Annotated in this window: 65 protein-coding genes, 1 other RNA gene, 1 pseudogene and 1 riboswitch (2 of these 68 only partly in view); of the genes and pseudogenes, 10 read left to right on the forward strand and 57 right to left on the reverse strand. The window is 40.7% G+C overall.

All coding sequences use genetic code 11. The features are described 5' to 3' along the window. The 28 genes and pseudogenes from fabG to FZC88_RS05570 form a co-directional block, all read right to left on the reverse strand. Positions 1-275: the beginning of a 3-oxoacyl-ACP reductase FabG gene (gene fabG, locus FZC88_RS05435; RefSeq protein WP_148993935.1), read on the reverse strand. The gene continues 484 nt to the left of window position 1, outside the view; only the first 275 of its 759 coding nucleotides appear in the window; the start codon lies at positions 273-275; its stop codon lies off the left edge, out of view. Positions 276-296: 21 nt separating this feature from the next. Further along, the gene (locus FZC88_RS05440; protein WP_148993936.1) at positions 297-1472 is read right to left on the reverse strand and encodes an acyl-CoA dehydrogenase family protein; all 1176 of its coding nucleotides are present in this window, start codon (positions 1470-1472) and stop codon (positions 297-299) included. 45 nt (positions 1473-1517) lie between these two features. Next, positions 1518-2492, reverse strand: a complete 975-nt coding sequence (locus tag FZC88_RS05445; protein WP_148993937.1) for a quinone oxidoreductase family protein — start codon at positions 2490-2492, stop codon at positions 1518-1520. Positions 2493-2503: 11 nt separating this feature from the next. Next, complete coding sequence (locus FZC88_RS05450) at positions 2504-3280, reverse strand: enoyl-CoA hydratase/isomerase family protein (RefSeq protein ID WP_148993938.1); 777 nt, start codon at positions 3278-3280, stop codon at positions 2504-2506. 23 nt (positions 3281-3303) lie between these two features. Then, the gene (locus FZC88_RS05455) at positions 3304-4380 is read right to left on the reverse strand and encodes a phosphotransferase family protein (RefSeq protein WP_148993939.1); all 1077 of its coding nucleotides are present in this window, start codon (positions 4378-4380) and stop codon (positions 3304-3306) included. Between the two features lie 33 nt (positions 4381-4413). Then, complete coding sequence (locus tag FZC88_RS05460; protein WP_148993940.1) at positions 4414-4812, reverse strand: acyl-CoA thioesterase; 399 nt, start codon at positions 4810-4812, stop codon at positions 4414-4416. A 78-nt stretch (positions 4813-4890) separates the two neighbouring features. Further along, entirely contained in the window at positions 4891-5457 is a 567-nt protein-coding gene (locus FZC88_RS05465; RefSeq protein WP_148968927.1) for a TetR/AcrR family transcriptional regulator, read from the reverse strand. A gap of 44 nt (positions 5458-5501) precedes the next feature. Beyond that, a complete protein-coding gene (locus FZC88_RS05470) occupies positions 5502-7100 on the reverse strand; it encodes a long-chain-fatty-acid--CoA ligase (protein ID WP_148993941.1) in 1599 nt (532 codons plus the stop codon). 51 nt (positions 7101-7151) lie between these two features. Beyond that, positions 7152-7906 (reverse strand): annotated as a pseudogene (locus FZC88_RS24720) (SDR family NAD(P)-dependent oxidoreductase). 12 nt (positions 7907-7918) lie between these two features. Continuing rightward, positions 7919-9148: an acyl-CoA dehydrogenase family protein gene (locus FZC88_RS05480; protein WP_148993942.1), complete on the reverse strand. Its 1230-nt coding sequence runs from the start codon at positions 9146-9148 to the stop codon at positions 7919-7921. A 46-nt stretch (positions 9149-9194) separates the two neighbouring features. Continuing rightward, the gene (locus FZC88_RS05485) at positions 9195-9968 is read right to left on the reverse strand and encodes an SDR family oxidoreductase (protein WP_148993943.1); all 774 of its coding nucleotides are present in this window, start codon (positions 9966-9968) and stop codon (positions 9195-9197) included. Between the two features lie 183 nt (positions 9969-10151). Next, a complete protein-coding gene (locus FZC88_RS05490; RefSeq protein WP_148993944.1) occupies positions 10152-11537 on the reverse strand; it encodes an L-cystine transporter in 1386 nt (461 codons plus the stop codon). Positions 11538-11656: 119 nt separating this feature from the next. Further along, the gene (gene thiE / locus FZC88_RS05495) at positions 11657-12298 is read right to left on the reverse strand and encodes a thiamine phosphate synthase (protein ID WP_148993945.1); all 642 of its coding nucleotides are present in this window, start codon (positions 12296-12298) and stop codon (positions 11657-11659) included. Further along, on the reverse strand, positions 12295-13104 hold the full coding sequence (thiD, locus tag FZC88_RS05500; protein WP_148993946.1) for a bifunctional hydroxymethylpyrimidine kinase/phosphomethylpyrimidine kinase: 810 nt from the start codon (positions 13102-13104) through the stop codon (positions 12295-12297). Before thiD ends, thiE begins: the two co-directional genes overlap by 4 nt. A 15-nt stretch (positions 13105-13119) precedes the next feature. Beyond that, on the reverse strand, positions 13120-14139 hold the full coding sequence (locus FZC88_RS05505) for a thiazole biosynthesis adenylyltransferase ThiF (protein ID WP_148993947.1): 1020 nt from the start codon (positions 14137-14139) through the stop codon (positions 13120-13122). Next, the gene (locus FZC88_RS05510; RefSeq protein ID WP_148993948.1) at positions 14139-14903 is read right to left on the reverse strand and encodes a thiazole synthase; all 765 of its coding nucleotides are present in this window, start codon (positions 14901-14903) and stop codon (positions 14139-14141) included. Before FZC88_RS05510 ends, FZC88_RS05505 begins: the two co-directional genes overlap by 1 nt. A gap of 1 nt (position 14904) precedes the next feature. Continuing rightward, positions 14905-15108, reverse strand: a complete 204-nt coding sequence (gene thiS, locus FZC88_RS05515; protein WP_148993949.1) for a sulfur carrier protein ThiS — start codon at positions 15106-15108, stop codon at positions 14905-14907. Between the two features lie 4 nt (positions 15109-15112). Then, positions 15113-16210 carry a glycine oxidase ThiO gene (gene thiO / locus FZC88_RS05520; protein ID WP_148993950.1) on the reverse strand — a complete coding sequence of 366 codons (1098 nt, stop codon included), beginning with the start codon at positions 16208-16210 and terminating at the stop codon, positions 15113-15115. Positions 16211-16216: 6 nt separating this feature from the next. Then, positions 16217-16834 (reverse strand): thiamine phosphate synthase, encoded by a 618-nt coding sequence (locus tag FZC88_RS05525; RefSeq protein WP_148993951.1) that lies wholly within the window; start codon positions 16832-16834, stop codon positions 16217-16219. Further along, positions 16824-17627 (reverse strand): energy-coupling factor transporter transmembrane component T family protein, encoded by an 804-nt coding sequence (locus tag FZC88_RS05530; protein ID WP_148993952.1) that lies wholly within the window; start codon positions 17625-17627, stop codon positions 16824-16826. The genes FZC88_RS05525 and FZC88_RS05530 overlap by 11 nt, the downstream gene beginning before the upstream one ends. After that, on the reverse strand, positions 17624-19051 hold the full coding sequence (locus FZC88_RS05535) for an ABC transporter ATP-binding protein (protein WP_148993953.1): 1428 nt from the start codon (positions 19049-19051) through the stop codon (positions 17624-17626). Before FZC88_RS05535 ends, FZC88_RS05530 begins: the two co-directional genes overlap by 4 nt. A 14-nt stretch (positions 19052-19065) precedes the next feature. After that, a complete protein-coding gene (locus FZC88_RS05540; RefSeq protein ID WP_148993954.1) occupies positions 19066-19644 on the reverse strand; it encodes an ECF transporter S component in 579 nt (192 codons plus the stop codon). Continuing rightward, positions 19637-20335, reverse strand: coding sequence for a thiaminase II (gene tenA, locus FZC88_RS05545; protein ID WP_148993955.1), 699 nt, complete (start codon positions 20333-20335; stop codon positions 19637-19639). Before tenA ends, FZC88_RS05540 begins: the two co-directional genes overlap by 8 nt. A gap of 117 nt (positions 20336-20452) precedes the next feature. Further along, positions 20453-20560, reverse strand: a riboswitch (TPP riboswitch). Positions 20561-20849: 289 nt separating this feature from the next. Next, positions 20850-21449, reverse strand: a complete 600-nt coding sequence (locus FZC88_RS05550; protein ID WP_148993956.1) for a response regulator transcription factor — start codon at positions 21447-21449, stop codon at positions 20850-20852. Further along, positions 21446-22582 (reverse strand): sensor histidine kinase, encoded by a 1137-nt coding sequence (locus FZC88_RS05555; protein ID WP_148994294.1) that lies wholly within the window; start codon positions 22580-22582, stop codon positions 21446-21448. Before FZC88_RS05555 ends, FZC88_RS05550 begins: the two co-directional genes overlap by 4 nt. Positions 22583-22732: 150 nt before the next feature. Continuing rightward, a complete protein-coding gene (locus FZC88_RS05560; protein WP_148968911.1) occupies positions 22733-22930 on the reverse strand; it encodes a hypothetical protein in 198 nt (65 codons plus the stop codon). Between the two features lie 161 nt (positions 22931-23091). After that, entirely contained in the window at positions 23092-25623 is a 2532-nt protein-coding gene (locus tag FZC88_RS05565) for a cyanophycinase (protein WP_148993957.1), read from the reverse strand. Positions 25624-25824: 201 nt separating this feature from the next. Continuing rightward, the gene (locus FZC88_RS05570) at positions 25825-26106 is read right to left on the reverse strand and encodes a DUF6509 family protein (RefSeq protein WP_148993958.1); all 282 of its coding nucleotides are present in this window, start codon (positions 26104-26106) and stop codon (positions 25825-25827) included. A gap of 173 nt (positions 26107-26279) precedes the next feature. Between FZC88_RS05570 and FZC88_RS05575 the strand changes: the two genes are divergently transcribed. Continuing rightward, positions 26280-26588, forward strand: coding sequence for a hypothetical protein (locus FZC88_RS05575; RefSeq protein WP_148968908.1), 309 nt, complete (start codon positions 26280-26282; stop codon positions 26586-26588). Positions 26589-26632: 44 nt separating this feature from the next. Here FZC88_RS05575 and FZC88_RS05580 read toward each other — a convergent pair whose 3' ends face one another. Beyond that, positions 26633-27547 (reverse strand): phosphatidate cytidylyltransferase, encoded by a 915-nt coding sequence (locus tag FZC88_RS05580; protein ID WP_148993959.1) that lies wholly within the window; start codon positions 27545-27547, stop codon positions 26633-26635. Between the two features lie 96 nt (positions 27548-27643). On the opposite strand from FZC88_RS05580, the gene FZC88_RS05585 reads away from it, so the two are divergent. Continuing rightward, on the forward strand, positions 27644-28198 hold the full coding sequence (locus FZC88_RS05585) for a hypothetical protein (RefSeq protein ID WP_148993960.1): 555 nt from the start codon (positions 27644-27646) through the stop codon (positions 28196-28198). A gap of 29 nt (positions 28199-28227) precedes the next feature. Here the strand turns inward: FZC88_RS05585 and FZC88_RS05590 are convergent, their stop codons facing one another. The 6 genes from FZC88_RS05590 to speD all read right to left on the reverse strand — a co-directional run bounded on the left by FZC88_RS05590 (position 28228) and on the right by speD (position 34327). Then, positions 28228-28806, reverse strand: a complete 579-nt coding sequence (locus FZC88_RS05590; RefSeq protein ID WP_148993961.1) for a branched-chain amino acid aminotransferase — start codon at positions 28804-28806, stop codon at positions 28228-28230. A 43-nt stretch (positions 28807-28849) separates the two neighbouring features. Continuing rightward, a complete protein-coding gene (locus FZC88_RS05595) occupies positions 28850-29599 on the reverse strand; it encodes an exodeoxyribonuclease III (protein ID WP_148993962.1) in 750 nt (249 codons plus the stop codon). Positions 29600-29774: 175 nt separating this feature from the next. Then, positions 29775-31148, reverse strand: a complete 1374-nt coding sequence (locus tag FZC88_RS05600) for a DEAD/DEAH box helicase (RefSeq protein WP_148993963.1) — start codon at positions 31146-31148, stop codon at positions 29775-29777. A 197-nt stretch (positions 31149-31345) separates the two neighbouring features. Beyond that, positions 31346-32440: a PRK06851 family protein gene (locus tag FZC88_RS05605; protein ID WP_148993964.1), complete on the reverse strand. Its 1095-nt coding sequence runs from the start codon at positions 32438-32440 to the stop codon at positions 31346-31348. A gap of 122 nt (positions 32441-32562) precedes the next feature. Further along, entirely contained in the window at positions 32563-33363 is an 801-nt protein-coding gene (locus FZC88_RS05610) for a TIGR00266 family protein (RefSeq protein ID WP_148968901.1), read from the reverse strand. Between the two features lie 151 nt (positions 33364-33514). Further along, positions 33515-34327 (reverse strand): adenosylmethionine decarboxylase, encoded by an 813-nt coding sequence (gene speD, locus FZC88_RS05615; RefSeq protein WP_148993965.1) that lies wholly within the window; start codon positions 34325-34327, stop codon positions 33515-33517. A gap of 193 nt (positions 34328-34520) precedes the next feature. On the opposite strand from speD, the gene FZC88_RS05620 reads away from it, so the two are divergent. Continuing rightward, positions 34521-35651, forward strand: coding sequence for a CAP domain-containing protein (locus FZC88_RS05620; RefSeq protein ID WP_148993966.1), 1131 nt, complete (start codon positions 34521-34523; stop codon positions 35649-35651). A 70-nt stretch (positions 35652-35721) separates the two neighbouring features. Here FZC88_RS05620 and FZC88_RS05625 read toward each other — a convergent pair whose 3' ends face one another. The 4 genes from FZC88_RS05625 to FZC88_RS05640 all read right to left on the reverse strand — a co-directional run bounded on the left by FZC88_RS05625 (position 35722) and on the right by FZC88_RS05640 (position 40627). Next, positions 35722-36441, reverse strand: coding sequence for a DsbA family oxidoreductase (locus FZC88_RS05625; protein WP_148993967.1), 720 nt, complete (start codon positions 36439-36441; stop codon positions 35722-35724). Between the two features lie 82 nt (positions 36442-36523). Further along, complete coding sequence (locus FZC88_RS05630; RefSeq protein ID WP_148993968.1) at positions 36524-39106, reverse strand: DEAD/DEAH box helicase; 2583 nt, start codon at positions 39104-39106, stop codon at positions 36524-36526. Between the two features lie 178 nt (positions 39107-39284). Then, complete coding sequence (locus tag FZC88_RS05635; RefSeq protein WP_148993969.1) at positions 39285-39731, reverse strand: CoxG family protein; 447 nt, start codon at positions 39729-39731, stop codon at positions 39285-39287. 107 nt (positions 39732-39838) lie between these two features. Continuing rightward, positions 39839-40627: an HAD family hydrolase gene (locus FZC88_RS05640; RefSeq protein WP_148993970.1), complete on the reverse strand. Its 789-nt coding sequence runs from the start codon at positions 40625-40627 to the stop codon at positions 39839-39841. 158 nt (positions 40628-40785) lie between these two features. Between FZC88_RS05640 and FZC88_RS05645 the strand changes: the two genes are divergently transcribed. Together FZC88_RS05645 and FZC88_RS05650 are read left to right on the forward strand one after the other, a co-directional pair. Next, positions 40786-41082, forward strand: coding sequence for a DUF948 domain-containing protein (locus FZC88_RS05645; RefSeq protein WP_148993971.1), 297 nt, complete (start codon positions 40786-40788; stop codon positions 41080-41082). A 142-nt stretch (positions 41083-41224) separates the two neighbouring features. After that, on the forward strand, positions 41225-41875 hold the full coding sequence (locus FZC88_RS05650) for an MtnX-like HAD-IB family phosphatase (RefSeq protein ID WP_148993972.1): 651 nt from the start codon (positions 41225-41227) through the stop codon (positions 41873-41875). 219 nt (positions 41876-42094) lie between these two features. Here FZC88_RS05650 and ssrS read toward each other — a convergent pair. Together ssrS and FZC88_RS05660 are read right to left on the reverse strand one after the other, a co-directional pair. Next, a non-coding RNA gene (ssrS, locus tag FZC88_RS05655) (6S RNA) lies at positions 42095-42283 on the reverse strand. A 105-nt stretch (positions 42284-42388) separates the two neighbouring features. Further along, entirely contained in the window at positions 42389-42826 is a 438-nt protein-coding gene (locus FZC88_RS05660) for a peptidylprolyl isomerase (protein ID WP_148993973.1), read from the reverse strand. Between the two features lie 244 nt (positions 42827-43070). On the opposite strand from FZC88_RS05660, the gene FZC88_RS05665 reads away from it, so the two are divergent. Next, complete coding sequence (locus FZC88_RS05665) at positions 43071-43367, forward strand: phage holin family protein (RefSeq protein ID WP_148968893.1); 297 nt, start codon at positions 43071-43073, stop codon at positions 43365-43367. A 73-nt stretch (positions 43368-43440) separates the two neighbouring features. On the opposite strand, the gene FZC88_RS05670 is transcribed toward FZC88_RS05665, so the two are convergent. Continuing rightward, positions 43441-43962, reverse strand: coding sequence for a type 1 glutamine amidotransferase domain-containing protein (locus FZC88_RS05670; protein ID WP_148968892.1), 522 nt, complete (start codon positions 43960-43962; stop codon positions 43441-43443). A gap of 69 nt (positions 43963-44031) precedes the next feature. After that, positions 44032-44172 (reverse strand): hypothetical protein, encoded by a 141-nt coding sequence (locus tag FZC88_RS23855; RefSeq protein WP_187443506.1) that lies wholly within the window; start codon positions 44170-44172, stop codon positions 44032-44034. A gap of 184 nt (positions 44173-44356) precedes the next feature. Between FZC88_RS23855 and FZC88_RS05680 the strand changes: the two genes are divergently transcribed. Beyond that, positions 44357-44953: a peroxiredoxin gene (locus FZC88_RS05680; RefSeq protein WP_262371791.1), complete on the forward strand. Its 597-nt coding sequence runs from the start codon at positions 44357-44359 to the stop codon at positions 44951-44953. Between the two features lie 40 nt (positions 44954-44993). Here the strand turns inward: FZC88_RS05680 and FZC88_RS05685 are convergent, their stop codons facing one another. Then, positions 44994-45875 (reverse strand): NAD(P)-dependent oxidoreductase, encoded by an 882-nt coding sequence (locus FZC88_RS05685; RefSeq protein WP_148993974.1) that lies wholly within the window; start codon positions 45873-45875, stop codon positions 44994-44996. Between the two features lie 169 nt (positions 45876-46044). Here FZC88_RS05685 and FZC88_RS05690 point away from each other — a divergent pair, with 169 nt between their 5' ends. Continuing rightward, positions 46045-46305 (forward strand): hypothetical protein, encoded by a 261-nt coding sequence (locus tag FZC88_RS05690; protein WP_148968889.1) that lies wholly within the window; start codon positions 46045-46047, stop codon positions 46303-46305. Between the two features lie 41 nt (positions 46306-46346). On the opposite strand, the gene FZC88_RS05695 is transcribed toward FZC88_RS05690, so the two are convergent. The 5 genes from FZC88_RS05695 to FZC88_RS05715 form a co-directional block, all read right to left on the reverse strand. After that, a complete protein-coding gene (locus FZC88_RS05695) occupies positions 46347-46703 on the reverse strand; it encodes a YidH family protein (protein WP_148993975.1) in 357 nt (118 codons plus the stop codon). Positions 46704-46805: 102 nt separating this feature from the next. Next, complete coding sequence (locus tag FZC88_RS05700; protein ID WP_187443507.1) at positions 46806-47930, reverse strand: MBL fold metallo-hydrolase; 1125 nt, start codon at positions 47928-47930, stop codon at positions 46806-46808. A 130-nt stretch (positions 47931-48060) separates the two neighbouring features. Beyond that, positions 48061-48357: a rhodanese-like domain-containing protein gene (locus tag FZC88_RS05705; protein ID WP_148993977.1), complete on the reverse strand. Its 297-nt coding sequence runs from the start codon at positions 48355-48357 to the stop codon at positions 48061-48063. Between the two features lie 37 nt (positions 48358-48394). After that, positions 48395-48757, reverse strand: coding sequence for a rhodanese-like domain-containing protein (locus FZC88_RS05710; protein WP_262371724.1), 363 nt, complete (start codon positions 48755-48757; stop codon positions 48395-48397). A gap of 141 nt (positions 48758-48898) precedes the next feature. Next, positions 48899-49303 (reverse strand): hypothetical protein, encoded by a 405-nt coding sequence (locus tag FZC88_RS05715; protein WP_148993978.1) that lies wholly within the window; start codon positions 49301-49303, stop codon positions 48899-48901. Between the two features lie 240 nt (positions 49304-49543). Here FZC88_RS05715 and FZC88_RS05720 point away from each other — a divergent pair, with 240 nt between their 5' ends. Continuing rightward, positions 49544-50230: a response regulator transcription factor gene (locus FZC88_RS05720; protein WP_148993979.1), complete on the forward strand. Its 687-nt coding sequence runs from the start codon at positions 49544-49546 to the stop codon at positions 50228-50230. Then, positions 50227-51636 carry a sensor histidine kinase gene (locus FZC88_RS05725; RefSeq protein ID WP_148993980.1) on the forward strand — a complete coding sequence of 470 codons (1410 nt, stop codon included), beginning with the start codon at positions 50227-50229 and terminating at the stop codon, positions 51634-51636. Before FZC88_RS05720 ends, FZC88_RS05725 begins: the two co-directional genes overlap by 4 nt. A gap of 47 nt (positions 51637-51683) precedes the next feature. Here FZC88_RS05725 and FZC88_RS05730 read toward each other — a convergent pair whose 3' ends face one another. The 8 genes from FZC88_RS05730 to FZC88_RS05765 all read right to left on the reverse strand — a co-directional run. Continuing rightward, on the reverse strand, positions 51684-52604 hold the full coding sequence (locus FZC88_RS05730) for a DUF1002 domain-containing protein (RefSeq protein ID WP_148993981.1): 921 nt from the start codon (positions 52602-52604) through the stop codon (positions 51684-51686). A gap of 265 nt (positions 52605-52869) precedes the next feature. Beyond that, positions 52870-53646: a sulfite exporter TauE/SafE family protein gene (locus FZC88_RS05735; protein ID WP_148993982.1), complete on the reverse strand. Its 777-nt coding sequence runs from the start codon at positions 53644-53646 to the stop codon at positions 52870-52872. 84 nt (positions 53647-53730) lie between these two features. After that, positions 53731-54858 (reverse strand): MBL fold metallo-hydrolase, encoded by a 1128-nt coding sequence (locus FZC88_RS05740; protein ID WP_148993983.1) that lies wholly within the window; start codon positions 54856-54858, stop codon positions 53731-53733. Positions 54859-54890: 32 nt separating this feature from the next. After that, positions 54891-55463, reverse strand: a complete 573-nt coding sequence (locus tag FZC88_RS05745; RefSeq protein WP_148993984.1) for a sulfurtransferase TusA family protein — start codon at positions 55461-55463, stop codon at positions 54891-54893. Between the two features lie 49 nt (positions 55464-55512). Continuing rightward, a complete protein-coding gene (locus FZC88_RS05750) occupies positions 55513-55992 on the reverse strand; it encodes a DsrE/DsrF/DrsH-like family protein (RefSeq protein ID WP_148993985.1) in 480 nt (159 codons plus the stop codon). Positions 55993-56041: 49 nt separating this feature from the next. Then, complete coding sequence (locus FZC88_RS05755; protein ID WP_148993986.1) at positions 56042-56269, reverse strand: sulfurtransferase TusA family protein; 228 nt, start codon at positions 56267-56269, stop codon at positions 56042-56044. 83 nt (positions 56270-56352) lie between these two features. After that, on the reverse strand, positions 56353-56613 hold the full coding sequence (locus tag FZC88_RS05760) for a metal-sensitive transcriptional regulator (protein ID WP_148993987.1): 261 nt from the start codon (positions 56611-56613) through the stop codon (positions 56353-56355). Between the two features lie 149 nt (positions 56614-56762). Then, positions 56763-57519: the 3' portion of a M24 family metallopeptidase gene (locus tag FZC88_RS05765; RefSeq protein ID WP_148993988.1), read on the reverse strand. It continues 497 nt past the right edge of the window; the window shows 757 of its 1254 coding nt (coding positions 498-1254); its start codon lies off the right edge, out of view; the stop codon is at positions 56763-56765.

Here is a 57519-nt window from a genome sequence, read left to right on the forward strand (position 1 = left end):
ACTCCTGCATTGTTGACGACAATATCAACGGAGCCGAAAGTTTCAAATACTTCGTTTATGGCCTCTTCTACCTCCTGGGATTCTACTACATTCGCAACCTTTGTATATAGTTCATATTCGCTCAATTCCTCACTGACTTCCAAAAATGCTTTTTCATTCACGTCAAGGATGGCAACTCTTGCCCCTTCTAGAGCAAAAAGCTTGGCAATCTCTTTACCGATCCCCCTGCTCCCGCCTGTTACTAAAGCTACTTTCCCTCTGAATCTTTCACCCATTCACATTACCTCCCTATCCCTTTAAACAAATTGGCCCACTTTCACATGCCCTTTTAATAGATTCCGTGAGATGATCAGTTTTTGAATTTCATCAGTACCATCATAAATCCGCCACAATCTTGCTTCACGGTACCAGCGTTCGATGGGAAGCTCTCTTGTGTAGCCCATCCCTCCGTGAATTTGAAGGACCCGATCCACTACCCGATTGCCCATGTTGGATCCGTACAGCTTGGCAATCGATGCAACATGGCGATTATCTTCTCCTTGATCCAGTGTGAATGCAGCATTTAGCACAAGCCATCTGGCAGCTTCGATTTCCACGGCAGAATCAGCGATCTGCCATTGAATCGCCTGTCGATCCGCTATTGGCTTTCCAAATGACTCTCTTTCCTTGGAATAATCAATCGCCATTTGCAGTAGACGTTCTGCTGCACCTACCGCTTGTGCACCCACAATCCAGCGTGCGAACCCGATCCATTCCAGGCCAAGATTGTAGCCACCATCGATTTCACCCAGAATATTTTCTTCAGGCACACGCACATCATCAAAAAACAGACTGGCAGGTCCCCATTCCCCCATGGTATGAATGTATTCAGATGTCCAACCCATGCTTCGATCAGCAATAAAACAGGTTACTCCGTTCCGACCCGTTCTACGATGCTTTTCCTTATCAGTCACCGCCATGACCATGACAAAGTCTGCTTCATTTCCGCCCGTAATAAAAGTTTTTTCACCATTTAACACCCACTCATTTCCATCCTTCACTGCGGTCATCCGGATGTTTTGGGTATCGGACCCGGCTCCCGGTTCCGTCATGGCGAAGCAGGACTTTTTCTCTCCGTTTATCGTGGGAAGCAAATAGGTTTTTTTCTGTTCTTCGTTAGCATAGTATAGGATGTTATCTGCATAACCACCGAAACTGAAAGGCACAAAGGTTTTGGAGATTTCCATATAAACAATGGCCATCATCATTTGCCCGAGATCCGCTCCGCCGTACTCTTCTGGTGTATTGATCCCCCAGAACCCCGCTTCCTTTGCTTTTAACTGCAGCTCATTTCTTTTCTCCGGGGAAAGACTTGGTTTTCCTTCCCGTTCATTTCTTAGCACTTCATTTTCTAATGGTATTAGTTCTCTCTCAACAAATTTACGAATCGTTTTTTGGATCATCCTTTGTTCATCTGTTAACCTTAAGTTCATCCAGATTCCCCCCTATAAGATGGATCGTATACTAACCAGCTAGTATTATGGCTGCAGGATTACCTTTCCTACCGTTTTTCTTGCTTGCATGAGTGTATGGACCTTAGCTGCATCCTTTAAAGGAAATACATGACCAACTGTTACTTTCAATTCCCCGGACGCGACATAATGAAAGATTTCATGAAGGGTTTTCTGCGTTAGTTCAGCATCTCTCATAAGAGGAGGCAGGAAGAACCCAATAACAGACTGATTCTTTGCCATCAAAGAAGAAGGATAAAATCTGCTCTGCTCCCCGCTTGCTACTCCGTATATGACCATTCTTCCGAAATAATCGAGACATTTTAACGTTTTATAGAAAATATCACCGCCAGCCATCTCCAATGCCAGATTTACACCCTTTCCATTTGTTGCTTCTAAGACATCTGCTTCCCAGCCATCTAAAGTGTAATTGACTAATACGTCTGCCCCCATGTCCCCAGCAAGACGTAATTTTTCTTCTGTACTTGCCGTAGCGATGATCTTACCTGCTCCAAAACGTTTTGCCAGTTGGACGGCAAGCAACCCAACGCCACCAGCCGCTGCATGAATGAGGACGGTTTCTCCCTGCTGCAACCTACCCAAGGTTTTTAATATATGATAGGCACTTAATCCTTGAACAGGTATGGCGGCCGCTTCTTTGAAATCCAATCCATATGGGAGCGGGATCACCGAACGCTCATCTGTAAGGGCAAATTCTGCATAACCTCCGGAATCCATCATGGCTACAACACGGTCTCCCTTTCTTACTCTCGTCACATCTTCTCCCACTTCCGTGACGATTCCCGCCACTTCAGAACCCGGGATATATGGTAGTTGAGTTTTTACCACATATTGCCCTTCCCGTCTTGCTGTATCAGCATAATTGACTGCTGATGCTTGAACTTCAATGAGGACTTCTCTCCCTCGTGGTGCAGGAACATCTATATCCACATTTTCTAATACATTAGGGCTTCCAAACTCTCTGAACTGAATGGCTTTCATCCTGATTCCTCCTATTTTCCCGTAAAAGTTGGCCTTCTTTTATCTTTAAATGCTGAAACTCCCTCAGCATGATCTTCAGTTGAAATCAACAATGTTTGTGTGATACGTTCTTGTTCGAGTATCTCATCCAATGATAAGGTGAATGAACGATCAATCATTTTCTTCATCATTCCATATGCTTTACTTGGCCCCGAGGCTAACTCTACAGCCCAATCAGTTGTTTCCTCATCAAGGTTTTCAGATGGGACAATACGGTTTAGCACACCTAAGTCAAATAGTCTTCCTGCAGTCACAGGTTCTCCTGAAAAGAAGAATTCTTTCGCTAAATGAGGACCGATGATGCGTGGAAGAAAATACGACCCTCCTCCATCGGAAATAAGACCTACTTTAGAGAAGCTTAAAGCAAATTGACTATCTTCTGAAGCGATAATCAAATCGCAGGCCAGGGCAAGATTAAATCCGGCACCAGCTGCAAAACCGTGTACCGAGGCGATGACCGGTTTTTCTATTTCTTTTATCGCTTTAATGCATGTATTTAATATCCCGATATGTTCATAGACTTCTGTTGATGTCGCGCTCCCCATCGTTTTCACGTCGCCGCCTGCAGAAAATGCCCTCCCGGCACCGCGAATCACAATGGCTCTGATTTCCTGATTATGATCAGCCTGCTTTAGTGCTTCAACGATTCCCGTAAGCATGTTCTCATCAAAGGAATTCAAGCTATCCGGTCTGTTTAATGTCAATGTCAGTACCCGGTCAGTGGTTTCTAGTAATAAAGAGGATTTCATCGTTTTTGTTCATCTCCTTGTCTTTATTCCTGGCGACCTAATGCAGCTTGATTCCCCAGGGTGATCAACGATTTCGCAAACCGATCAAATTGATAAAATCGTGAATCTCTCGTTTGCCCCATCTTAAAGCGGTAATAGATTTGTTGCACAATGACGGCGAGCTTAAAATATGCAAAAGATAAATAAAAATGGATATTGTTCACGTCTCTGCTGCTTTTCCTGGCATATTCTTCGATAAATTGCCTTCTGCTATAAAAACCGTCCATGATCGTTACTGGAGGCTTCCCAAGACCGAATTTTAATAACTCTGGATCATCATTCTGTATCCAATACCCCATAGCGACACCTAAATCTGCAAGAGGATCGCCAACGGTCGCCATCTCCCAGTCAAATAACCCCACCATTGATTTCAGGTCAGAAGAAAACATGGCATTGTTTAATTTAAAATCATAATGAATGATGGTCGATTCAGCATTACCTGGAACATTCTTTATCAACCAGTTTGTCAGCTGATCGACTTCGCGGATCTCACTTGTTTTGGCACGCTCGTAACGTTTGATCCACCCGTATACTTGTCTTTCCATAAAATGTTCGGGCTTGCTGATTTCATGAAGAGTTGTTTTTCGGTGATCAATGGAATGAAGTTCAACCAGTTTAGAAACCATTTCCTCCGATATTTTCCTGCACACATCTGGTGTCACATGGAGATGCGGGGGAAATGAAGTATCAAATACTTCACCCTTTTTTCTCTCCATGATAAAAAATGGACTGCCTACGATCCTTTCATCATCAGAGAATACATACGGCTCCGGTGTAACCCCGAAAAATGGCTGAATTTCTGAAAGGATCCTATACTCTCTTTTCATATCGTGGGCCTTCGGTGCGACCGGTCCTAATGGAGGGCGTCTCAGTACACCTTCCCATTCACCCATTTTAAGTAGATACGTAAGATTTGAGTGTCCCGCAGAAAATTGTTTAATTGAGAGCTCTTCATGAAGGAGGTGAGGGAAATGCTCATTCAAAAAGCTTTTTAGATTGGTGGCATTCAGCTCTTCTCCTTCTCGCACCGATACCGTTTCATACCCTGTTTTTTCAGACATCTTACCCCTCCAACATTAAGAATATTCAGTTTTTTACGAGTGCAGATGAGTGTTTAACTGCGCCTTTAACAACTCAGGGATCATTATACTTTGATGCTCAAGGAAATCAAAATAAACGATAACCGCATTTCCCTTTGCGATCAATTGATGGGTGTTCGCACATAAGATATCATGCTCTAACTGAAAGCTCTTTGATCCAATTTTTGATAGATAGGTGGTGATTTTCAGCTCTTGATTAAAATACCCTTGTGATACAAAGTCGCATTTGGTAGAAGCCAGAATAAAACGCCAGTCTTTCACATCCATATCAAATCCGAGTGATTGAAAGAATTTAATTCTTGCTTCTTCTAAATAAACAAAATAAGTTGTATTGTTGATATGACCTAATGCATCGGTTTCGCAAAATCTACTCGTTACCGTAATGGTTTCCATTAGTCCGCCATCTCCTTAAATAAATACTAACCAGTGGGTATGTTGATTCAAAAGGAAATCCTGTAGATGATTTCCCCTTTACTCTGTCTCAATCCCTTTTAATACCATATCGACAAAAGTCCGGGCAATTTCCTGATCGGATTTCGCACCATCAGGCTTATACCATTGATAGCTCCAATTCATCATTCCGAGAATTCCAAAAGCTACAATCGAAACGTCAAAGTCCTCATGAAAGTCTCCGTTCTTCCTACCTTCTTTCAGGAGAGTTTCAATATTATAGCGATACATATCCCGCTTAGGCTCTATGGCATCCAGACTTTCCTTGCTCAAGTGTCTCATTTCTCTAAAAAACACTTTCGCACTGGCCCCTTGCTCTTTAATGTCCAGAATGGAAAGATGGACAATATCATAAAGTTTTTCCATGTAGCTCTTCCGCTCATCGCCAAGAACTCTTTCCTGTTTAGATAATAAGCCATCAATATAGCGCATGTGAATTTCCTTTAACAGCTCTTCCTTACTGGAAAAATAGTAATAAAATGTCCCTTTCGTTACACCAATGGACTCTACGATGTCCTGGATGGAAGTTACAGTAAACCCTTTTTCATCAAATAAGCGTACAGCATGTTCTGTAAGTTTTTCTTTCATCTGAAATCCTCTCATTCTGCAAATATCACCTGAATTATATCATATTACCTCACGCTTTCACGCAGAGCTCTTCGTAATATTTTCCCAACACTCGTCTTTGGAAGCTCATCACGAAACTCAATGATTTTTGGAACTTTGAATGATGACATGTTCTCCTCACAGAAATGAACCAATTCTTTTTCAGTTGCCTGTTCTCCTGTCTTTAAGACGATCACTGCCTTAACCGTTTCGCCTCTATAAGAGTCCGGCACACCTATTACGACAGCTTCCTGTACGCTTGGATGCTCGTAAATGATTTCTTCAACTTCCCGGGGATACACATTGTATCCTGATGCAATAATCAGATCTTTCTTTCTGTCCACAATCGATATATAACCTTCTTCATCCATTCGGGCGATGTCTCCCGTGTAAAGCCAATCATCTCGAAGGGCGTGAGCAGTCTCTTCAGGTAAATTCCAGTAGCCTTTCATGACTTGAGGGCCTTTAATAATGAGTTCACCCACATCGCCTAAAGGGACCTCCTTAGTGCCAGTTGCTAAATCGACTACCTTATAGTTTGTGGATGGGAATCCAATTCCGACGGTTCCCGGCTTTCTTTGTGCAAAAGCGGGGTTGCAATGAGTCGTCGGTGAAGCCTCTGATAATCCGTATCCCTCTAATATTTTTGCTCCTGTTTTCTTTTCGAATTGATTCAATAACTCAACTGGCATTGGGGCGCTTCCACTATTACAAATCTTTATTGAATCAATGCCGTACTCTTCTGCGTGGGGATGATTGGTGATCGCAACGTACATAGTCGGCACACCTGGAAACAGGGTGGGCTGTTCATTCTTAATCGTTGTTAACACTTCTGTCAATTCAAATCTTGGAAGCAAGATCATTTCATTTGCTGAATAGACCGCAAAGTTCATACAGGAATTCATCCCAAATACATGAAAGAACGGAATCACACTCAGGCTTCTTTCTTTCCCAGTTTCGATGCTGTCTTTAAAGAAAAGTTGACTTTGAATGACATTTGAAAGAATGTTTTTATGAGTGAGCATGACTCCCTTGGATACACCGGTAGTCCCTCCCGTATATTGAAGGACTGCCACGTCTTCTTCAGGTTTGATCGACACCTGGGATACTTCACCATCCCCCACCATTAAAAATTCATCATAGGTGTAGTCCGAAGCACTGTTTTCCCCCTGGAGGCTGACTATGATAATCGTCTTGATCTCTGTTTCCTGTTGTATGGATTTGACCATATGATAAAAACGGTCCAATACAACGATTGTCTCAGCTCCCGAGTCATTTAGCAGATGGATTAATTCCCTTTCAACTGACATCGGATTCACCTGTGTGACAATTCCCCCGAATGTAAGGATTCCATAATAAGAGATCACATATTGCGGACAGTTCGGGAGCATGATCGCTACCCTGTCTCCTTTCTTCAATCCAATATGTTGAAAGGATGAAGCAAGCATGGAGACGGCACCTTGAAGTTCACCATACGTTATCCGTTTTTGATAAAAGCTAATACATGGATGATCCGGGAATGAAGAAACGGTATGTCGAAGCATTTCTGGTATTGAAAAATCAACCGCAGGAATTTCAGTCTCATACGCTTCAGGGTAATGACTGAGCCAAGATTTAGTTGTCATAAAATCATTCCTTCCATTTCAGATTACTCATATACTAATTCTGCATGTACCTTAAAAGATTAATCCTCCACCATCAACAGATAGTGTGGCACCGGTTATAAAGGACGCCTCTTCAGAAGCTAAAAACAGAATCGCTGATGCGACTTCTTCTGCATTTCCAATCCGTCTTAGAGCATTTGATTGAGAGATAACCGACCATTTCCTCTCATCTTTCTTCCAACCATTGATGATGTTTGTATCAATAACCCCAGGCGCTACTGCATTCACTCGAATATTATCCTTTCCATATTCCAGGGCAGCATTTTGTGTCAGTAGTATGACACCACCTTTAGCCGAATTGTAGGCTGACACGTATTTGCGGCCCTTTAAACCGAGAAGGCTCGATACATTCACAATTACACCATCTTTTTCATCAATTCAGGTACAGCATACTTCATTCCCAGAAAAATGCTCTTTAGGTTTGTATCCAATACGGCATCCCATTCGTTTTCGTCCAGATCAATACTCCTGACTTCCGACTGGCCGATTCCTGCATTATTGATAAGGATATCGAAACCTCCGAAATGTTCCACCGTTGTATGTACGAGGGATTGAATGCTTTCACTTTCCCGCACATTCGTCTTGACAAAAAGTGCACTTCCTCTTTTTTCGTGAATGAGTCTGACCGTTTCTTCACCACTTGCATCATCCAGATCTGCTACGACCACAGCAGCACCTTCTTTTGAGAACCTTAGTGCTGTAGCGCGCCCAATTCCTCCGCCCCCTCCTGTAATAACGGAAACTTTCCCTTGTAATCTCATCATCATCCAACTCTCTTCCTAGCTCTCTACAGGAGAAGCTTTTTCGTGTTTTCTCAATTCCAATTTTGCCAATTGAGCACGGTGTACTTCATCAGGTCCATCAGCAAGTCGCAGAGTACGGGCACTTGCCCATTGAGCTGCCAACGTGTAGTCATCCGATACTCCTGCTGCCCCGAACGCTTGAATGGCCCGGTCAATCACACGTAAAGCCATAGAAGGAGCCACCACTTTAATCATGGCGATTTCCTGTTTTGCTGCTTTATTGCCGACTGTATCCATCATGTAGGCTGCTTTCATCGTAAGAAGACGGGCTTGTTCTATTTCAATTCTTGAATTCGCAATCCATTCTCTTACGACCCCTTGACTTGCCAATGCCATTCCAAATGCATCACGATCCTGAACACGCTTACATAATTCTTCAAGTGCCCGCTCTGCTGCACCGATCAATCTCATGCAATGATGAATTCGCCCCGGTCCCAACCTTCCTTGAGCAATAGCGAAACCTTTTCCTTCACCCCAGATCATATTTTCTTGAGGAACTCTTACATCGGTAAAGGTGATTTCACCATGACCATGAGGGGCATGATCGTAACCGAACACAGGAAGCATACGTTCAATTTTCACACCTGGTGCATTAAGTGGGATGATAATCATTGATTGCTGTTCATGACGACTCGCTTCTGGATCAGTTTTTCCCATCAAAATTGAAAAGCTGCACCGAGGGTCACCGGCGCCTGATGACCACCATTTCTTCGCGTTAATGATGTATTCGTCTCCATCCCGGATGATACTCGCCTTTATATTCGTTGCATCGGAAGACGCGACATCAGGCTCAGTCATAGAGAAACAAGAACGGATATTACCATTTAGAAGTGGGATAAGATACTGTTGTTTTTGAGTGGGAGTCCCATAACGTTCCAACACTTCCATATTCCCTGTATCAGGTGCATTGCAATTAAACACTTCAGGGCCGATCAGAGATCTCCCCATGATTTCACAAAGAGGGGCGTATTCTACATTATTGAGCCCGGCCCCATACTCGCTTTGAGGAAGAAATAGGTTCCATAATCCCTGTTTCTTCGCTTCAGCTTTTAATTCTTCCATGATTGTAGGAACCCCACTCCAGCGGGTTTCTTGCTGATTGAGCTGATTTTCATAGAGCGATTCATTCGGGTACACGTATTCTTCCATAAAACGGGATATTCTATTTTGATATTCTTGTACTTTTGGAGAATAGGAGAAATCCATTACATCCATCCTTTCTTAACCACAACATGTAATACTTCTCACTCGGTTACATCGCTGAGGATCCACCGTCCACGACGAGAACTGAACCAGTGACAAAGTTAGATGCGCGAGCCGCCAGGAAAAGTGCCGCTCCTTTTAAATCATCTTCGGTACCAAATCGATTTAATGGTGTTCCGTTTAAAATGGCTTCCCCTGCATGAGATAGAATTCCTTTTGACATTTTTGTTGGAAAGAATCCCGGTGCAATTGCATTGACATGAATTCCGCGGGATCCCCATTTCACTGCTAGATCCTTCGTGAAATTGATGACCGCTGCTTTACTGGTGCTATAGCCAATGGCATCCATATAACGTGGGTCTGTACCTTGAAGACCTGCTACGGAAGCAATATTAATGATTTTTCCTCCCTGTTGCTCGATCATTAATTTTCCCACTGCCTGTGACATAATAAAAGTACCGTTTACATTTACATTGATAACTTTATGCCAGGCATCAAGAGGCATTTCTTCTGCAGGTGCCCCCCAGGATGCACCACTGTTATTCACTAAAATATCAATGCGGCCGAACACCTTCTTAGCTTCATCTACAACGTGCTGTACATCTTCAGGATTAGTGACATCACATTTCAATGCCAGTGACTGGACACCTATTTCTTCTAGTTCCTTCTTCACGTCTTCACATGCTTCAACGTTTCTCGAGCATACTACAACGTTTGCCCCCGCCTCAGCAAACCCTGTAGCGATTTGTTTTCCGAGCCCCCTGCCTCCTCCAGTCACAAGGGCAACTTTACCTGATAAATCAAATAATTCATTCACATGCATGTTCGTGCCTCCTCATCTTTTACAGCATTTCATTCACACACCTTAGATACTAACCGGTCGGTATGTTTAATTCTATAGTAAAGAATATAGTCTGAATTTTCAATCATAATCACTGGAAATACCTAAATTTATTTTCATACAAAAGAAAAACTGACTCATATATGAATGAGCCAGCCCACTTGTTTACGCTTCTGCTTCAATGATTTCTTTGTTATACGTTTCGCTATCCAAGTCCCCTGTCACTTTACTTGTTATCACCCCGGATGTCATCGCACCACTCACGTTCACTGCTGTACGCCCCATGTCAATCAAAGGTTCAACAGAAATCAAAAGACCCGCTAACGCTACAGGAAGGTCCATGGCGGATAGAACCAGGATAGCCGCAAATGTAGCACCGCCTCCGACGCCTGCTACACCGAAGGAGCTAATTGCCACCACTACGATGAGCGTAAGAATAAAGGAAGGAGTTAATGGATTGATTCCGACTGTCGGCGCAATCATCACTGCAAGCATGGCAGGATACACACCTGCACAACCGTTCTGACCGATGGATAATCCGAATGATCCCGAGAAGTTGGCAACCCCTTCTGAAACCCCCAATTCATTCTTTTGTGTTTGAATGTTAAGCGGAAGTGTTCCGGCGCTGGATCTTGACGTAAAAGCAAATGCTAATACAGGAAATACTTTTTTCATATAAGTGACCGGATTTAAACCAGTAAGAGTAAGCATGATTAAGTGAATGGCAAACATGATAATCAAGGCAACATAGGATGCTCCAACAAATTCTCCAAGCTTCATGATGGCATCAAAATTACTTAATGCCACTGTTTTAGCCATGATGGCCAACACACCGAATGGAGTGAGTCGTAACACCAAAGTCACAATTCTCATCACTACAGCATAGACGGAATCAACGATCTTCTTGAAGAATTCAGCAGCCTCTGGCTCTTTGCGCTGTGCCCCCAAGTAAGCGATACCGATAAAAGCAGCGAAAATCACGACAGCGATCGTCGAGGTTGCTCTTTGCCCGGTAAAGTCCAAGAACGGATTCGCAGGTAAAAGCTCGAGAATTTTTTGAGGATAACTCTGACCTTCTAAAGATGTTGCTCTCTCCTCTAATTGAACACCCCTTGCCGCTTCTGCCTCTCCCTGATCAATCTGGATCGCTTCCAAATCAAAAGCCACGGTCGTAGCAATCCCGACAGCTGCAGCAACGGCTGTTGTGCCTACCAGCAATCCAATGATCAGCACAGAGATCTTCCCTAAATTATGAGACCGTTTTAATTTAGTAAAGGCTGATATAATCGACACAAACACTAAAGGCATGACAATCATTTGCAGTAGTTTAATATAGCCGGTTCCTACGATGTTAAACCATTCAATCGATTGTGTGACATTTTCATCCCCGGCTTCATATACCCACTGTAATCCAAGACCAAATAATATTCCGAGCCCCAGAGCGGTAAACACTCGTTTTGAAAACGAAACATTTTTCTTTTGCATATAAAGTAATACACCAATGAGAACAAGAAACACCAAAATGTTTAACAAAACAAACCAGACATTCATTCTTAACCCTCCCTCTTATCGTTGATGATGATACAAGTTAGACCGAGGTCTACTGTATAGTATGATGAGGGAGTATGAGATATGTTGTTATAGTGGTTTTATTTTTTATTGTGGATCGATTACAATCGTAAAAGCTTTTGTTGAACAACTTGGGCTAAGTTTTCCGTACGAAAGGGATGTCTTGAAATCGCAGAAATGATTGCTACACCGTCCGCACCAGCTGCCAACACTTGAGAAGCATTTCTCGAATGAATGCCTCCGATCCCGACAAGGGGGATATCGATACCATTTGTTCTTATTGATCGAATGATTTTAGGGCCACTGACCTCTCTACAATCATTCTTCGTATTGGTAGGAAACATTGGACCAACTCCAAGATAGTCTGCCCCTGACTCCATAGCTAACCTTGCTTCATTCACGTCATGAGAGGAGACACCAAGTATTCTATTTCCTATTTTCCGACGGACTTTTTCGATAGGTTCATCCTCCTGACCGATATGTACTCCATCAGCGTTCAATAATAAAGCCAGCTCTACATCATCATTCACGATAAAAGGAATACCGTGTTTACGACATAAACGCTGCAGCTCATGAGCCAGCTCAACTTTCGCATCACCTTCTAAGGCTTCCATACCTTTTTCACGAAATTGAAACATGGTAACTCCGCCTAAAAGGGCTTCCTCTAATACATGTGCCGGATGCTTCTCACAATTAGGGCTTCCCATCACAAAATATAACTGCAGACTTTCTTTTAGATTCATGCATTCATACCTGCATGGTACGCCCAATGATTCGTTGGTCCGTGCTCACTCCCAATTCCCAGTGAGTCACTGATTGCGGCAGTGATAAATTGTTTGGCTGTTTGGACAGACTCATTGACTGTAAGTCCTTTTGCTAATTGTGCGGTAATCACAGCAGAGAATGTACAACCTGTTCCGTGAGTATGTGGTGTGAAGACTCTCGGACTGCTAAACTCATAAAATCTTTTTCCATCAAAGAGGATGTCAGTCGCTTGACTAGATTGAGCATGAGATTGATGCCCGCCTTTTATCACCACATGTTTAGCCCCCATTTGGAATAATATTTTAGCCGCTCTTTTAATGTCAGCTTCAGTGAGGATTTCATGCCCGGTTATGGCCTCCGCTTCAGGAATGTTCGGCGTGACCACAAACGCAAGGGGGATCAATTCATTGATCAAAGCGTTAACGGCTTCCCTCTCCAATAAAGCTGCTCCCCCTTTTGCTATCATGACAGGATCCACAACGAGCTTCTTCCAGGAGTGTAATCGAACAAAGTCGGCAACATGAGAAATAATGTCTTCGTTCACCAGCATGCCCGTTTTGATGGCTTTGGGAGGTAAATCTTCAGCAATCGAGGTTAATTGATTAATGACAGCCTCAGCTGATAATGGATACACACCTTGTACACCTCTAGTATTTTGCGCCGTCACTGCTGTGATGGCAGACATTCCATAGACTTTCAGCTCCTGAAACGTCTTGAGATCTGCCTGGATCCCAGCCCCACCGCCACAGTCAGATCCGGCAATCGTCAATGCTTTTTGAATCATGTTGTTCTCCTCCCTTTATCCCAAGTAACGATGATAAACCGATTTTGCTTCCCTTATATCTTTTGTTCCGTGAACGAGAGTACGTCCATCACGAAAGAGTACGATTCGATAAGATTCAACCTCGAATGAAATCAAATATGGATTTCTAACAACTTGTTTCCCCTGGAGTTCTAACGATTTTGATCGTTCAATAAGATCGATGCCAGGTTTTGTAACTGGACGGATCTGAACTGAATCCCTCCCACAAAGGACTGCTGTTTTCGTTTGATTTTCGTATTTCAGACTGGGGAATGTACGATGCTCTCCACATGAAGGGCATCCATCCCTTTTCAGCTTGCTCACATCCAGGGAAGTATGCTCATTTTTCCATAAATCAAACGAGACCACTTTATTACCCAGTGCCTCCATGTCTTCTACCAGTATCTTTAATGCTTCTGTAGTTTGATAGGCCACAACTGTGGAAACGGCAGGGCTGATGATGCCCGCTGTATCACAGGTCATTCCACCGATTGGAAAAGTGTCGATCAAACATTGAAGACAGGGAGTGATACCGGGAAGAATAGTGAATGATATTCCGTAACTTCCAACACAAGCACCATAAATCCAAGGAATGGAATATTTTTGAGAGATATCATTTATGATCATTCTTGTATCAAAGTTATCCGTTGCATCGATGATAAGATCTACGTTCTTGGCAAGTCTCAACATCTCTTCTGGCATGGCATCCAGTATATGCTCTTCAATATTTACAGTTGAATTAATTGCTAGGAGTCTTTTTTTTGCCGCTACAGCTTTTGGGATGCGGTTTCTTGCATCTTCCTCGTTATACAGCTGCTGACGTTGTAAATTACTCCATTCTACATAATCACGATCCACAACCGTCAACTTCCCGATACCAGCACGCACCAAGGCTTCTGCATTGCCTGTTCCCAGTGCTCCCGCCCCGATCAGCAACACATGTTTATTTCTTATTAACTTTTGTCCCTCTGTTCCGATGGGCTGAAACAGCGTTTGTCTTGAATATCTATCTTCCATCAGACACTCATACCCTCCACTGGGCTGCTTGCTGTTGCATAACGTTTCTTCGGAATTCTTCCAGCCTCATATCCGAATCGTCCACCTTCAATCGCAAGTCTCATAGCATTCGCCATCATAACGGGATCGTTCGCAGAAGAAACGGCTGTATTGAGTAATACAGCATCAGCCCCGAGTTCCATTGCAAGAGCTGCATCTGAGGGAGAACCAATTCCGGCATCCACAATGACCGGTACCTTTGTTTGCTCAATAATGAAAGTGAGATTGACAGGATTGATGATTCCCTGTCCAGATCCTATAGGGGAAGCGCCCGGCATGATGGCATGGGCCCCCAACTCTTCCAATCTCCTTGCAAGAACAACATCGTCAGAAGTATAGGGAAGCACTGTAAAGCCTTCTTTTATTAATTCTTCTGTTGCTTTCAGTGTTTCGACAGGATCGGGAAGTAGCGTTTTATCACATCCGATCACTTCTACCTTAATCATGTCACAGAGCCCTGAAGCTCTCGCCAATTGTGCATGCCGGACCGCTTCCTGAGCACATTTAGCCCCTGCCGTATTCGGTAATAATGAATAGTTTTCAAGATTCAGTTTTTCTAAGAAATTAGGTTGACCAGGTTCAAAGATATTCATGCGCCTTACCGTGAACGTAAGAATTTCCGCACCAGAAACCTCGACAGCTCTTTTCTGGATATCAAAATCAGGGTATTTTCCCGTTCCCAGTAAAAGTCTTGAATGGAATGTGTACTTTCCGATTTTCAACATTTCAACCGCCTCCTACAAATTGGACTAACTCTAAGATATCCCCATGTTTCACTTTGGTGGTCTTGTGCTCTTGTTTTTCAAGAATGGTTTGGTTCTGTTCAACGATGATCATTCGGTTTTCCAGGTTAAAATGATGAATCAATTCCAATACTGTTGTAATTGATTCCGGCACCGTGACCAGCTGACCGTTAATTCGTAATTCCACCTTCTCATCTCCTTACGTATGAAAGTAGGGGATGGGATTCCTTCCCCTCTATCAGATCTGCAATCAATACCCCTGTTATTGGCGCCAGGAGTATACCATTACGATAATGCCCCGTTGCAATGGAAAGTCCCTTCCATTCCTCACTTCTCCCCATAAACGGCACCCCTTGTTCTGTTTGAGGCCGTATCCCGGCCCAAGCTTTTTCCCACTTGGCATCAACCAATTCTGGAAGGATGGATGTGGCCAAATGCATAAGGCTCATTAATCCACCTATGGTAATCTCTTCATCGAAGGTATGGGGGTGCTCTGTTGCACCTATTAAAAGACGCCCCCACGCTTTTGGAACAATGTAGCAGCCTTCTGTAAAGATGGTCCTCTCCACTATTTTTCCAGGGACTTGAACGGAAAAGCATTCACCCTTAACTGGAAAACTTTTGAACTTTATATCCAGTCGATCCAAGAGGAATCGACTCCAAGCACCGCCAGCTACAATCGTTTCATCTGCATAAAAGTCACCTTTAGACGTCCTGACTCCAGTAATTTTGTTTCTCTCTTTCATAAAATCATACACGTCTGTATATTCACTGATTTCTGCACCCTGCATTTTCGAAGCCGACCCTAAGGCTTGTGTAAGCTTTGGTGCTGAGACGTTCCCATCCTTCGGAATATATAATCCGCCTGCCAGATCTTTTGAAAGATGAGGTTCATAGGAAAATAGAGTGTTGGCGGAAAGCCATCTAATTTGTTCCCCTCGTGATGCTATAGAAGCCGTTTCTACTAACTCCTGTGCTTCCTCCTCCGTTCTCGCCAGCTTAATCATTCCATTTTCCACATATTCAATGTCCATTCCACTGATCTCTTTCAAATCCCTTGCTAAAGAAGGATACATATCACGGCTCTCCTTCGCCAGATGATACAAAGGGCCGTCCCCCTTCAATTCGGTTTGAACGCCGAGCATGCCTGCAGCTGCTTGCGATGCTTTTCCTGCCAGTCTATCCTTCTCTATCAGGAGAACTTTCTTTCCTCTTTTGGACATTTGATAAGCAATGGAGCAGCCTATCACCCCTCCACCAACAATCAAAGCATCATACTGTTTTATCAAGCTACCTCACCCCCTGTGTAATTGTTTATAATAGGATCGGGCTGCCTCTAATGGATCTTTTGAAAGCAAAATACCTGATAAGACAGCGACTCCTTTTGCTCCGGTTCCCGTAACCTCACACACGCGTTCAGGTGTAATGCCTCCTATGGCAATAGTGGGAATCGGGACGGTTTGAACCACTTTTTCTAAGCTTGCCAAACCTCTGCCAGGCATACCCCGCTTTGAAGAAGTAGAATAGATATTTCCATAGAGCAGGTAATCCGCTCTGCTTACCATTGCCTGTTGTGCTTCTTCCACGGAATGGACAGAAGCTCCAATCTGTAAGGAAGGAAAAGTACTCTTCACTAAGCTGATATCCGCACTTTGATGGCCAAGCTGCACGCCTCTTACATTCTTCATAAAGGCAATGTCTGCCCGATCATTGACACATAATTTTGTTAATGGAACTCCTGCTGCTACTAGTCGATCTATGGCCACAGCCATTTCTTTCCCCGTCCACTGCTTTTCGCGAAGATGGAGCATGTCGAGATATGGATAAACGGACTTCGAGATTTTCACTAATTCTTCCACTGATTGTTTTCCTGTTGAAATCACATGTAATTGTTTTCTCGTTTCAATTCCCATAGCGAACATCCCCCGTCGGAAAAATAGGTAGATGGATAGAAAAATAGTAACTGAGCGCAATCATGATGAGAATGCTCCCCAAGAAGTATCCATCATACTTGGAAAAGGTTACGCTGTAGTAATAGGTTCGTTGCCCACTTCCTTTAAAACCTTTTGTTTCCATGGCTACGGCAATTCTGTGAGCTCTTCTGATGCTCTGGGCAAGCAGGGGTATGGAATGCGATTTCAATTTATGGAATACGTGCCTTATTCCTCTCCGTTCTTCAACTCCCCTGACTCTCATCGCGTTTCGTATCGTCAAGAATTCTTCAATCATGATGGGGATTAATCTGAATCCGGCCATAAAACTATACGCATACTTAGGTTTTAATCTCAGTTGCTGCATGAGGGAATAGAAAAGCTTCACCGGTCTCGTAGTAAGAGCAAATAGTAATCCCAATATAGCGAATACGATGGTACGCAATCCAACATGGATCCCCCGATAAAAGCTCTCTTCGGTAATGTGGATCAATCCCCATTTCATCCATGTTGTTTCACCTTTCCCAAATAAAATCATTGATGAAGCTGTAGAGATGAAAACAAGAAAAAAGGGTAGGATCATTAAACTGACGGTTCTATATGAATACCCTGAGAAAACCCATAACAGGAGAAAAAGGAGAAAGCTCAAATATAACAACAAGTTAAGATAATGAATAAAAAGCAGAATTACAAAAATCCCGATCAAGGTCAAGAGCTTAAAGCTGGGATTGATTTGATGGAGCCAGGTTTCTCTATGCTCGATTTCTATATTCATATTGCTTTCCTACCAGCAATCTCATTAAAGAAATCCTGGGTGAGACGCCCATTTTCAATGACCCATACTCTGGATGCAAAGTGAGTAATGATATTTTCATCATGTGTCACCATCAGAATGGTAGATCCTTCTTTTTGATAGTCTTGAAGCATCTCAAGTAACGCAAACGTATTTTGAGAATCCTGGCCAAAGGTCGGTTCGTCCAATAATAGAATATCTTTATTCCTGACAAGTGACGCTGCGACGCTTAACCTCCGCTTTTGCCCCATGGATAAATGATAGGGATGATGATGTTTGTATGGATCAAGCTTGAATCGCTTCAATAGTGCATGCACCTTTTCCTCCACTCTTCCTTCATCCACTCTCATGAGCCGAAAGGTATACGCAACTTCATCAAACACACTGTGTGTCACAAACTGAAACTCGGGATTTTGAAAAACAAACGTACATTCCTCGGGAACATTCTTTCCATTCACCTGTCTTCCATATAATTCATACGTCCCTGTCGTTTGGATGAATGTCATGAGACTGTGGAGTAATGTTGATTTCCCGGCTCCGTTCTTTCCGGTGATTGCAATCCATTCACCTTTAAAGCTGACGGCATTTTCAAGGTGGATCTTCTCCTCTTTTTGTATATATCCTTTGAAGTTCTCTAGCTTTAGATTCTTTTTTCCAAACGGGGCAACCTTCTCCGGAGGATGGGAAGAAAGATAATCTTTCCACGCCCCCGGATACCATACCCCTACTGATTTCAATGTTTCCTTGAAATGTGATAAAATGTGAGCCTTTGGACCATCAGCCACTATCCTTCCATTCACATCGAAAAGAATAATACGATCAATGATCTCCAATACGTGAGTCAACTTATGCTCAACGATAAGTAACGTTTTATCTTTACATGTCGTCTTCACTGTTTCCCATACAGATTTGGTGCTTTCTTCGTCTAACATGGCTGTAGGCTCATCCAGAAATAGTGTTTGGGGATGGCGCGCAAGAGCAGAAGCAATGGCCAATTTTTGCTTCATCCCCCCTGATAGAGAGGAGATTTTTGTATGGGAATCCGTCAGACTTAAATTCACTTTCTCTAACAGATCGTTAATTATCTCTCGCATTTCGTCTCTTGGAATCTGGTTGTTCTCCAAAACAAAGGCAAGTTCCTCATCTACATAGGGCATACAAAATTGAGCGTCCGGATCTTGAAAGACATACCCGAAGGATTCAGGACGCTCAATCGAGTCAGCTTTCATCGGCACATCTATCGAATGGGGTATCACACCGGATAAAACCTGGAGGAGTGTGGATTTTCCACAACCAGATGGCCCCAGTAGCAATACCTTTTCCCCGTCTTCTATCGAAAGGCTTATGTCTTTAAACATCAGTTTCTCTGAACCGGAAAATGTAAGGCGCAGATTTTCAATATGCATCGTCCTTCCCTCCTTTACTGATTCAGGGCATCATAATCTTTTTGGTCCGCACGTCTGACCAAACTGGTTACCCCCGTTTTCTCCAAAGCCTTAACAAGATAAAAGGCTCCCATGCCTGCTATCACGATGGATCCTATTAATCTGGCAACAATAAAAAGTGACAAATTCCACAGAACGAGGTCTCCCATGTACCCTTTAAAATAGTCCATCAGAATTGAGCCAATTGCTGAGCCCACAGCTGCTGTACAAATGATGAGGACATCATAACGCTTATAGCGGGTGATAAGAAAAATCAACTCTGCAAACAAACCTTGGATTAAACCGAACAATAGTACCTCGAGACCCCATTCACTTCCCATCAGAAATTCCCCTGAAGAGGCAGCAATCTCTGCCAGAAGTGCGACGCCAGGTTTCCGAATGATTAAAAAAGCCACGGTTGCAGCCATGAACCACATGCCATAGATCAGTTGATCAGCATGCAATCCAAATGGCTTTAATAGGTTGTAAACCGGTCCCCATAGCTTATAGATAATCCCAAAACCTATGGAGATCACGACCGTTACTAAAATGTCCGTCAGCTTTAATTTAGACATGTATTCTACCTTCCTTACCTAGAGATGCCTGAAACGGCCACTTCTCAAGTGTGTATGCCATTTCCCAAAACTGTAATTCATAAATGCTGCTCAAAATGAAATTCTCTTTCATTCGTTCCTTATCTGTTTCTGTCATCGTTTCTGCCAATACATCCAGTCGCTGGATCTGTTCTTCTACTAGCTCCCCAAACCACTCTCCACCATAAGCTGCGATCCACTCCTGATATATGACCTCCTCAGGTGTACATGATTTCAAGCGTTCACCGATCTCATAATACAACCAGTAGCAGGGGAGTATTGCCGCCAGGATATCTGCGAGCCCCCCATATTGTGCGGAACGATACATATGCGACGTGTAGGCATAGGCAGTTGGAGCAGGTTTGAACTGCCGTTTTTCTTCTTCCGTAATCCCTAAACGGTTTGAGAAATTTTCATGAAGGGAAAGCTCTGCTTCATTCGTTCCTACTGCGTGTGTTGCCATTCTGGATGTAGTATGTAAATCTGTTGCTTTGGCTGCACCGAGTGCCTGCACCTTCGAAAAGTGTGAGAGGTAATAGGCATCCTGCAGAATGTAGTATCTGAAGTTTTCAAGGGGGAGGGTTCCATCCCCGATACCTTTAACGAAAGGATGGTGAAAACTCGCTTCCCAAATTTCCTTCACTTCGTTTCTTAAGTACGCTGTAAATGACATAGTATCTTTCTCCTTTTCCAGACGACCCGAAATGGGCAACAAAAAAAGCCACTTTCATTATGCATAGTGCATACAGAAAGTGGCTTGAGATCAGTTTGATAGAATTCGATTCTATGTGACCGTCAAACACCACTTCCCTACGCTGGTTTCAACCAGATCAGGTTCAAAGGGTCTTAAAGTCACACTTTAATCTCAGCCTTTTAGAAGGCACCCCTAGTGGATCGTCCTATGAAATTTTGTATTCGATGTTATCGTACCACGATTCTTTCACTTGTCAACAGCAAAAAGAAAACCTTTCATCATTTTTCCACCTGCCCTTTCCACGCAAAATCAATCATAGCAAAGGATACGCCCTATGAAAAATTAAATGGAATTCATTTAGCGTTAAACTCTTTCAAAGCAAACTTAAGTGATTGCCAGGAATGTATAAATATACATACGATAGATTACAGTAATACAAAAACTACCATAAAAGCAGGGACGGACCTCCAACATGGAGGTCCGTCCCTGCCCATCATTTAAACCATCCTTTTTCTTTTGATTGCGTGATGGCTTCGATTCGATTTTTAACTTCAAGCTTGTCGAGTATGGTTGAGATGTAGTTTCGGACGGTGCCCGTTTTGAGGCTAAGCTCCTCGGCTATCTCCTTCGTGTTTTTCCCGTCAGCAACCAGCTCCAACACTTCTTTTTCACGGTCAGTCAGGGGGTTCTCTTCACTATACACATCGTCCATGAGCTCCGGTGCATAAATACGTTTACCCTCCATTACAAGACGAATAGAGTTCGCCAGTTCTTCACTAGGGCTGTCCTTTAACAAATAACCCTTCACGCCACCTTTTAATGCACGCTGGAAATAACCGGACCTTGCAAAGGTTGTCAGGATAATCACTTTGCAATTTTCGCCTTTTAATTCCTCTGCTGCTTCAAGACCTGTCTTTTTAGGCATTTCAATATCCATGATACAAATATCCGGCTGCATCTCGTGAACGAGGGCAATGGCCTCTTCTCCATTTCCTGCCTTTCCAACCACTTCCATATCATCCTCTAAACTAAGTAACGAGCCTAAGGCACCTAATAGCATTCGCTGGTCTTCTGCAATGACAATTCGAATCATTCCATTCCCTCCCTGTCTGTTTGCTTGATCACTTTCGGCACTCTCATAATCAAAGTGGTCCCATTCTCGGAAAAAACGTCTAAGCTCCCATTCACAAATTCTAACCGTTCTCTCATTCCGATTAATCCGCTGCCTTTAGACTGTGTGTAATCTCCCTCGATTCCCATTCCATCGTCCTTCACTATGATGGTCATCTCTTTATCCGATTCTTCGATGATCAGCTCACAGTATGACGCCTTGCTGTGTTTGACAACATTCGTCACGGCTTCTTTTAGGCACATGCTCAAGATATTTTCCAGAAAGAGTGATGCCTGGGGCAGCATGACCTCATCATCCATCATGAAATCAATTTCCGCTGCCTTTAATAGCTGTTTGATCCTTACGATTTCGTCTTTTAGTCGAATTCCCCTCATTTGAGATACCATTGTCCTTACTTCACTTAAAGCCGTTCGTGCCGTTTGCTGAACATCCTTTAATTCGCTTCGGGCCTGCTCTGGATCTTTGTACACCAATTTTCTGGCCAGATCGCTTTTCAAGCCGATAAGAGAAAGCTTTTGACCCAGTGTATCGTGTAGATCACGGGCAATCCTCTGGCGTTCCTCCTGCTTGACCAAGTCTGAAATACGTTTATTAGCATCTTCCAACTGGTCTTCGAGCTGCACCTGTTTATTTCGGTTATAAATGTTAAACGGCAACAGAATGACACTTATCCAAATGATCAGAATAAAAGGAAATTGAGATAAAAATAATTCATCCTGTATAACAAAATTATAATTGATCGATGCCGTCGTTAACACCAAGTGAATGATATATAGGGTTAAAAACGCCACCCGGTTTTTTATATTCCCATTATAGTAGGCAATGTAAAAAGCAAAATAGATAAAATTAAATTGAATGGTCATGGTAATGGATATCGCGATTAAAATCGATGTCCATAAATAAACCGGCCAATCCCTTGAAATAAAAGCAAATCGTAAAGAAATAAAGAACATGATGGTCAAGGAAATCCCTACAACTATTTCAATTGTAGAGGAGGACTGAAAGATAAAATAAAATGGCAGGATACTGATGATGCTCCATATGTACGGGGAAATTCCGGAACCTTTTTGTATGTTGATTAACTTTTTCGGCATTTGCACAATAAAATAACCTCTTTTACTTTCAGTTTTTTTAACTTTGTAACCTATAGTATGACATAAATTATACCCATTTTCATACAAGCGGTATAAGAATTCCCGCCCGTTTAGACAAGAAAATCGTATGAAATTCATCATTAACAAATACTAATATTTTCGATTCTGAATCGCCTTTTGCTTCTGCATGATTTCATAGGATTTATGGATAATATCTGTTAAAACATCACCTTTGTAAACTCTTCCAATTTTCGTGTTTTGCTGATAGTATTCAACGATTTCATCCAATTTCTCTGATGTTTCCTTATTAACCCTTACATTAAGTTGCATTCTTCCTTGATCTGACAAGGTTCGCCCTCCTCCCCTATCTATCTGTTAGCAACTGCTAGCACTTTGTTATCACTAGTATAACAGATGCTATCAATCATATATACCGACAAATGACATGAAAAGCTCGTTTCAATATAAAAAAGCCCGAGCGTCAATCCGCCCAGGCTTTCCGTTCAATTTTATTTAGTTTCAATCGAGATTTGTACTGGTTCGATATCCATCTTCACATTGAGATATGAGTAATCATCTTTGTTTCCATCTTTATAACCCCAAAAGCCTTCCGATTGATCTCCTTTTTTGAAAGTCAGTTCAAATCCTTCATCATTAGAAAAACTATAGCTTTTCACTACATCCTGTCCAAAGTTATCAAGAAGGCTATAGCTTAAATAATTTGCAAGTGAAGGGTGCGGAGTTAATACTCCTGTATGGGGAGCAGCAATATATTCGTAGTATTCATAGTCTTTTGTTGAAACTTTATGATTACTGATCGCATATTCCTTCGTGTTTAAATTTAATTGATCACCTGAGGTAATCCATGATAAGTGTACATTTTTATACGTATGCGATGATTGTGATAGATCTGACTGACTCAAATCTACTACAGAAACACCGCCTCTACCTTTTACCTCAATGGTTTTCGCTTCGTTATCCACTATCATCGCTGTATCTTCATCGATCCCATACGAGAATTCATTTTCTTCTCCATGCTCAGCAGTGGTTGCAATTAAACGTCCCAATCGTGCTTTTTTATCAAAATGCTGATCCACGATACCGTACGGGAAGAATCCTAATCCCTTTTCAAGATATCCAGGTCCGCCTTCTTGTTGAGACATGCCGTCATACGTATCAGTGAAGCCTTTTGATAGAGTGTCATAGCTTCCACCACCTGCGATCATCACATCGCTCATGATTGCAGCTCCTGCACTTGTACCGCCAAGAACGGCTCCATCACGATAGATCTCCCAAATATTTTCAAGAGCTAATGATTGAGTTCCATCTTGGTTTAACAATGTTTCGGTGATATCCGTTTGATCTCCACCGACAAACCAAATGGCATCGTACTCCAGTATACTTTCTGCTATATCCGAATTATTTTTATTATTCATCCAGTTAGACTCATCTTCCTCTGACTCTTTAAAATCATGGTTTGATAGAGGAAGAATGTCGATATTTTCTTGGGGTACACCGAATGATGACAAATCCTCTTTAAATGCATGTGAAGACTTTAAACTGGAACTTGCAGCAGGGATAATCCCGATCTTCCCATTTTCCCCTGCCCGATTGATAAATTCGCTGTACACTTCTTCATTACTACTTCCTAAAGCTCCTCCAACGATTACAAGGCTGCCTTTTGTTTCAGGATCAAAAGTACTTTCAGGTACTTCTAATGAGGAAGAAGTAAAGTCATGTGAAAGCTGATTTCTCTTATGAAAATGGACGGATACAGGTGAAACATTCATTTCCACATGCAATAGGGAGTATGAATCCTTTTGACCATCCTGATAACCCCAATATCCGTTTGTTTCATCTGTCTGCTTAAACTCCAGCTCAAAGCCATTTCCTTCACTATCGTAAATATAACTATTAATCTTACTTACCGCCTCATTGTCCACCAGGGAATACGACAGGTAATGTGGCAGTGTTCCATAAGATGATAGAATTCCGGTAGCCGATAGGGGTCTAAAGTTATAATATTCATAGTCTCTTGTTTCAACCTTATCCTCGCTCATGTGAAATTCTTTCGTTTTCACATTGAGCACATCACCAGGAGAAATATAACTAAGATCAATGTTCTTTATTTCTTTTCCTGTTAGTGTGGATTGAGATACATCCACTATCGTAATATTACTTCTGCCTAATACTGAAATCGTTTGTTTTTCATTGTTTACCACCATCGCTGTGTCTTCATCAATTCCATAGGCAAGATGATTTTTATTCGTTTCGTAGCGGATGGCTGCTGCCGCTAGTCTACCCAGACGTGATCTTTCATTAAAATGTTGATCCACAATTCCCCATTGAAAGAATCCAAGCCCTTTTTCAATATAGACAGGTGCATATTCTTCATTCGAATTGGATACGTCTTCCGTTATAAACTCTTGACGAAGCCCTCCTAAACTATCACCGCCTGTAATCATCACATCACTCATGATGGCCGCTCCGGCACTTGTCCCACCAAGAACGGCTCCTTTGCGGTAAACCTTCCAAATTTCATCTAAAGCTTTCGTGTTTTTTCCATTGCCCTTAAGTAATGTCTCTGTGATCTTGAGTTGATCTCCACCGACAAACCAAATACCTGTCAGCTTTTTGATTTTTTTTGTTATTTCTTTCTTTTGAGCGTTATCTTTCCATTCGCTTTCGTCTTCTTCTGTCCCTGAGAAATCATGAGCAGATAGAGGAAGGATTTCAATAGCTGTTTCAGCTACACCGTAGGAAATCAAATCTTCCTTAAATTGATTTGATGACTTCAGAGATCCTGAAGCAGAAGGGATGATTCCTATTTTGGCTTTCTTTTTACCCCCTGATAGTTTAATGAATTCTTCATAAACAGCCGAGTTGCTGCTGCCTAAAGCTCCTCCGACAATCAATAGACTCCCTTTGATGCTGTTTTCGTTTTTCTTGGCAAATGTACTGGAAGTTGCCAAGCTGCTCATAACTGCAAATACAGTTATAACAATGAATAGATTCTTCACTTTACCCCAATAACCATTCATCAACATTTCTCCCTTCTATTAATCTATTTTCAATTAATTATTATGCAATTTCCATGCCAACTCTAAAGTATCTGAATTATCAGTCACGCAAGAAGGAAAGGGTTAAAATGGGATGTTTATGGTGAGGCAATAAATGAACCAATAACAAAAAAACCTCTACATTCGTTTGGTTACGAATGTAGAGGGTCCATCTAATATCGATCACCCGATATTTTCCTCACAATATGAAAGAAGGAGACTTTCTTCATCTTCTTCTAATTCAAAGTCAAGATACGTCTCAGTGTTTCTTTCTACAATGGTCGACTGTACGATCCTGGAACCATTCTCGTCTCGAACAAAAATGACTTTTATGTAAATACCCTGTTCTCTGTATAGCTCATCATCCTCGGGTACTTCAATATCAAGAATAACTTCATATCGATCTCCATTTAGTATACCGGTAGGATCTTTCAGTTCCTCGGCACTATGAGTGGTAATATCCATTTATCTAACGTCCTTTCAATGTGAAGCAAATTTCTTTCATCATCCTATTATACACCTAAACCGGCGGATTTTAAAAACGTATTCCTCTATTCAGCCTAGTAAGTAAATGAATGGGCTTGCTCACCAAACTTCGTTATAATAGAAATAGATACAAAGTTTAAGGAGAGAATGCAATGAATTCTAAAGAGATGCAAGAAAAAATCATTGAAAATTATCAAAAGGACGAGCATATGATGATTCTTGTGTTTGCGCAATGGTGTGTGAATCATGACCTTGATCCTGCAACCCTTTATCAGAAAGCTTATCCCAATCAAGGGGAAAATCCCGCATTATTGCAAGGAATTGACTTAACGGTCCCTAAAGAAGAGTCTGAAGAAATTCCCGACACGACTTTACTGGGTGTCCTCTCCCTATTTGGAAACGACGACCTGGCTCATGTCGTCACAGAAGAAATCAGCAAGCGCCCTGGTAAAAAGGGATAATAGTAAGAGGGACGGACCTTGTGAAGGTCCGTCCCTCTTACTTTTCACATGAAATCAAAGTAGTAACGAATGATGTGAAAGAATATGGGGGATGTGTAGGTTAAACTGTCGACACGATTGAGGTAACTTTCTTTTAATGAAGCAAATTTTTTTTGATCACCGATCAGGAGATCACGTTTCAACACAGAAATCGTCAAGCTTCCTACGAAACCAGTTACGCTGATAATCAAGCCCGATAGGATTCCGAATTTCATATCGAGAGGAGTTAAAAAAGGATAGATAAAATAAGATACGCACGTCGTCACCAACACAGCAGCCAAAAAGCCTTCCCATGTAATGGCTGGATTAGAGGTTGGAACTACCTTACGCTTCCCGATGTATATCGATACAACAAACTGAACAATATCACTCACCTGGGTCAGCACAACTAAAAAAAGCACTAGATTCGCACCACTTGTTGGATTAGCAACCTGATAATAAGCAAGGTGACTTAACCCGAAAACCATCAGCATCAGCCCCCATTGTGTCGAGCTGACAGAGCGGAGGAACCCCAATGTCCCTTTCCCCAATAATCGTGGCAGAGGTAATAACAAAAACACATAAACTGGAATAAACACAATGAACATCCCATACCATCCAATATAAATCCAATAAAACTGAATGGGGATCGATAAGTAAGCCCACAAGAAAATCCTTCGATCCGCTTTTCTCGTTTGCATCATAGAAAAGTACTCTTTAAGAGAAAAAAAGCAGAGGATCATCAAGGAGAACATGGATACGATCGGATTAAACAGGGTAGCCAAACAAAAGACAACAAACATCCCCCACCAGGTTTTAACCCGTAACGAAATTCGAGAGAAATCTTTCCCTCTTTGCTTACTCTTAATCTGTAAAAATAGGATGTTCACTACCACCAAACCGATAAAAATAACAAATAAAGTCCATATGGCCGATTCCATATCTTCCTCCTTAAAATGACTATATTTCAAACGATAAAAAATACTGTATAATTAAGCATATGGGAAAATCTACTACTTTAAAAGAGGGAATGAGAAATGCAAAGTAATTATATTTATATTTTACTGACCGACACGGGAACTCTTTTTACCAAATCCATCAAGAAATATACAAAAGCACCATACAACCATGCCTCAATCTCCTTTGACCGAGACTTAAACGAACTATACAGCTTCGGGCGCAAACATCCAAACAACCCCATTAGTGGAGGATTTGTTAAAGAGGATATATTTCATGGGACCTACAGCAAATATCCCAATACCACATGTGTAATTTATCAATTAGAAGTAACGGAACGAGATATTGTAAAAATGAGACGGGTTTTAAATGTGTTCAAGAGGAGTCGCACGAAATTTCTCTATAATTTATTAGGGGTTTTCGGGGTATCATTGAATGAACCTGTAGAATTCAGTAACTCGTACTTTTGTTCTCAATTTGTGGCAGAGATTCTTCAACGCTCAGGAATCAAATTATGGAATAAACTTCCAGCTTTAATTACACCAGAAGATTTCAGAAATCATTCACATTTGAAGCTGGTATATGAAGGTATATTATTTGACTATGAACCAATCAAACGAAAAAAAGCAAAATAATCCCCCTCGATTACGAGGAGGATACTTCTTTAAGCCTCATCCACCTTTTGAAGGAGGTGAAATAGAAAATCGTATATGAGCTCATAGGTAGCAAGCATCGTCAGTCCTTCATGAAAATCAGGGAGATCGTTTAAAGTAATGTTTAAATCCCATAATCCATCCTCACCATTAAACAATAAGTCATAAGATGTTTGGCCTTTAAGAACATTTTCCAAGTAATCCTCAATTTGACTGCGATATTTTTTTTGAAGCTTCAACCCCAGCATCGCATCATACGTTCCAAACACGTCATCCACTTCTATCGAAACAGCCTCCACCCCGATCACATCAAACCAGCTCAATTCAAGGAAAACAAACTCGTTTTTATGTTTTTTCAAGTAGGTGATCGGCTGATTCAGGAATAGGAATGATTCTTGAGCGATTAGTTCTTCCGTTTCCTTTTCGCAACGCTCTATATAAGCTTCTTCAAAACGCGAACCGGATTCTCGTGCCCCTACCTTGTCAGCATCCAGTAACCCATTCTTAACTGCAAATTCTTTTTCCTGTGGAAATAAAGCAACGCTACCATTCGATTCTTCGATATACTGCAGTAATCTCTTTCTTAACATCCTTTACCCTCCGCAAATGAAATTTCTCTATTTCTTTTATGCACTACTCTAACTCTAAGTATACAGGACAGTGATCACTTCCGAGTATTTCAGCGTGGATTTCTGCGGTCTTTATAGCAGGTGTTAAACGGTTTGACACAATAAAGTAGTCAATTCTCCACCCAATATTCCGTTCACGGACATTACTCATATAGGACCACCAACTAAAGGCATCATCCCTTGTTGGGTGGATATGCCGAAAGCTATCGACAAACCCTTCCTGGAGGAGCATGGTCATTTTCCCGCGCTCTTCATCTGTAAAGCCTGAATTTCCCCGATTTGATTTGTCATTTTTCAAATCTATTTCTGTATGTGCGACATTCAGGTCCCCACAAAGAACAACAGGTTTATGTTGTTCCAAGTCGGTAAGATACTTCCGTAAAGTATCCTCCCACTCCAGACGTTCACTGAGCCTTGACAGATCCCTTTTTGAATTAGGTGTATATACATTCACTAAATAAAAAGAATTATACTCACATGTAATGATCCTTCCCTCAGGCTCTATATCTTCATTAATGCCATAAGAGACAGACAGTGGCTTCTCTTTAGTGAAAACAGACGTTCCTGAATAGCCCTTTCGCTTCGCATAATTCCAATATTGATGGTATCCATCTAATTCTAATGAGATTTGCCCATCTTGAAGCTTTGTTTCTTGAAGGCAAAAAATATCTGCGTCCATATGTTGAAAGTAATCCAAAAATCCTTTTTTTACACACGCTCTAATTCCATTTACATTCCACGATACTAGTTTCATATTAATCTATATAACTCCTTTACTCATTGCAATACCCTTTATTATCCTACCATAAAACCAACCGAAGACATTCATTATACTGATATAATATATTCGGATACGCGATATTATTCTGATATAACTTCAGCTTAACCTTGAAATTTTGGCACAATAAAAACCATGCGTCCGCATGGTTTTATCGTTTATTTTTTCGATTATAAGATCTAGAAGAAGGTTTTTTTCCTGTCCTTCTCCCTGTAATGTCAGGCTTCGTTTCAGCTGCTGTCCCCTCCGAATGTGTTGAAGGTTTTTGTTTTAATGAGTTAGAGGATTTTTTGCTCGTTATTTGTTTATCTTTGAACTCGTCTTTTTTCCTTTTCAGGGATTCCCGTTCCTTGCTATTTCCTTGTCGTTTAACTCCCTTTTTCTTAGCGGTTGTTTTTGATTTTAAAGAAATGGTATTCCCAAGGTTTTGCTTTTGAATCCGACTGTTCAGCTCTGCTTCAATTCTGTCCAGAAGGCTTCTTTCTTCAGATGAATATAGGGTATAAGCTAAGCCTGTTTCACCCGCTCTACCTGTTCTTCCAATTCTGTGAATGTAGGTTTCGGCATTTTCAGGCATGTCATAATTAAATACGTGAGTGACTCCCTCAATATCCAATCCCCTGGAAGCGACGTCAGTCGCAACTAACATTGGTACGTCGCCGGTTCTAAATTGCTCCATTACAATTTCACGTTTCTCTTGTGGGATATCCCCGTGGAGTTCAGCCACTTTGAACCCTTTTGATTTCAGGACTTGATATAATTTCGTGACCCGCCGTTTCGTTCTGCAAAAAACGATGGATTTACTTGGTTGAAATGCCTCTATTAATTGAATGACTGTGTCTTGCTTGGCCCTATCCACTGTATAAATGGCAAATTGATTAATGGAAGTGGATTTTTCAGCATCCGCCACCTCGATATATTGGGGAGTTTTAATATATTTGCGACCCAATTTTTTGATTTCAGCAGGAATCGTCGCAGAAAATAACATCGTTTGACGATTAGCCGGTGTTTTGCTTAAAATTTCTTCAACTTTATTTAGAAAACCTATCTGGAGAAGTTGATCTGCTTCATCAATGACCAAAAACATAAGATGAGATAGATCGAGATTCCCTTTTTTAAGATGATCCAATAGCCTCCCGGGAGTTCCAACCACAACATTTACATTCTGTTCCAGTTCCTTGATTTCCTCCTCATGGCTTTTACCACCATAAACGGAGATAACGCTAAATCCTTTGTTTTTCGTTGTGAGCTTCCTTATTTCACTTGTTACCTGGATAGCCAGCTCACGAGTCGGGGTAATAATCAAACTCTGAATATGAGGGGTGGCAGATTTACTTTTCTCCAGAATGGGTAAAACGTAAGCAAAGGTTTTACCAGTCCCGGTTTGAGCCTTAGCCATGACATCTTTTCCCTCCAAAAGGGTCGGTATCACATTTTCTTGTATGAGTGTCGGTTCACTTATTCCATTAGTAGATAAGGTTTTCTGAAGACTTTTTGATAGTCCCAGTGATGCAAACGAGTTCAATGATCATTCCTACTTTCTTAATAACAGATTTGACTTGTCTACTAATAGTGAAGGTTTCGTGGTGAAAAAGCAAGAACAAAAAGGATCCCAAATTGGAATCCTTCATGCTAATCGTTATAAACCAGCACGGGTATTTATCAACCAAATAAAAACGCGATCACCTAATGATCATCGCGTTTTTATGTTCACTCAATATACTACTTCTTTATAACCTCATTTATTTCCTGAAAGATTTCTTCTCTAATCGTATTCACCATTGAAAAGTCCATGGCTCTTATATAGATGGATTCGAGTTGTTCACGAAGGCATTTAGCTTCTTTAAGATATGAGATTGCTTCTTTCATTTTATCCTTATAGGCTTTTGTCGTACGTTCTATATCGGCAGCATATTTTTCATCTGTCCCTTGAGTAATGCATCTTTCATACATATCGATGATTTCATCAGATTCGAGTTCCGGGAAATATTCATGTGGTGCAGTACTATCGAAAATAGCGATTCCTTTTTCTCTGATGATCAACATATCAAGACTATTCGGGTCAAATCCACAATGATAAACCTCTATATCATAGCCTAATTCCTCTCCAGCAGAAGCAATTTTCTTTAACATCGTCGACTTTCCAGACCCTGCGCGCCCTTTGATAAAGTAGCGCTTTTCGACATCCTCTGTTAAATTCTGAATGTAGTCAACTGCTCCATCAGGAGTCGCGGCACCTAAGAACCGATGTTTGACTGTAGAGGATTTAGAAAGGCTCTTATCTTCAAAGAAGAGTGAAATTAACTCATTTGTTAATTGATTCGCTTTTGTGAAGTCCATGTTGGAAATGTATATCTCTTCAATGTCATCATGAGCACTAAGTGATGCAGCAAAGGTATCGTATGCTCTCTGAAAGAATGAGGCAATTTTATCGTTTAAGCCAAGGATTTCCTCTTTGTGCGGCAAAAGTTTCTTTGAGTGCCATGCCGCTCCTAAATTCACATATTCTTCAATAACACCGGGTGCTTTCGGTTCTATAATATGAGGAGCCGTCCCATCCACAATGCCGACCCCAAATTCAGGGAAGAGAACACCATCGATCGAGTGATTATCGGAAGCGCAATGTAAATATTCAACTTCTAGTCCCTTTCCCTCAAACCGTTCTCCAACCGACTTCATCAATGAGGATTTACCTGTACCGGGACCACCCTTCAGGATATAAATTCGCTCTAATCCATCTAAAACCGAATCATATAGACTGTAAAAACCTTTAGCCGTATTTCCCCCAGCATAATAATGACGAACCTTTCCTTTCATGAAATCACCCTTTCACATCATATATTTAAACATATGATGTGGGGTCTAAATAGGTGAATACCCAAGTAAAGCGTAAAAAAGCACTTCCACGAATGGAAATGCTTTTTATGTATAGCCGTGAATCAATCGTCTCCGTTTAGAAAGTCTCCGATTCCACCAAGTAAACTACCCTCACCAGTCGAACGGCCTCCCCCCTGTGGAGCACTTGCATAAATTCTTTCAGCTAAGCGACTGAATGGAAGTGACTGAATCCAGACAGTTCCTGGTCCACGTACAGTGGCAAAAAACAAACCTTCTCCGCCAAGGAAGGCAGATTTGATTTTCCCTACATACTCGATATTGTAGTCCACATCTTTCGTCATGGCCACTAAGCAACCCGTATCTACCCGTAACATTTCGCCAGGTTGAAGTTCTTTTCTATAAATCGTCCCTCCAGCATGTAGAAAGGCTAATCCGTCGCCCTCAAGCTTCTGCATAATAAATCCTTCACCGCCGAAGAAGCCTGTTCCTAATTTCTTTTGAAAATCGATCCCAACAGAAACTCCCTTTGCTGCACATAGAAAGGAATCCTTTTGACATACAACTTTACCGCCTAATTCACTTAGATCAACCGGGATGATTTTTCCTGGATAAGGAGCAGCGAATGATACATGCTTTTTCCCCCTCCCCTCATTGGTGAATACGGTCATGAACAAGCTTTCACCCGTTAATACACGCTTCCCTGCACCAACAAGCTTTCCTAAAAACCCACCGGTCCCGCTGCCCTTGGAACCATCTCCAAAAATCGTTTCCATCTCTATGCCGTCTTCCATCATCATCATTCCACCAGCTTCGGCTACGGCACTTTCTCCTGGATCCAATTCTATTTCAACAAACTGCATATCATCCCCATGCAATTTATACTCGATTTCATGTGAATTCATTCATTATTCCTCCTTTTAAATTCAAGCATATTTACCTATTCTCCAAGACAGGTACATTTCCCTTCTCCCACTGATTTTTCACAATAATGAGATTTCAATCAAAAAACACCACGGTACGAATAGATTCGTACGTGGTGTCTTTCAGTTAAGTTTACGGTTTAGATATGTTCTTACCATAGAAGATTTCATCCATTTCCATTTTCACTTTATCTGTAATTTCATCCATTTCACTTTCATCCAGTTTATCTTTTGTATAGCCGAATAAATAGTTATTTAAATCAAATTCTTTCAACTTACATTTTGTATGAAATATATTCTGAGGATACACATTGACATCGATCATATCATATTCATCTTTGATTTCCTCTGGTATGTAATTCTGAATTGAATTAATATCATGATCGATAAATAATTTTCGTCCGTTGATATCACGTGTAAACCCTCTCACCCGATAATCCATCGTCATGATGTCTGTGTCGAAGGAGTGAATAAGATAATTCAATGCCTTAAGTGGAGAAATTTCCCCGCAAGTAGAGACATCGATATCTGCCCGGAAAGTAGAAATCCCTTCGTGAGGATGATACTCAGGATACGTATGAACCGTGATATGGCTCTTATCAAGGTGCATTGTAACTGTGGATGGTAATGGTCCGGGTGATTCATCAAAATGTTCCGTAGGCACTTCAACTATCGGTCCTTCAGAAACCAGGATTGTCACACTCGCTCCCTGTGGGACATAATCCTGCTTAGAAACGTTCAAGACGTGTGCGCCAATAATATCCGATACATGTGTCAGGATCTTTGTTAACCGATCAGCATTGTATTGTTCATCGATATATTCAATATACGCTTCACGTTCTTCACGGGTCTTAGTATAGCAAATATCGTACATATTAAAACTCAATGACTTCGTTAAGTTATTAAATTCATGTAGTTGAATTCGTTCTTCATGAGATAATTTCATAGTGAATTTCCCCTTATATGTAAGTTTGTCGTGCCTGCCTATGCTTTTATCTTACCCAGAGCCAACCATACTAAAACAGGTTCTTTTGATTGAAGATGGTTGAAAATGGGTACTAAACATAGTGAATAAGCATTTCCCTTTTTACTTATTTATAAATTTGGATACAATGGAAGATAGAATGGAGTGTTAGCGATTGAGACGATTGTTTTTACTTATTATAATAGTTGCTTTTGCCTATATATCAAAACCCGCATGGGAAGACAAAGTGGAAGCAACAGAATTCGATTCTGTGCTCACAAAAATTGAAGAAATAAAGAACAGTCCTAAAGTGAAAGACACCTTCAATCAACTTTACAACGAAGTAAACCTTCTGCTCATAAAATTGGACGAATCATTTAGAGATCTGGAAGATCCGTCTGATACAAAGGAAGAGACCCCTGTAGAAAAACCTGCTTTAACTGTACCAAGTGATCAAACCTTCTCTATCTATAATATTGTAATGGGAGATTCAAAAGATAAACTTGAACAGGAGCTGGGAGAGGCAAAGAGACAATCTACTAATGAATACGGAGTTTCCTGGAATGCATATCACGAAAACTACCGTAATTTCTTAATGATTTCTTATGATGAAAATAACCAGGTTAATGGCCTTTACACCAATCAAGACCTCCTTTCCTCCTCCTCGGGTATTGAAATGGGGGTATCCAAAGAGGTGGTTCAGAATGAACTCGGTGAACCACTCTCAAATATCCGAAAAGGCTTGACTCTATATCAGCTCCAAAACAATGGTGAACAGGAAGTCTATCAAGTGGATGGAAGCTACGTAACTGTGTTCTATGACAAGCATGAAAATGACACCGTCACGGCCATACAAATAATTGATGAAAGCCTGGAAGCAAATAAGAAGAATTTCTATTCAGAAGCGAGCCCCGAGTTGAAAGAAGGATTTGAATTCCAGCTTTTTGACCTCACAAATGCTACACGTGTTGAAAAAGGATTAAATGCTCTCTCCTGGGACGATCAAGTCAGGGACACTGCAAGAAAACATAGTCTCGACATGGCGGAACAGAACTATTTCAGTCATACCAATCTAGAAGGTGAATCTCCATTCGACCGAATGGAAGAAGATCAGGTAGCCTTTCGTACCGCAGGAGAAAACTTAGCCTATGGACAATTAAGTTCCATCTTCGCCCATGAGGGACTGATGAACTCAAAAGGGCACAGGGAAAACATCCTTCAACCCCATTATGAGCATTTAGGTGTCGGAGTCGCATTCAACGGAAAAGCACAGCCGTATTTCACAGAGAACTTCTTCAGTAATTAAAAATTCATAGCCACTAAAAAAAGCAAGTGAGGATCTCTCACTTGCTTTTTTGCTGAGTATTTTTTAGGGGTTATGATTTAGATGGAGGAACATCGCATCCATTTTCGTCACAAGCCATTCCGTCTGTTCCCAGTGGCTGAAGTGAAGCCGGTTGATTCTCCTCTTCCCATACTTTCTGGATGGAGCTTAATAATACGTCACTTGGCTGTGCACCTGAAATAGCGTATTTACGGTTGATCACAAAGAATGGGACACCCTGTACACCAATTTGTCTTGCTTCTTCTTCATCGGTACGTACATCCCGTGTGAATTCTTGACCATTCAATACAGCTAGTGACTCTTCTGCATCCAATCCCGCTTGTTCAGCTAATCCTACCAGCGTTTCCTTGTCACCGATATGCTTTGAAAGAGTAAAGTGAGCTTGTAACAGTAATTCAGTAAGCTCTGCTTCCTTTCCTTTCGTTTTCGCATATTTTGTCAGGCGGTGTGCATCGAATGTATTCGTCGGAATACTTGAATCAAAGCGGAAGTCCAGACCAACCGTTGCAGCTTGTTTCGTCATGCTGTCTGTCATGTTTTTTGCTTGGTCAAGAGAGGTTCCATACTTTTTCGAAAGAATTTCCTGAATGCTCATGTCTGTTTCCACAGGTGCATGTGGATCTAATTCAAAGCTCTTGAACATGACCTCGACTTGATCTCTTTCAGGGAATTTTTGGAGAGCTTCCTCTAAATGACGTTTCCCTATATAACAAAATGGACATACAAAATCTGACCAAATTTCAATTTTCATACATAACACCTCTGTTTACATTTTCAATTCTTATCTGATCGTACCATAAATCGCATGTTTCCACTTTAAAATTGCTCACGGCTTACGAATATGGAGGCTTCCTTCTCGTTCTTCTCTTCACTCTGGCTGTATGACACCTATCACAAATTGGAAACCCGAAGTTTGGAGGTAATTTCTTTCCGCATTGTTTACACGACTGACTCATACTTGTGACCTCTGTCCTGAGACTTTCGTATACTCCATCGGCGATTTCACTTCTAACCCGCTCCCAGTAATAGGCCTCTGTTTGTCTTCCCAAGCGATATAAGAATAAGAGATGCAGACCGACAGCCTTGTAGGATACCTCTTTTTGTTCCAGGTTTTTGTTATTTATAGGAGGATCGGGTAACTCTTCTCCGTTTACAATGGCGTACATGCACTCTAACCATTGCTCCGTTAACTGAGCTTCTTTTTTCGAAAAAGGAAGATGTAAGAATCCATACAGGTCATTTAACGTAAGCTTTGCCTCGATATCGGTTCCACGAATTAGTTCGTATAACTCCCTTTCTTCAAACAGGGTGGCTTTTTCCGTGCCGTAAGGACTTTTGAATTTCTCCCAAAAGTAGAAAAACGTATCAAGGTCATGGTAATAGCGTTGAAAACGTTCAAACACACCGCTTGTCGGTGCGATGGCAAAGGTTTCGAGAGATTGATCGGGCTGATCTAACAGAAGCTTCATTACTTTAATATCCTTTGTAAAAGCTACTTTCCCTTCATTGTACAGACCCTTTCTCCCAGCACGACCGGCAATCTGCTTTACTTCCTGTGATGTCAGCCTTCTCCTTCTCGTTCCGTCAAATTTATCGGTTTCCAGGAATACAATCCTTCGTATCGGTAAATTCAAGCCCATTCCGATTGCATCGGTTGCCACTATTATATTTGTCTTTCCATTAATGAATTGCATCATTTGTTTCTTTCTTGTTTCAGGAGGCATACTGCCGTAAATCATGCTGACCTTATGCCCATTATTTTGCAACCTTGATGCCGTATCCAAAACTTTTTTACGGGAAAAGCAAACGAGAGCATCTCCTTTTTTGGCATGCCGCAATTGGAATTCTTTCGATTCGACTTGCAAAGGAATTTCTCTTTTGTAATCATGGACTTCGATGTTTCCTTCACCCACTAATTCCATTAGCAGGTCCCGGACATTTTCACTTCCGATGATATGTACCTCTTTTGCCCTTGCTTTTGTAATAGCACGGTACCAGGAGAAACCTCTATCTTGATCGGCCAGCATCTGAGCCTCATCGATTACGATCACTTCATATTCGTCCTTTTCACGGAACATCTCTACCGTAGACGACACGTGCTTTGCCAATATAACTTCTTTTTCCTCTTCTCCTGTTTTCAGATTACAAGGTACTCCATCTGCGTTCAATGTATCAAATACCTCGAGGGCGAGGAGGCGGAGTGGAGCTAAATACATGCCGCTTTTCGCTTCTTTCATCCGGCTAATGGCATGATGGGTTTTCCCAGTATTCGTTTCACCGATATGGAGTGTATACTTGATATCCCCACGGAATGAAGGACTATACTCCCTTCCAAAAATATCTTCCATCATTCGCTGTTCTTCTTCCTGCTTCCTTTTCAACTCTGCTAACTCAGCAGCCTTTCTCTTCTCCCGCTTATGTTTATCACTTTCATACATTGAAAGGTGAATATTCTCATCAAAAGGAACTTCTACAAGCTGAAATAAGTCCACAACATACTCCTCTTGAATCCTGGTGAAAAAGGTCGACTTCAATGTAAGGAGAAAATGGTGACTAAGCCTGCTTAAACGTTCTTCCGATAAGGGCTGACCGAATACATCATCGTAATCCGACAATAATTCTTCAGGCATATGACAGAGGAGCGAGCGATATACAATTTGCTCTGAATAATAAAAGACGAAACGCTCATACGGATAGAAATAGGTTTCGTATTCCCATACGTGTCCATCCCAGTTTTCACTCTTCTTGTGAATGGAGCCTGTAAATTCCTTAAGGAAGTCAGATACTGTTGTAAAAGAATCACTAGTGAAGTTTCCTTCCTCTGCCAGTCTCTCTTCCAGCATATATGGTTCAGTATGACGATATTTTGTTTTTGATCCCAGATCTTGTACAAATTTTTTAGCAAATAAATAGCGTAACTCCACATACCAGTATAATTCAAACTCATCCATTTGCTTATTTATGAAGGAGAGGATTCCTTTTTGAATATCCTTTTGAAGGGCTGCTTGCTTTTTTTCTTCGTGCTGTTTAATATAGTTTTCTCTAACATGTTGATGGCGCCCCTTCCAATCGTTTGCTGAAGGTGGATGTTCCATTAACCAGTTTAAAATATGAAAAGGCTGAAAATCTCTTATCTCATTGCGAAATAACTTGTTAATCAGTTTCTTATCTGTCCCTTCAATATCATAACCTTTCTTTCTCAAGAAGGCTTTTTTATGGCTGCGAAGAACATCATTGGTTACTTTGTTAAGCCAGATATTTGTCCAGATATTGTGAAAGAAAGCACTTCTTTCTGTAACATAATCCTGAAATGAAGGACATTTCTCATGTTTCTCTAAGTAAAGTGTGATATCATTTTCTATTTTTCGTTTTGTTTCCTCTATGGCTTCTTCACGAAGTAATTGAAGGTTTTGCATGGTAAGACCCCTTTATATGTTTTACGCGTTATCCCTAATGTACTTTGTAGTGTATGTATTTCTTCTTTATCTAACAAATCTCTTGCTTACAAATAGTTCATTATAGCATACAAGCTGCACTTAAATGATGATAAAATTTAACAGAACCACGCAAGCCCCATAGTCCAGGGCATGCATGTCATTGTTTGCCTCTCTCGATCGCTTGCCCTACCGCTTCAGTTAGTTCCATGGTGAGCTCGCGCACCATTTTTTCAAATGTAAATTCAAGGATTTTAGCCAGTGAACTTGTAGATTCAATTGTTAGCCCCCCCGTCATAGCCGTGATGGAAGAGTTAACTTCATCAGCCTTAAAAAAACCTTCACCTGTAAACTTTTGATTGATCCCCCTTAATATGAACTTAACTTCGGATGGCTCCTTCCATTCTGTAATCAGTACCTTTACATGCACCTTTTTGCTCATCACTCCAACACGCAGGGTGAATTTCCAAGTCGATTGAACGTCAGAAACAATGGTATGTTCTTTGTATCCAGGAACAAGAGGCGCCCAGGCATTCATATCACGAATGAATTCCCATACATGTGTGCGTGATGCATGAACGTTAACATGATGAATTCCTATTCCCATGAAAGTCCCCCTTTCCTTTTAATTGAGAGGTCCGTGAATAGTATGTATGGTAAGTGGCTATTATGCCTTATGGGACTTATAAAAAAGAAGCTTCACAAGGAAGCCTCCTATTTCATGTTATTCACGATCTCGAGAACTTCATGGAGCTCTTTGATTTCATAATCAGGAATGATATCATGAGGTTTTTGTTGACGGCGATTAATCCAAACCGTTGTGATACCGAGATTTGAAGCCCCGAGAATGTCTGTATTTAAATTATCTCCCACCATGATCACTTCGTCCTTTTGAAGCCTAAGCCTCTCTAGTGCATGAAGGAACATCGCTGAATCCGGTTTCCCTTTTCCGATATCTCCTGAGATGATAATTTCTTCAAAATAAGGTACGAGTTCAGGAGTGTTATCAAGTTTTGTATTCTGTAAATGGGGAGATCCATTCGTTAATAACAACAGTTGAAAGTTCTCCTTCACTTCATTTAGTACACGAAAAGTATCTTCATACACAAAAGGTCTCTCTTTTCTTTCCATGCGAAATCTTTCTGATAATTCCTCCCCAAGATATTCGTCCTTGATGCCTAAAGACTCTAATCCTGACGTCCAGGCCTTTTTGCGGTAAGTTGGAACGATTTCTTTCATCTTATGGAAGCCTTCATCATGTTCATCCAGAAAGTCTCCCCAAAGTCCTTCAAAAGGGTTAATACCAATATTTTGTGTGAATTCATATGTATCATAGGTTGAATACAACTTAGTCGCGGCTTCTCTTACAGTATGCTCTAAATCTTGGGGATCCACCCCCACCCTCGCCTGGGCATAACGGCAAGTTGCTTTAAACGCCTCCTCTATACTTTTGGAGTCCCATAATAATGTGTCATCCAAGTCAAACATGATAGCTTTAATCATCTTCTTCTCCCCCTTTTTCGTTTAAGCCTTAACTTATATTTTAGATTACTAGCTATACGGGAATTAGTAAACCAGGAAGAGAAATAAATTTCTTCACGTTATTTTCAACGTTTTTAGGGAATATAACTAAAAACAACGTATATTGAGGTGATTTTTACATGTGGATTGTATATGCAAGTATAGCGTTAATTGTGGTTGCTATAGTCATGTTGGGTGTCGCGTTAATGAAAACAATGAAGACGACCAGGCCCATTATTAATAAAATGAATCAAACGGTGGCGAACATTCAAACCAGAATGGACAAAATTTCTTCTGAAGCAAACCTGCTACAAGAAACACAAGGGGAGATTCAGGGAGACATCGAATACAAAAAGACGACCATTACCAACACCGTTCAAGAAGTCAAACGCACACCAGAAGTATTGAAAGGATTTTTAACCAGCTTGAAGAAATAAATAAGTCACCTTACTCTTTAGTGAGGTGACTTATTTATATGTAAAATCAGTTTACATAATATAATTAAAGTTCACTCCCTACTTCTCACCCTGAGTTTATACATGATACAATCGATGGGACTAGTAAAGAGGAGGAGATGGTATGAAAAATTGGGCATTTGTTTCTGACTTTGATGGTACGATCTCTAAAAAGGATTTTTATCATCTTGTACTGGAGAAATACTTTGAAGAGGGACAAGCTTTATACAAACAATGGAAGTCTGGAGAAATAAAAGACATCGACTTTTTGCGTCAGGTTTTCACGTCCATACATCAAGAAGAAAGGCAGATCATTGAAGATATACATTCTCTGGAGATTGATGAACACGTTCCTTCCTTCATCCGCAAAGTACAGGCACAAGGAGGGGACTTTTATATATTAAGCGCAGGGACAGATTACTATATTCATCATATTCTTGGGCAGTACGGAATTAGAGGCGTTGAGGTATACTCAAATGAAGGATACTATAAAGATAAGAATGTACATTTAAATATTGATCCTGAACATCCACATCACTCCGAAAGATATGGAATCGACAAATCAAAAGTTCTTACTGACCTCAAAAAAGAGTATGAAACCATATATTTTGCAGGTGATAGTGAACCAGATAGTCATCCTGCAAAAGTGGCAAACGTCACTTTTGCCATGAAAGCACTACAGGATATCCTGAAAGAAAACAATACCCCACATATTGAAGTGGATAGTTTTAATGACATTGAGCAACATCTCATACGTATTGGTGTGCTGCGCTAAATCTTTTTGCTTATCCTGCCCTTGCGTGATACAATGATCTTGCCTCTCCCGAACATTCGCTTGTTGCGGGACACTTAACCATGTACGGACGGGAGGGGCCACGCTAAAAAACCTTCAGACTGAATTTCCTTTAGGAATTCGGTCTTTTTTATTGGCTTTTCTTCATAATAAATATAAAAAAGCCAGCCCCCGATTGGGAACTGGCTTGAGATACTAATGTAAGGAGCCACATTTGCCGTAATTTGATATAAGAAAGTTTTAAACCACCACTCCTCAAAGTGGGTGTTTGCAGAAGGTTTCCTGTCGTCCTCAAATCGTGGAGGCTTGACATTCCAACTTCGATGTAAAACTCCCTATTACAGTTTAAAGGTTAAAACTTCGTTATGATTACGTACAACGCAGCCTGTATTAGTATAATACATCATCATGAATAGTATTTCAACTATTGTTTTTCTTTACCATCAATAGATATTAGCTAACAAAAGAATCGGACCAAGGTCCGTCCTTCTTTCATTACGCGTCGTATACTTCCATTTTCTCCATAACGTCACCGTTTTTCATTGATTTAGCGATGTCGATTCCTGAAGTCACTTTTCCGAAGACGGTATGAACGCCGTTCAGGTGAGGTTGTGGTTCGTGAACGATGAAGAACTGACTTCCTCCCGTATCTTTACCTGCATGGGCCATGGATAATGAACCTTCTTCATGCTTATGTGGATTTCCTTCTGTTTCACATTTGATTGTGTAACCAGGGCCACCCATACCATTCCCATTAGGGCATCCGCCTTGGCTTACGAAACCAGGGATGACACGGTGGAAGCTTAAACCGTTGTAGAAACCTTCATTTGCTAATTTTTCGAAATTTGCCACTGTTCCTGGTGCTTCATTTGGAAATAGATCAAATTCGATTTTTTCACCTGTCTGAAATTGTATGTATCCTTTTTTCTCCATTATTAACAGCTCCTTTTTTATAATAGGTCAATCAATATAATATCATTGAACAATTCTAATGTCACTTTAAAGGTCCGTTTTCAATAGGAAAACAATTCGTTGAACGTACCACTTCAATTATTTTCACCGTTTTTTCCTGCTGTTTTCACTTTCCCTTAAATCTTCGGGTACAGGTTGTCATGAAACACCATCCTGTTCGAATAAGCTTTAATAGAAGTCATTTTTCTTTTAGGGAGTGAAACATATGATCGAAAATTTATTAAGTGGTATTTCAATCGATCCCCAAGTCACTGTACTCGTTCCAGTGCTATGGGTTTTAGGGTATGCATTGAAGCGGACTCCTCATATTCCGGATTGGTTGATTATTTGGATCTTGTTACTCGCAGGGGTTGCTGCCAGCGGCTGGACTTTGGGGTTTGATTTCAATGGTATTGCCAATGGATTCATCGCAACGGGTGCAGCGATTACGACCCATCAATCTGTGAAACAGACGTTTTTCGCACGGGTGAATGATCGAAATAAAAGAGAAAAAAAGAAATAGGGACGAAAAAGGACTGGTCCACATGAAACTAAAATTACAGTTTCTCATGGCGCCAGTCCTTTTAATGGTGCATTTATTTTGCTAATACTTCAATGAATTCTCTCATATAGTCTGGTAAATCAGGTGGTCTGCGGCTTGAAACAATATGACCATCTGTGACGACAGATTCATTTACCCAGGTTGCCCCTGCATTTTCCATGTCATCTTTTATTCCCGGTGTGCTGGTGACTTTTACACCTTGAAGAATTTTGGCTGAAATCAAAACCCAACCTGCATGACAGATTTGACCGATCGGCTTCTTACTCTTATCCATGGTTTGAACCATAGAAATCACATCTTCATAGCGACGCAACTTATCAGGTGACCATCCACCCGGTACGAGGATGGCATCATAGTCTTCCGGATTGATATCTTTAAACGCGTATTCTGAAACAATCGGAACCCCGTATTTCCCGATGTATTCTTGATTTGCATTTTCACCGACAATATGTACAACTGCCCCTTCTTCACGCAATCGTAAAACAGGATACCATAGTTCAAGATCTTCAAAATCTGCACTTACTAATTGAATGACTTTTTTACCCGTTAGCTTCAACAGGATCCCTCCTCACTTATCTTCACTATCATTGTCTAAGTTATGTAAAGATATTGCAAACAATAAATCTTAGTTATACGGACTATACTTCTTAATTGCCTGAATGATTGTTTTCGTTTGGAAATAGGATACAAGGAAGGCAACTAAGGTCATGATAGAACCAAACGTGTATAGAAGTTTCGAAAATTGCTTGAACGAATTTTTTTTCAAAAGAATCACCTTACCTTCAAATTTGTAACAACACCCTCCTATTATTCCCATTTATAAAAGAAGTATGATATAGAAAGGAACCTACTATCCAATCATATAAAGTCATGATAAGGCATATGTTGATAGTACTTTTTCTGAAAGGAGTGAGCCGATGAATAACCGCCACTATTCATTTAATCCTGAAATGAGAAGTGAAGAATGTTCCATACCGTTTTGTGCCCAAACCAATGATCCAGCCCCTCTCTTTGTTGCTGAGGCATATGATAACGCCCAAAAGAAAATAAACACCGTTAACTTAGAATCGTTCAGGGGTAAATGGGTTATTTTGTTTTTTTATTCCAGTGATTTCACCTTTGTTTGACCTACCGAACTGGCAGCGGTCGCTGCTATTTATCCTAAATTTCAAGCATTACAAACTGAAGTTTTTGGAATAAGTACGGACAGTGTGTACTCTCACAAAGTGTTTACTGAAGTATCCCCATCTGCTTCTAAAGTGCAATTTCCGTTAGTGAGTGATCGAAACCATCAAATAAGCAGATCTTATCGTGTATTAAATGAGCGTGCAGGAGCTACGTTCAGAGCTACGATTATCATAGACCCTGAAGGAATGATAACGTCAAAAATGATATACCCGCCTGAAGTTGGTCGGAATACCTATGAAATATTGAGAATGCTGGAAGGTATTCAATATGGAAGAAAAACGGGAGCAGGCGTTCCTGCAAATTGGCTGCCGAATCAATCGGGGATTCAGAAAGATCCTGACTTCATTGGAAAAATATAAAAGACGGCTCCACTGATTGTTCAATGGGCCGTTTTTTATTTTAATTCTCCAACAGTTTGATAAGAGCTTGAGTGCCGCTGTTTTCTTCACCATTATGAGCCAATTCTTCATATAATGAGAGGGCTAACTCTAACCCCGGTGTTTTGATTTCCATCTCCCTGGATGACTCCAGGGCAATCTTAAGATCTTTGATAAAGTGCTTTACATAAAAGCCGGGAGCATAGTCCTCATCAATCATTCGTGGAACGAGATTGCTAAGGGACCAGCTGCCTGCCGCTCCCGAAGTGATACTCTTAAGCACATTATCTGGATTCAAACCTGATTTCTTCGCATAAAGAAGGGCTTCACTTACTCCCATCATGTTAGAGGCAATCGTGATTTGGTTACACATCTTCGTATGCTGTCCCGCTCCTGCCTTCCCCTGATACACAACATTTGAACCTAAAAGGTCTAAAAGTGGCCTTGCGGTTTCGAATGATTCCTCGCCTCCCCCTGCCATGATAGAAAGCCTCGCTTCTTTGGCTCCGATATCTCCACCTGAAACGGGGGCATCCAATGTGGACACTCCTTTGCCCTTGCCTACTTCAAAGATTCTCTCTGCTAATTTTGGAGATGAAGTAGTCATATCAATTGCTAGTGAATCACGTTTTAAGTGATGAAGAATTCCATTTTCACCGAGGTAAATTTCTTCTACGTCTTTAGGATATCCTACGATCGTAATGACTGCATCCGAAATTTCAGCCACTTGCCTTGGTGTGTCTGCCCATTTTGCACCTCTATTGATGAGGTGCAATGCTTTATCTTTCGTACGATTGAATATGACCACCTGGTAACCGGCCTCGAGCAGATGACCAGCCATGCTTTGCCCCATTACACCTGTTCCAATAAATCCAATGACACTTTGTTTGGTAATTTCCTTCATTGACTACATCCTCCCTTGCTTTACATCTATGTATATTTTTAACTAGAACTCTATAATTGTCCACTCCTGTATTTAATTGAATCTATCTCTAATGTTTAAATTCATGTATGCCGGGAAAATAAAGAACATACTACACAAACTATATAATTCCTGAAGGAGGAAGAATAAAATGAGAGTAAATAAAACCTTACTTGTTGGTGCGACGGTTACGGCTGGTTCATTAGGATGGATCTTATCATCGAAGGAGAAACGTAATCAGCTGCACAATGTTAAAGAAGGATTGGTAACGAAATTCAAAAAGAGAAGAAAAGAAGACCTACCTGTTGAAAAAGGTGGAAATCCAGACCCTGCAAATATTGAAGACAATTCCATGGTGAGTGAAGGAGCCATGACATCGGTTCAATATTACAATGAAAAAAAACAAGATTAAAAAAGCTGAACGGGTGGGTTTAACCCCCTCGTTCAGCTTTTTCAATTCAGCATAAAAAAATATACGGTTACAAATATAAGGACAACGGTTGCTACAATCGCCATCATCTTGATGAAGGCATCTGCAGATACAAATGTTTGTGTATTTATATGTCGCCTCGTTCGGTAGTAGTTAACGGTCGATCCAATAATGATTATTAACCCGATAATGATGGAGACTGCACTGATGGAGACGGCGATTCGATCTTGGACGGCATCTCCTTGAAGCGAGTTATAATGCAAGCTTGTTGTGAGGAAACCAATCCCGATAATAGCGATCGCTGTTCGAATCCATGCCAGGAATGTTCGTTCGTTTGCTAAGTGCTGCTGAATATATTTTGATTCATTTGTTCCGTTCATGCATGGCCACTTCCCTGGTTCTTCCTTTTACATGCAATCATCCTCATTGAGGTGATTGCATTATTTAACTATGCTCTTTTCGAACTACATTACCTTTTTAATTTATCGCACTGCGCATCTGTTTGGACCTGTTTCCATTTCCCGTTGTTCATCTTCTTCCGGATGCATATTACCCATGTTTGTTTCACGGATCTTTTCATAGCTATTTGGTTGAGGAGGAAGATTTTCCGTAACTGCTTTTCGGAATTCCTGCTCATCTTCAATATTTAACCCATGATTTTCTCTATATAAAGACTTTAGAGGATGAGACACCGATCCATCTTCATTCATCTCATCGATTGTCATAAAGTGTGCAGGCAAGACAATTAAATCATCCGCAAGTCCTTTATATCTCGTATACAGAGTTTTTCTCAAGTCTCCTACCCAGTCTTCTGCTTTACCAGCTAAATCCGGTCTGCCTATCGAATCAATAAACAGAATATCACCGGTTAATAAGTAGTGATCGTCGACGATAAATGAAGTGCTCCCAATCGTATGTCCAGGTGAGTATACAGCTTTAATGGTCGTTTCCCCCACATGAATGACCGTGTCACCACTTAATTCTTTATATTCGTATTGAACGTCCTCTGCATCTTTAGGAGGCAAATAATAAGGAGAATTGTATTCATTACATAAAGACCGTCCGCCTGAGATATGATCTGCATGTAGATGCGAATCAAGTACTGCCTTCACCGATACTTTATGGTCTTGAATAAATTTCTTATAAGGCTCCAAAAGTCGGCTGGGGTCAACGAAAACTACTTCTCCATTTGAAACGATCGCATAGGATAAACAACCTTTCCCAATTCGGACAAATTGATAAAGTGAACCACCTGAAACATCACCGATCTTAACCGGCTCTAAATATTCACTCCAGGCCAGCATGCCCCCGTTTACGGAATAAATGTTGTCCATTCCTGCTTCTACCAGCATCTCTGCCGTTTTCTTAGAAGAATTTCCTTTTGCACATATTACGTAAAACGCTTCATTATGTGGTAAAGTGGATTGAACAGATCCCAGATCGTCCTTCAGTTCGGAATAAGGCTTGTTTATTATTTCTACGTTTTTCCCTTCTACCTTCCAATCATCGTAAGCATCCTTTGGACGAACGTCCAGAATAAACATTCTTTCTCCATTAAGTATCTTTTCCGTTAGTTGTTTTGACGTCAATTCTTTTACTTTTGACATATGATGAATTCCTCCCTCTTATTATTTTCATCCCATCGTAAATAAATTATCCTATTTTCCACTTTTTAAACCTATAGGGGTATTTAAGATAAATATTTATCAATCCGTAAATGAAAATGGAAGAAAGAATTTAATCTATTTTACCTTCCCATGCAAGCATTCCGCCGTTCATATTTGTTACATTGAATCCTTGATAGTCTAGAAACTTTACAGCTTGAATGCTTCTGCCACCGGATTGACAGACCACGATGTACTCTTTCTTCTTGTCTAATTCATTCATTCGAAATTCGAGAAGTCCTAATGGAAGGTGGATACTTGATGGGATTCTCCCGCTCCTCACCTCAGCTACTTCGCGGACATCAATAATATTTAATGTTTCTCCAGCTGTTAATCGTTCATTTACCTCTTTTGCTGATATTGAATTCATTCATCTTCCCCCTATTTCATTAAGGTCATATAACTTTCTAATTGGACCAGGCATTCATCCCGCCTTTTACATTAGTAACGCTTGTGAACCCTTGTTTTTCAAGGATATTACAGGCACTGGCACTTCTCATACCACTTTGACAGATCACAATGATTTCTTTGTCCTTGGATAATTTGTGAGCGTTTTGCTGTAAAGATTGTAAGGGCATATTCTTAAATTGTCTGATGTGATTTTGTTTGAATTCTCCAGGCGTTCGAACATCAATAAATTGCTTATCACTGTCACCAAATAACGGTTTTAATTCAGTCGTAGAAATTTGTTTGATGTTTTTTCCTGGTTTCTTCATCATCAGAAAAAGAAAAATGAGTATAGCTAAAATAATAACTCCAATAAATTCCAAAATTTCACCTCTTCTGTCTACACTTATCTGATTCTCAAAAGCATTTATTTTATACCTCTATAATATACCCCATTAGGTATTTAGTCAAGTCCTGTATCTCCAAAGAAAAACCGACTCTATCCTAAGAGTCGGTTTGATATTTTATAGATAATAATAGTAGCGTTTAGGTGGGCCCTTAAATGGGGTATTTACAATCTGTCCTCCAAGGAAGCCTAATCCCAGACCAATTAAACCTGCACCGATTGGATTAATACCATACCCGTAGCCTCCTGCCGGCCCAAATGGTGGTGGACCGTAACCGGGCTGTGGAAATCCTTGTGGGGGAAACCCTTGTGGTCCCGATGTACTACCATAAGGTCCTTGATTATAATAACCTGGTCCTCCACCGAATCCCCCTCCTTGAAACTGGTTACTTTCCCATGGTACATAGCCTTGATACCCTCCTGGAGGATTGCCGTCATATCCAGTCCCAAGGTTTGGAAATCCGGATCCGGAATTAAATAGATTCATCAAATTCTTTCTGTATATGGTTCTCCTCTCATACATCTTCGTCACTCCTCTTTATTAGCCTATTAAGAAATGGGAAAAAGGGAAGGGCAAATGTCCATGTTCCGGGAAAAGTAGTGAGCGATGAACGGATTTCCACTCCCGAACCCTGCTGTAATTCATGCTAAAATGGAGAAAACTAATACGGTAAATGTTTCTTATATCATAAAAAATTCACTAATTTCGTCTATAATAAAACTTATGCCATTGAATGTGTAGAATGAATAGGAGTGGTTTACGTTGAAAAAATGGAATGTCCTGATTGTGGATGATGAGAAGGAGATGAGGCAGCTGATCAAACTGTATTTAAACAGGGATCAGTATTTCTGCTTAGATGCAGAGAACGGTCTCGCTGCTCTTGATCAACTGAAGAAAACACATGTGGATATCATGATTGCGGATATCATGATGCCATTCATGGATGGTTATCACTTACTAAAAGAGGTTCGGGAAACAAACGAGGTGCCCTTTATCTTCCTTTCGGCAAAGGGAGATGATTTAGACAAGGTGAAAGGACTCAGGCTTGGAAGTGACGACTATATGGTTAAACCTTTTAATGCTGAAGAACTTGTAGCACGAATCGAGACGATCCTGAGAAGATCCTACGGAACTCAATCTTCCCAACATTCGATGATTGAACGATATGGACCGGTATCATTTAATTTAGCATCAAGGACCATTTCAGTTGGTGAACTTTCACCTCGCTTAACCTTAAAAGAATATGAACTTTTCTTGTTCCTTGCCCGTAATCGAGGAAGAGTGTATAAGCGAGATCAGCTTCTCGATCAAGTATGGGGAAGTGATTATGAAGGTAGCGATCGTACAGTGGACACCCACATTAAAACATTAAGGCTGAAATTGAAGAACTATGGACATTTGATCGAAACCGTGTGGGGCCTTGGCTATAAGTTCGAGGGATCCGTTTGAAAAATACAAACCTGACTCTCAATAAAAAAGTCTCTCTGCTATTATTAAGCAGCTTATTTCTAACCATTGTCTTTTCTTTTCTTTTTATTCATTTTCTCTATAAGGATTTATATATTGGGACCGTTAAGGATTCACTGCTCTATCAAGGACAAAGGACAGCTGATCACTATCACTATGGTGACGTAAGCGGGAGTGTAAGGGATAAAATCCTTTGGTATAATGTGATCTCCCCTTACGAAGTGTCTGTTGTGGAAAAACTTGAAGACTTAACCAAAAGCTTCCCCTATCGTATTGACCAAAATCCTCTCATCAATAACGACGACAAAAGAGAATTGGCTAAAGGAAATCCGGTAATGAAAGAAGGATATGTAGCAGAATTTAAGCGGAATGTGATTGGAGCTATCTTTCCTCTTATGAACGAAGAAAGATTAATGGGGTATTTACTCATTTATATCCCCTTGGCTGAAATGACGGAAGTCTTTAGTAAAGGGATCCCTATATTGGTGCTCACAGGTGTCATGTTTTATTTTGTATTGTTCTTGATCATTCAATCTTCTTTAGGATCATTATTTAAACCTGTAAGGGAAATGCAACTATTCTCAAATAAAGTCGCTAAAGGTGATTTTTCTGGCAGGTTGAATGTCACCTCTAAAGATGAAATGGCGGAGCTTGCATTGACCTTTAATAGTATGGTCGATTCTCTGCAACATCAAGAAGAAAGAAAGCGTCAGTTCCTTTCGGATGTTGCTCATGAATTAAGGACTCCCCTAACCTATATTGGTGGATACGCAAAGGCATTGACTGACAAGGTACAAACGAATCCTGAAGAAATGGAAGAAAGCCTGCATCTTATTCAAAAGGAATCGATACGAATGCAAAAATTAATTACTGAGCTACTTGAATTGAATAAATTGGAGGATACATCTTTTTCTTTGGATATTGAGCCGATTGTACTCTCTCAGTTAATAATGGATTCATTAGCTCTTATACGTCCCCATGCTGAAAACAAAAAAATGGATGTCCAACATGATTTAAATGAAGGATCCATTATTAATGGGGATCCCAACCGGGTCATGCAAGTATTCTATAATATTCTTGATAATGCATTGAAATATTCTCCTGAAGAGAGTTGCATTTTCATTCAGTCCTACGAGGAAGATGGATTGGCTGTTGTACAGGTCGGGGATAACGGTATTGGCATTCCTGCAGGTTCCTTGTCCCGCATCGGAGAAAGGTTTTACCGCTCCGATTTGTCTAGAACAAGAAATACTGGAGGATACGGCCTCGGTTTATCAATCGCGAAAGAAATCATGTATAAACACGATGGTTCTTTATCTGTAGATAGTGAAGAAGGCAAAGGAACTACCGTCTATCTAAGATTTCCTTTAATAGAAATAAAAGACTGAGTCAATTGCAGACTCAGTCTTTTTGCTAATTAATACAAAATAGTCAATTACCCAAATAAATTTTTTATAGATTTAAAGAAATCAGCGATGGCATTTAACAAGCCCGTAAAGAAGTCAGACACTTTCTGCCCGAACCCTTCATCTTTGACAATTTCCTTAATCGTGGTTTGTATGTCATTCGTTAAATCATCTAATTGTTGTTGAACGTTATCAAAGTTAATATCCAGTGACCTCATTTTTTCAAACAAATCGATTAATAACTGGCGATCCTCCGGGCTTAGCTCGATGTTCAGAGTTTGGAGCTTCTCTTCAACGATTTGTTCAACTTCTTCTTTTGTAGCAGGATCTTGTTCGGCTATTTCCTTCTTTATTTCGGTTAAGAGGTTGCTGACCTCTTCCTTATCAATCCCAGCTTCTTTGGCAAGTTCTGTTGCAACGGTCAATTCCTCGTTGGCAACTTCCATACGAACCGTATCAAGTTTCTCTCCACTAACATCATACGCTTTATATATCCCGACTAATGCAGAATGTCCACTTACCTTTACAGGGGATGCCACATCTACTACTGCGTTCTCTACCCCCGCTGTTAATAAAGCATTGGAATACATCGAATTCGTCACTTCCGTAATATTTTCCGGTGTCACAATATTAACCTTTAGACCTTCGCCTTTCTCTTTGCGAGTAATCATGGCGGAGGAAAACATGCGTGCATTCCGATTTTCACCATCAATATACTTCACAAGGTCTTCACCTGTTGCTGTAAACTCTTCTACTTGTGTTCCCTCATCAATCCCTAATTGCTCTTGAACTTCTTTTTTCTGTTTGCTTGAAAGTGTTTCTCCGTATACGGCGATAGGCAGCCCGAATTTTTCATTGATGCTTTCTTTATCATTATCTGCAGCAGATGCTGGCTGAATGAGGCCCACCATTAGTGATAATAGTAAGGCAATACTAATCAATTTCTTCATTAATCAATCTCCCTTTTCATGATGGATAGATAATAGAGCTATTCCACTCTTCCATTGTACTAGTCTCATTAAGTATGTTCATCCATCTAGAGTCTTATTTCTTCCTGTTGATTAGACGAACAATACCAGAGGAAAGTTACAATGACTTTTTGTCCACTACTATAACATCAACGAATCCACAACACAATAAAGCTTAGTTCTGTTCACTGTTAATCCTCTATATGGTAGAAGATACTAGGTGAATTAGAACTAAGCTCAAGATGATTTAGAGTATATCGAGCCAGATTTTTATCGCTGTAGCCAGGATTAAAACGGCTAGAATCATTTGAAGAATCTTTGTATTCATTCTCTTTCCTGCCATTGCGCCCAGTGGAGATGCAATTAAACTAGCTACGACCATGATCATAGCCGGTAAATATTCCACTTGACCAGTCGATATCTTTCCGACTGTTGATCCAATTGAAGAAATCAACGTGATGGCAAGGGATGAAGCGATCGTCATTCTTGTCGGAATTTTGAGGACCACCAGCATAATTGGTACTAATAGGAAAGCTCCTGCGGCTCCAACGATACCCGCTCCAATCCCGACGATCAAGGCAAGTATCGCCGCTAACCACTTGTTAAATGTAACGTCTTCGAGTTTTATATCATCAATGCCTTTTTTGGGAATGAACATCATGATAGCTGCAATTAATGCAAGAATTCCATACACAATATTAATTCCAGCCTCACTCATGAATTTTGAACCATACCCGCCAATGAAGCTACCGAATAAAATACTTACACCCATGTAAGTGATGAGGGTTTTATTTAAAAATCCTCCTTTTCGGTAAGCCCAGACCCCACCTAGTGTGGCAAAGAATACTTGAACTGCGCTAATACCTGAAACTTCGTGAGCAGTGAATGTTGCTACTCCAAGCAATGGCGGAATATAAAGGAGCATGGGGTATTTAATGATACTACCGCCGATCCCTACCATTCCTGATATATACGAGCCGACAAATCCGATTAAAAAGATTGTAATAATAAAGGCCAAATCCATCGTGTTGTTCCTCCTCTTCTAATAAAACGGGAACCTTTCTGGCAGGTTCCCATTTTGGTTATTTGTTTAGATTAGTACGATAGATTAACGAACTGCACAACGATTTGGTCCAATTTCCATCTCACGCTGCTTCTCTTCATCTGGAGTTACTTTACCCATGTTCGTCTCACGAATTCCTTGATACGCGTTTGGCTGAGGTGGAAGGTTTTCAGATACTAGCTTTCTGAATTCTTCCTCGTTCTCGATATTTAAACCATGGTTTTTTGCAAATAATGTTCCCAGCTTTTCACCTACAGATCCATCTTCATTTAATTCATCAATAATCATAAAGTGGGCCGGTAAGACGGTAAGCTCCATAGAAAGGTCTTTATACCGCTTGTAAAGACTTTCTCTAAGATCAGCTACCCAATCTTCTGCTTTCCCGGCAAGGTCAGGACGTCCAATGCTATCTACAAAAAGAATATCACCGGATAATAAATACTTTTCGTCAATGACAAATGACGTTGACCCGATTGTATGACCAGGTGAGTACAGAGCTGTAATATCAATGGTTGTATTTCCAATCACGACATTATTCCCGTCTTCAAGTGAAGCATATTCAAAGGTAACTTCTTCAGCATCTTTAGGCGGTAACCAATAGGTTGCATTTGTTGCTTCTGCAATGTTACGTCCACCAGAAATATGATCGGCATGCAAGTGAGTATCAAATACATTTGTAATCGTTGCGCCTTTTTCTTTTGCAAAGTCGATAAAGATATCAGTCATACGAGTAGCATCGACGATCGCTGCTTCACCATTGGACACCACCATATAAGATAGACAACCTTTACCTAAACGTACAAATTGATATAGTTCTCCACCATTTGTTAATTCACCCACTTTAACAGGTTCCAAATGTTCGCTCCAGGCTTTCATTCCACCTTCGAGGTAGGATACGTCCTTCCCTTCATCTGAAAGCATATCCGCTACCATAATAGAAGAACCTTCTTTCGCACACACGACTAGAATTTCTTTATCCTTTGGTAGTTGATCCATTATTACTTCTACACCATCTAAAAGATCGAAGTATGGGATGTTTAGATATTCAAATTTTTCACCTTCAATTTTCCAATCTACAAAGGCATCTTCATTACGGACATCCAAAATGAATAAATCTTCCTTTTTCATTACTTTTTGTGCTACTTCTTTTGAATTCATTGGTTTGACTGCCATTAATTTAACCTCCCTGTATTAGTGGTATCATCTTACTTCACGTTCGATTCAACGTCTCCAGCCCAATCGCTCATACCTGGAACTACATTGATTACATTAAGAAATCCTTTTTCAGCTAATAGTTGCGCCGCCATGTCGCTTCTGTTTCCTGTCCGGCATACTACATAAATATCCTTGTCTTTATTAAGTTCATCCACTCGGGTTTCCAATTCTCCAAGTGGCATTGAAATCGAGCCTGGAATATGTTTGAATGCATATTCGGCCTTTTCACGGACATCCAGTACGACGATATTTTTATCGCCTAGTTTAGTAGACAATGTTTCATTATCTGTTACTGACTCATGTTTACGCTCTACCGTCTCTTCCCCACTTGATTTGCGGACAAAATGCTTCAGAACATCTCCTTCTTCAATGGTTCCGAGATAATCGTGCCCGGAACTTTTTGCCCACGCTTGAAGATCAGCCTTCGATCCTTTGTCTGTTGCCTGAACTTCAATCACTTGGCCAGCTTCCAGGTTATTCATGGCCTTCTTTGTTTTTACGATCGGCATTGGACAAGCTAATCCCTTTGCATCCAATACGAAGTTTGATTCAATCGTGTTCATATATAAAACCTCCAATTACCTCATAGGGTATATTCCGTTGCAAAAAAAATTAGATGAATAGGTTCACATTACCATTTTCAGCATCCGCTAAATACGCAGCTACTCCAGCATACTCAATTTCTTCTAATAATTCGTCTTTGTGTAAACCTAATAAATCCATTGTCATGGTACATGCAACCAGTTTAATATCCTGTTCTCTTGCCATCTCGATTAAATCAGTCAAAGGCATTGCATTATGCTTCTTCATGACACCTTTGATCATTTTAGGACCCATACCCATGAAATTCATGTTTGATAACCCCAGTTTATCTGCGCCACGAGGCATCATGCCCCCAAACATTTTCTCCATAAATCCTTTTTTCACAGGAACCATTTCTTCTTTTCTTAAAGCATTCAGTCCCCAGAATGTATGGAAAATGGTTACGTCATGATCATAAGCCGCAGCTCCGTTCGCAATGATATATGCAGCCATCGCTTTATCATAATCTCCACTAAATAGAATAATATTGGTTGTTTTTCTTTCTGACATTGTATCTCCTCCTATTTACTATAAGGGGTATTGATCCCCTTAAAAAAATTTATCCTTTTTTGATCCAGAATGTAAATACATCATTTTCTTCACTTGATTCGAGCAATTCATGCCCAGTAGATTTAGCCCAGGCTGTCAGGTCACTTTTAGCACCTTTATCCGTTGTTTGCACCTCTAAAATTTGACCAGCTTCAATTTCTTTTATTGCCTTTCGAGTTTTCACAATCGGCATCGGGCAGGCCAATCCTTTTGCATCTAGTACTTTATCTGCGTTCATTAATAATTCCTCCTCAGAATGATTGGTTTTAATACCCATAAGGGTATATTATATGATATAAAAAAAGATGTCAACTCTTTTTGTTATCGACTCTTAACTAATAAATTCACTGCTTCTTTTACAAGGGCTTCTGTATTTTCACCACTCTCTTGTGAATCCCTTACACATTCAACAAGGTTCATACTGACAATTAAGCCTACGGAACGGTCAAGAGCTGTTTTTGCTGCGGAGAGTTGTGTAATAACGTCTTTACAATCTTCCCCTTGCTCCATCATTCTTACGATTCCACGGAGCTGCCCTTCAACACGTTTAATTCGATTCTTAACTTGTGAATTGTATTCCATAAAGACACCTCCTGTTGGCTCGTTGTTTCCTGCTACAATTAAAATAATATACCCCAATAGGTATAATGTCAAGAGATATTTCACCCTTTTCTTGAAATCAGCAAAATAAAAAAATGAGTACAATTCCCTTCATTGTACTCATTCTTTCATTATATTAAATAGAAGGCCATTTGCCTTTTGGCCATGTATTCCAATCGGTTCTGAATGAAGGCAACGGGCTCTTCCAGATAAATCGGCACAATCTGATCCCATTCAGGAACGTATTGTTTAATATTGAATTCCATGGCATAGCATGTATTTGCTGTTAGAGGGAGGTCGCCCTTTATAGGGATGTCTCTTTGTTGATCATATAATCCCAATAAGGACCCTGCTTCATGGCAGTGGTTTCCTACGGGGTGAGAATAAAGCATCGCCTCTATCTCTTCATCTCTTGCCTTTTTCATTACTCGATGAAATACTTCATTGCCGTTTCTCCCCACTTTCATTTCTTCTGTAATGATATCTTCAAACCTCAAGGCTGTTTGTAACGCGGACTGAAGTCCTTCAGGAGCTTCTTCCTCACCTGGATAGAGAACGTATGCGAGTTGCTGGGTGTCTGTCGCTAAACCGAGATAACGAATCCCAAAATCCAAATGTACAATATCTCCACATCGAATGATTTCCCCTTCTAATCGTTCCATCGCTGCCCCTTTTCTTTGTAAATCCACCGTGGGGTAAAATGACGTTTCCATTCCTAAATCCAAGACGCATTGCCTTAACCAATCGACTACATCTTCTGTCGTTGTGATACCAGGATGGATCACCGCTCCGGATAAAGCTTCTGCCGCTATTTGCCTCGCAAGTTCCGCTATTGAAGGATAGGCTGTAAGTTCCTTGGATGACCTTATAGACAGCCAATCAACAATG

Source organism: Rossellomorea aquimaris (genome assembly GCF_008180865.1).
GTDB classification, from domain to species: Bacteria; Bacillota; Bacilli; order Bacillales; family Bacillaceae_B; genus Rossellomorea; species Rossellomorea yichunensis.

Bases quoted from the DNA above. Each gene is read 5' to 3' on its own strand.
- FZC88_RS05440 (WP_148993936.1), bottom strand. From the start codon at position 1,472: ATGAACTTAAGGTTAACAGATGAACAAAGGATGATCCAAAAAACGATT.
- FZC88_RS05445 (WP_148993937.1), bottom strand. From the start codon at position 2,492: ATGAAAGCCATTCAGTTCAGAGAGTTTGGAAGCCCTAATGTATTAGAA.
- FZC88_RS05450 (WP_148993938.1), bottom strand. From the start codon at position 3,280: ATGAAATCCTCTTTATTACTAGAAACCACTGACCGGGTACTGACATTG.
- FZC88_RS05455 (WP_148993939.1), bottom strand. From the start codon at position 4,380: ATGTCTGAAAAAACAGGGTATGAAACGGTATCGGTGCGAGAAGGAGAA.
- FZC88_RS05460 (WP_148993940.1), bottom strand. From the start codon at position 4,812: ATGGAAACCATTACGGTAACGAGTAGATTTTGCGAAACCGATGCATTA.
- FZC88_RS05465 (WP_148968927.1), bottom strand. From the start codon at position 5,457: ATGAAAGAAAAACTTACAGAACATGCTGTACGCTTATTTGATGAAAAA.
- FZC88_RS05470 (WP_148993941.1), bottom strand. From the start codon at position 7,100: ATGACAACTAAATCTTGGCTCAGTCATTACCCTGAAGCGTATGAGACT.
- FZC88_RS05480 (WP_148993942.1), bottom strand. From the start codon at position 9,148: ATGGATTTCTCCTATTCTCCAAAAGTACAAGAATATCAAAATAGAATA.
- FZC88_RS05485 (WP_148993943.1), bottom strand. From the start codon at position 9,968: ATGCATGTGAATGAATTATTTGATTTATCAGGTAAAGTTGCCCTTGTG.
- FZC88_RS05490 (WP_148993944.1), bottom strand. From the start codon at position 11,537: ATGAATGTCTGGTTTGTTTTGTTAAACATTTTGGTGTTTCTTGTTCTC.
- thiE (WP_148993945.1), bottom strand. From the start codon at position 12,298: ATGAATCTAAAAGAAAGTCTGCAGTTATATTTTGTGATGGGAAGCCCT.
- thiD (WP_148993946.1), bottom strand. From the start codon at position 13,104: ATGATTCAAAAAGCATTGACGATTGCCGGATCTGACTGTGGCGGTGGG.
- FZC88_RS05505 (WP_148993947.1), bottom strand. From the start codon at position 14,139: ATGGAAGATAGATATTCAAGACAAACGCTGTTTCAGCCCATCGGAACA.
- FZC88_RS05510 (WP_148993948.1), bottom strand. From the start codon at position 14,903: ATGTTGAAAATCGGAAAGTACACATTCCATTCAAGACTTTTACTGGGA.
- FZC88_RS05525 (WP_148993951.1), bottom strand. From the start codon at position 16,834: ATGGGAATTGAAACGAGAAAACAATTACATGTGATTTCAACAGGAAAA.
- FZC88_RS05530 (WP_148993952.1), bottom strand. From the start codon at position 17,627: ATGAATATAGAAATCGAGCATAGAGAAACCTGGCTCCATCAAATCAAT.
- FZC88_RS05535 (WP_148993953.1), bottom strand. From the start codon at position 19,051: ATGCATATTGAAAATCTGCGCCTTACATTTTCCGGTTCAGAGAAACTG.
- FZC88_RS05540 (WP_148993954.1), bottom strand. From the start codon at position 19,644: ATGTCTAAATTAAAGCTGACGGACATTTTAGTAACGGTCGTGATCTCC.
- tenA (WP_148993955.1), bottom strand. From the start codon at position 20,335: ATGTCATTTACAGCGTACTTAAGAAACGAAGTGAAGGAAATTTGGGAA.
- FZC88_RS05550 (WP_148993956.1), bottom strand. From the start codon at position 21,449: ATGATTCGAATTGTCATTGCAGAAGACCAGCGAATGCTATTAGGTGCC.
- FZC88_RS05555 (WP_148994294.1), bottom strand. From the start codon at position 22,582: ATGCCGAAAAAGTTAATCAACATACAAAAAGGTTCCGGAATTTCCCCG.
- FZC88_RS05565 (WP_148993957.1), bottom strand. From the start codon at position 25,623: ATGAATGGTTATTGGGGTAAAGTGAAGAATCTATTCATTGTTATAACT.
- FZC88_RS05570 (WP_148993958.1), bottom strand. From the start codon at position 26,106: ATGGATATTACCACTCATAGTGCCGAGGAACTGAAAGATCCTACCGGT.
- FZC88_RS05575 (WP_148968908.1), top strand. From the start codon at position 26,280: ATGAATTCTAAAGAGATGCAAGAAAAAATCATTGAAAATTATCAAAAG.
- FZC88_RS05580 (WP_148993959.1), bottom strand. From the start codon at position 27,547: ATGGAATCGGCCATATGGACTTTATTTGTTATTTTTATCGGTTTGGTG.
- FZC88_RS05585 (WP_148993960.1), top strand. From the start codon at position 27,644: ATGCAAAGTAATTATATTTATATTTTACTGACCGACACGGGAACTCTT.
- FZC88_RS05590 (WP_148993961.1), bottom strand. From the start codon at position 28,806: ATGTTAAGAAAGAGATTACTGCAGTATATCGAAGAATCGAATGGTAGC.
- FZC88_RS05595 (WP_148993962.1), bottom strand. From the start codon at position 29,599: ATGAAACTAGTATCGTGGAATGTAAATGGAATTAGAGCGTGTGTAAAA.
- FZC88_RS05605 (WP_148993964.1), bottom strand. From the start codon at position 32,440: ATGAAAGGAAAGGTTCGTCATTATTATGCTGGGGGAAATACGGCTAAA.
- FZC88_RS05610 (WP_148968901.1), bottom strand. From the start codon at position 33,363: ATGAATTCACATGAAATCGAGTATAAATTGCATGGGGATGATATGCAG.
- speD (WP_148993965.1), bottom strand. From the start codon at position 34,327: ATGAAATTATCTCATGAAGAACGAATTCAACTACATGAATTTAATAAC.
- FZC88_RS05625 (WP_148993967.1), bottom strand. From the start codon at position 36,441: ATGAAAATTGAAATTTGGTCAGATTTTGTATGTCCATTTTGTTATATA.
- FZC88_RS05630 (WP_148993968.1), bottom strand. From the start codon at position 39,106: ATGCAAAACCTTCAATTACTTCGTGAAGAAGCCATAGAGGAAACAAAA.
- FZC88_RS05635 (WP_148993969.1), bottom strand. From the start codon at position 39,731: ATGGGAATAGGAATTCATCATGTTAACGTTCATGCATCACGCACACAT.
- FZC88_RS05640 (WP_148993970.1), bottom strand. From the start codon at position 40,627: ATGATTAAAGCTATCATGTTTGACTTGGATGACACATTATTATGGGAC.
- FZC88_RS05645 (WP_148993971.1), top strand. From the start codon at position 40,786: ATGTGGATTGTATATGCAAGTATAGCGTTAATTGTGGTTGCTATAGTC.
- FZC88_RS05650 (WP_148993972.1), top strand. From the start codon at position 41,225: ATGAAAAATTGGGCATTTGTTTCTGACTTTGATGGTACGATCTCTAAA.
- FZC88_RS05660 (WP_148993973.1), bottom strand. From the start codon at position 42,826: ATGGAGAAAAAAGGATACATACAATTTCAGACAGGTGAAAAAATCGAA.
- FZC88_RS05665 (WP_148968893.1), top strand. From the start codon at position 43,071: ATGATCGAAAATTTATTAAGTGGTATTTCAATCGATCCCCAAGTCACT.
- FZC88_RS05685 (WP_148993974.1), bottom strand. From the start codon at position 45,875: ATGAAGGAAATTACCAAACAAAGTGTCATTGGATTTATTGGAACAGGT.
- FZC88_RS05690 (WP_148968889.1), top strand. From the start codon at position 46,045: ATGAGAGTAAATAAAACCTTACTTGTTGGTGCGACGGTTACGGCTGGT.
- FZC88_RS05695 (WP_148993975.1), bottom strand. From the start codon at position 46,703: ATGAACGGAACAAATGAATCAAAATATATTCAGCAGCACTTAGCAAAC.
- FZC88_RS05700 (WP_187443507.1), bottom strand. From the start codon at position 47,930: ATGTCAAAAGTAAAAGAATTGACGTCAAAACAACTAACGGAAAAGATA.
- FZC88_RS05705 (WP_148993977.1), bottom strand. From the start codon at position 48,357: ATGAATTCAATATCAGCAAAAGAGGTAAATGAACGATTAACAGCTGGA.
- FZC88_RS05715 (WP_148993978.1), bottom strand. From the start codon at position 49,303: ATGTATGAGAGGAGAACCATATACAGAAAGAATTTGATGAATCTATTT.
- FZC88_RS05730 (WP_148993981.1), bottom strand. From the start codon at position 52,604: ATGAAGAAATTGATTAGTATTGCCTTACTATTATCACTAATGGTGGGC.
- FZC88_RS05735 (WP_148993982.1), bottom strand. From the start codon at position 53,646: ATGGATTTGGCCTTTATTATTACAATCTTTTTAATCGGATTTGTCGGC.
- FZC88_RS05740 (WP_148993983.1), bottom strand. From the start codon at position 54,858: ATGGCAGTCAAACCAATGAATTCAAAAGAAGTAGCACAAAAAGTAATG.
- FZC88_RS05745 (WP_148993984.1), bottom strand. From the start codon at position 55,463: ATGAACACGATTGAATCAAACTTCGTATTGGATGCAAAGGGATTAGCT.
- FZC88_RS05750 (WP_148993985.1), bottom strand. From the start codon at position 55,992: ATGTCAGAAAGAAAAACAACCAATATTATTCTATTTAGTGGAGATTAT.
- FZC88_RS05755 (WP_148993986.1), bottom strand. From the start codon at position 56,269: ATGAACGCAGATAAAGTACTAGATGCAAAAGGATTGGCCTGCCCGATG.
- FZC88_RS05760 (WP_148993987.1), bottom strand. From the start codon at position 56,613: ATGGAATACAATTCACAAGTTAAGAATCGAATTAAACGTGTTGAAGGG.